Annotated in this window: 55 protein-coding genes (1 of these 55 running past the window's edge); 31 read left to right on the forward strand and 24 right to left on the reverse strand. The window is 70.9% G+C overall.

What is annotated here, in order from left to right; translation table 11 throughout:
* Positions 1-270: 270 nt before the first annotated feature.
* The 3 genes from AOM06_RS00005 to AOM06_RS14885 all read right to left on the reverse strand — a co-directional run bounded on the left by AOM06_RS00005 (position 271) and on the right by AOM06_RS14885 (position 2593).
* Positions 271-1527 (reverse strand): arginine deiminase, encoded by a 1257-nt coding sequence (locus AOM06_RS00005; RefSeq protein WP_062301012.1) that lies wholly within the window; start codon positions 1525-1527, stop codon positions 271-273.
* A 254-nt stretch (positions 1528-1781) separates the two neighbouring features.
* Positions 1782-2261, reverse strand: coding sequence for a CotH kinase family protein (locus AOM06_RS00010; RefSeq protein ID WP_062301013.1), 480 nt, complete (start codon positions 2259-2261; stop codon positions 1782-1784).
* A 158-nt stretch (positions 2262-2419) separates the two neighbouring features.
* Positions 2420-2593, reverse strand: coding sequence for a DUF8730 family Cys-rich protein (locus AOM06_RS14885; protein ID WP_169746812.1), 174 nt, complete (start codon positions 2591-2593; stop codon positions 2420-2422).
* A gap of 123 nt (positions 2594-2716) precedes the next feature.
* Here AOM06_RS14885 and AOM06_RS00015 point away from each other — a divergent pair, with 123 nt between their 5' ends.
* The 4 genes from AOM06_RS00015 to AOM06_RS00030 are packed head-to-tail and all read left to right on the forward strand — an operon-like array spanning position 2717 to position 4526.
* Positions 2717-3256 (forward strand): GNAT family N-acetyltransferase, encoded by a 540-nt coding sequence (locus AOM06_RS00015; protein ID WP_082105139.1) that lies wholly within the window; start codon positions 2717-2719, stop codon positions 3254-3256.
* 39 nt (positions 3257-3295) lie between these two features.
* Complete coding sequence (locus tag AOM06_RS00020; RefSeq protein ID WP_062301017.1) at positions 3296-3685, forward strand: ribonuclease E inhibitor RraB; 390 nt, start codon at positions 3296-3298, stop codon at positions 3683-3685.
* Entirely contained in the window at positions 3685-4200 is a 516-nt protein-coding gene (locus AOM06_RS00025) for a GNAT family N-acetyltransferase (protein ID WP_062301019.1), read from the forward strand. Before AOM06_RS00020 ends, AOM06_RS00025 begins: the two co-directional genes overlap by 1 nt.
* Complete coding sequence (locus tag AOM06_RS00030) at positions 4197-4526, forward strand: hypothetical protein (protein ID WP_062301021.1); 330 nt, start codon at positions 4197-4199, stop codon at positions 4524-4526. Before AOM06_RS00025 ends, AOM06_RS00030 begins: the two co-directional genes overlap by 4 nt.
* A gap of 7 nt (positions 4527-4533) precedes the next feature.
* Here AOM06_RS00030 and AOM06_RS00035 read toward each other — a convergent pair whose 3' ends face one another.
* Entirely contained in the window at positions 4534-5955 is a 1422-nt protein-coding gene (locus tag AOM06_RS00035; protein WP_369401391.1) for an MFS transporter, read from the reverse strand.
* Between the two features lie 278 nt (positions 5956-6233).
* Positions 6234-6500 carry a hypothetical protein gene (locus tag AOM06_RS00040; RefSeq protein WP_062301024.1) on the reverse strand — a complete coding sequence of 89 codons (267 nt, stop codon included), beginning with the start codon at positions 6498-6500 and terminating at the stop codon, positions 6234-6236.
* Positions 6501-6657: 157 nt separating this feature from the next.
* Between AOM06_RS00040 and AOM06_RS00045 the strand changes: the two genes are divergently transcribed.
* The gene (locus AOM06_RS00045; protein ID WP_062301026.1) at positions 6658-7281 is read left to right on the forward strand and encodes a thymidine kinase; all 624 of its coding nucleotides are present in this window, start codon (positions 6658-6660) and stop codon (positions 7279-7281) included.
* Here the strand turns inward: AOM06_RS00045 and AOM06_RS00050 are convergent.
* Positions 7278-8000, reverse strand: a complete 723-nt coding sequence (locus tag AOM06_RS00050; RefSeq protein WP_062301028.1) for a DUF1684 domain-containing protein — start codon at positions 7998-8000, stop codon at positions 7278-7280. The two genes, AOM06_RS00045 and AOM06_RS00050, sit on opposite strands and share 4 nt — an antisense overlap.
* An 86-nt stretch (positions 8001-8086) precedes the next feature.
* Between AOM06_RS00050 and AOM06_RS00055 the strand changes: the two genes are divergently transcribed.
* Genes AOM06_RS00055 through AOM06_RS00075 form a run of 5 tightly spaced genes read left to right on the forward strand, consistent with a single transcriptional unit; the run spans position 8087 to position 15300 of the window.
* Positions 8087-10756 carry an ABC transporter substrate-binding protein gene (locus AOM06_RS00055; RefSeq protein ID WP_062301030.1) on the forward strand — a complete coding sequence of 890 codons (2670 nt, stop codon included), beginning with the start codon at positions 8087-8089 and terminating at the stop codon, positions 10754-10756.
* 6 nt (positions 10757-10762) lie between these two features.
* Positions 10763-11758, forward strand: a complete 996-nt coding sequence (locus tag AOM06_RS00060) for an ABC transporter permease (protein ID WP_228372793.1) — start codon at positions 10763-10765, stop codon at positions 11756-11758.
* The gene (locus tag AOM06_RS00065; RefSeq protein ID WP_062301032.1) at positions 11755-12618 is read left to right on the forward strand and encodes an ABC transporter permease; all 864 of its coding nucleotides are present in this window, start codon (positions 11755-11757) and stop codon (positions 12616-12618) included. The genes AOM06_RS00060 and AOM06_RS00065 overlap by 4 nt, the downstream gene beginning before the upstream one ends.
* A complete protein-coding gene (locus AOM06_RS00070; RefSeq protein WP_062301034.1) occupies positions 12615-14192 on the forward strand; it encodes an ATP-binding cassette domain-containing protein in 1578 nt (525 codons plus the stop codon). The genes AOM06_RS00065 and AOM06_RS00070 overlap by 4 nt, the downstream gene beginning before the upstream one ends.
* 1 nt (position 14193) lies before the next feature.
* On the forward strand, positions 14194-15300 hold the full coding sequence (locus tag AOM06_RS00075; RefSeq protein ID WP_062301036.1) for a peptidase C39 family protein: 1107 nt from the start codon (positions 14194-14196) through the stop codon (positions 15298-15300).
* A gap of 22 nt (positions 15301-15322) precedes the next feature.
* On the opposite strand, the gene AOM06_RS00080 is transcribed toward AOM06_RS00075, so the two are convergent.
* The 3 genes from AOM06_RS00080 to AOM06_RS00090 all read right to left on the reverse strand — a co-directional run bounded on the left by AOM06_RS00080 (position 15323) and on the right by AOM06_RS00090 (position 16376).
* Entirely contained in the window at positions 15323-15562 is a 240-nt protein-coding gene (locus tag AOM06_RS00080) for a hypothetical protein (RefSeq protein WP_062301038.1), read from the reverse strand.
* Positions 15563-15670: 108 nt separating this feature from the next.
* A complete protein-coding gene (locus tag AOM06_RS00085) occupies positions 15671-16012 on the reverse strand; it encodes a hypothetical protein (protein ID WP_062301040.1) in 342 nt (113 codons plus the stop codon).
* 118 nt (positions 16013-16130) lie between these two features.
* Entirely contained in the window at positions 16131-16376 is a 246-nt protein-coding gene (locus tag AOM06_RS00090; protein WP_062301043.1) for a hypothetical protein, read from the reverse strand.
* Positions 16377-16553: 177 nt separating this feature from the next.
* Here AOM06_RS00090 and AOM06_RS00095 point away from each other — a divergent pair, with 177 nt between their 5' ends.
* Genes AOM06_RS00095 through arr form a run of 4 tightly spaced genes read left to right on the forward strand, consistent with a single transcriptional unit; the run spans position 16554 to position 20571 of the window.
* A complete protein-coding gene (locus AOM06_RS00095) occupies positions 16554-17582 on the forward strand; it encodes a hypothetical protein (RefSeq protein ID WP_156163509.1) in 1029 nt (342 codons plus the stop codon).
* A gap of 46 nt (positions 17583-17628) precedes the next feature.
* Positions 17629-19641 carry an ATP-dependent helicase gene (locus tag AOM06_RS00100; RefSeq protein ID WP_062301048.1) on the forward strand — a complete coding sequence of 671 codons (2013 nt, stop codon included), beginning with the start codon at positions 17629-17631 and terminating at the stop codon, positions 19639-19641.
* Between the two features lie 44 nt (positions 19642-19685).
* The gene (locus AOM06_RS15005; RefSeq protein ID WP_228372794.1) at positions 19686-20120 is read left to right on the forward strand and encodes a hypothetical protein; all 435 of its coding nucleotides are present in this window, start codon (positions 19686-19688) and stop codon (positions 20118-20120) included.
* A 13-nt stretch (positions 20121-20133) separates the two neighbouring features.
* Positions 20134-20571, forward strand: coding sequence for an NAD(+)--rifampin ADP-ribosyltransferase (gene arr, locus AOM06_RS00110; RefSeq protein ID WP_062301052.1), 438 nt, complete (start codon positions 20134-20136; stop codon positions 20569-20571).
* A gap of 15 nt (positions 20572-20586) precedes the next feature.
* Here the strand turns inward: arr and AOM06_RS00115 are convergent, their stop codons facing one another.
* The gene (locus AOM06_RS00115; protein WP_082105148.1) at positions 20587-22032 is read right to left on the reverse strand and encodes a serine hydrolase domain-containing protein; all 1446 of its coding nucleotides are present in this window, start codon (positions 22030-22032) and stop codon (positions 20587-20589) included.
* Positions 22033-22142: 110 nt separating this feature from the next.
* Entirely contained in the window at positions 22143-22415 is a 273-nt protein-coding gene (locus AOM06_RS00120; protein ID WP_062301054.1) for a type II toxin-antitoxin system VapB family antitoxin, read from the reverse strand.
* Positions 22416-22557: 142 nt separating this feature from the next.
* On the opposite strand from AOM06_RS00120, the gene AOM06_RS00125 reads away from it, so the two are divergent.
* On the forward strand, positions 22558-23778 hold the full coding sequence (locus AOM06_RS00125) for a mechanosensitive ion channel family protein (protein WP_062301055.1): 1221 nt from the start codon (positions 22558-22560) through the stop codon (positions 23776-23778).
* On the opposite strand, the gene AOM06_RS00130 is transcribed toward AOM06_RS00125, so the two are convergent.
* The 3 genes from AOM06_RS00130 to AOM06_RS00140 all read right to left on the reverse strand — a co-directional run bounded on the left by AOM06_RS00130 (position 23753) and on the right by AOM06_RS00140 (position 24959).
* Positions 23753-24178 carry a type II toxin-antitoxin system VapC family toxin gene (locus AOM06_RS00130; protein ID WP_062301056.1) on the reverse strand — a complete coding sequence of 142 codons (426 nt, stop codon included), beginning with the start codon at positions 24176-24178 and terminating at the stop codon, positions 23753-23755. The two genes, AOM06_RS00125 and AOM06_RS00130, sit on opposite strands and share 26 nt — an antisense overlap.
* Entirely contained in the window at positions 24175-24408 is a 234-nt protein-coding gene (locus tag AOM06_RS00135; RefSeq protein WP_062301057.1) for a FitA-like ribbon-helix-helix domain-containing protein, read from the reverse strand. Before AOM06_RS00135 ends, AOM06_RS00130 begins: the two co-directional genes overlap by 4 nt.
* A gap of 71 nt (positions 24409-24479) precedes the next feature.
* Positions 24480-24959 carry a hypothetical protein gene (locus AOM06_RS00140; RefSeq protein ID WP_062301059.1) on the reverse strand — a complete coding sequence of 160 codons (480 nt, stop codon included), beginning with the start codon at positions 24957-24959 and terminating at the stop codon, positions 24480-24482.
* Positions 24960-25140: 181 nt separating this feature from the next.
* On the opposite strand from AOM06_RS00140, the gene AOM06_RS00145 reads away from it, so the two are divergent.
* Both AOM06_RS00145 and AOM06_RS00150 read left to right on the forward strand, forming a co-directional pair.
* Positions 25141-26619 (forward strand): sulfatase family protein, encoded by a 1479-nt coding sequence (locus AOM06_RS00145; protein WP_062301061.1) that lies wholly within the window; start codon positions 25141-25143, stop codon positions 26617-26619.
* Positions 26606-27859: an anaerobic sulfatase maturase gene (locus AOM06_RS00150; RefSeq protein WP_228372795.1), complete on the forward strand. Its 1254-nt coding sequence runs from the start codon at positions 26606-26608 to the stop codon at positions 27857-27859. Before AOM06_RS00145 ends, AOM06_RS00150 begins: the two co-directional genes overlap by 14 nt.
* 33 nt (positions 27860-27892) lie before the next feature.
* Here the strand turns inward: AOM06_RS00150 and AOM06_RS00155 are convergent, their stop codons facing one another.
* The gene (locus tag AOM06_RS00155) at positions 27893-28624 is read right to left on the reverse strand and encodes an 8-oxoguanine DNA glycosylase OGG fold protein (RefSeq protein ID WP_062301063.1); all 732 of its coding nucleotides are present in this window, start codon (positions 28622-28624) and stop codon (positions 27893-27895) included.
* 100 nt (positions 28625-28724) lie between these two features.
* Entirely contained in the window at positions 28725-29702 is a 978-nt protein-coding gene (locus AOM06_RS00160) for a zinc-binding dehydrogenase (RefSeq protein ID WP_062301065.1), read from the reverse strand.
* A gap of 150 nt (positions 29703-29852) precedes the next feature.
* Between AOM06_RS00160 and AOM06_RS00165 the strand changes: the two genes are divergently transcribed.
* The gene (locus tag AOM06_RS00165; RefSeq protein WP_062301067.1) at positions 29853-32189 is read left to right on the forward strand and encodes a DUF262 domain-containing protein; all 2337 of its coding nucleotides are present in this window, start codon (positions 29853-29855) and stop codon (positions 32187-32189) included.
* Positions 32190-32335: 146 nt separating this feature from the next.
* Here the strand turns inward: AOM06_RS00165 and AOM06_RS00170 are convergent, their stop codons facing one another.
* The 3 genes from AOM06_RS00170 to AOM06_RS00180 all read right to left on the reverse strand — a co-directional run bounded on the left by AOM06_RS00170 (position 32336) and on the right by AOM06_RS00180 (position 36327).
* Entirely contained in the window at positions 32336-33448 is a 1113-nt protein-coding gene (locus AOM06_RS00170; protein WP_062301070.1) for a type I restriction endonuclease, read from the reverse strand.
* 731 nt (positions 33449-34179) lie between these two features.
* On the reverse strand, positions 34180-34536 hold the full coding sequence (locus tag AOM06_RS00175) for a nucleotide pyrophosphohydrolase (RefSeq protein ID WP_062301072.1): 357 nt from the start codon (positions 34534-34536) through the stop codon (positions 34180-34182).
* 3 nt (positions 34537-34539) lie between these two features.
* Positions 34540-36327 carry a DUF2075 domain-containing protein gene (locus AOM06_RS00180; protein ID WP_082105151.1) on the reverse strand — a complete coding sequence of 596 codons (1788 nt, stop codon included), beginning with the start codon at positions 36325-36327 and terminating at the stop codon, positions 34540-34542.
* A gap of 170 nt (positions 36328-36497) precedes the next feature.
* On the opposite strand from AOM06_RS00180, the gene AOM06_RS00185 reads away from it, so the two are divergent.
* From AOM06_RS00185 to AOM06_RS00240, 12 genes are all read left to right on the forward strand, one after another.
* The gene (locus AOM06_RS00185) at positions 36498-37643 is read left to right on the forward strand and encodes a 4Fe-4S dicluster domain-containing protein (RefSeq protein ID WP_062301073.1); all 1146 of its coding nucleotides are present in this window, start codon (positions 36498-36500) and stop codon (positions 37641-37643) included.
* Between the two features lie 65 nt (positions 37644-37708).
* A complete protein-coding gene (locus AOM06_RS00190; RefSeq protein ID WP_156163511.1) occupies positions 37709-38386 on the forward strand; it encodes a DUF8548 family protein in 678 nt (225 codons plus the stop codon).
* A 77-nt stretch (positions 38387-38463) separates the two neighbouring features.
* Positions 38464-39261 (forward strand): hypothetical protein, encoded by a 798-nt coding sequence (locus AOM06_RS00195; protein ID WP_062301077.1) that lies wholly within the window; start codon positions 38464-38466, stop codon positions 39259-39261.
* A 5-nt stretch (positions 39262-39266) separates the two neighbouring features.
* Entirely contained in the window at positions 39267-40031 is a 765-nt protein-coding gene (locus tag AOM06_RS00200) for a hypothetical protein (RefSeq protein WP_156163512.1), read from the forward strand.
* A gap of 186 nt (positions 40032-40217) precedes the next feature.
* Positions 40218-41141 carry an FAD/NAD(P)-binding protein gene (locus AOM06_RS00205; protein ID WP_082105153.1) on the forward strand — a complete coding sequence of 308 codons (924 nt, stop codon included), beginning with the start codon at positions 40218-40220 and terminating at the stop codon, positions 41139-41141.
* A gap of 1 nt (position 41142) precedes the next feature.
* On the forward strand, positions 41143-42027 hold the full coding sequence (locus tag AOM06_RS00210; RefSeq protein ID WP_062301080.1) for an NADH-quinone oxidoreductase subunit B family protein: 885 nt from the start codon (positions 41143-41145) through the stop codon (positions 42025-42027).
* The gene (locus AOM06_RS00215; RefSeq protein WP_062301082.1) at positions 42024-43331 is read left to right on the forward strand and encodes a Ni/Fe hydrogenase subunit alpha; all 1308 of its coding nucleotides are present in this window, start codon (positions 42024-42026) and stop codon (positions 43329-43331) included. Before AOM06_RS00210 ends, AOM06_RS00215 begins: the two co-directional genes overlap by 4 nt.
* Positions 43328-43825, forward strand: coding sequence for a hydrogenase maturation protease (locus tag AOM06_RS00220; protein WP_062301085.1), 498 nt, complete (start codon positions 43328-43330; stop codon positions 43823-43825). The genes AOM06_RS00215 and AOM06_RS00220 overlap by 4 nt, the downstream gene beginning before the upstream one ends.
* The gene (locus AOM06_RS00225; RefSeq protein ID WP_062301087.1) at positions 43816-44058 is read left to right on the forward strand and encodes a HypC/HybG/HupF family hydrogenase formation chaperone; all 243 of its coding nucleotides are present in this window, start codon (positions 43816-43818) and stop codon (positions 44056-44058) included. The genes AOM06_RS00220 and AOM06_RS00225 overlap by 10 nt, the downstream gene beginning before the upstream one ends.
* On the forward strand, positions 44055-44972 hold the full coding sequence (locus AOM06_RS00230; protein ID WP_062301089.1) for an EamA family transporter: 918 nt from the start codon (positions 44055-44057) through the stop codon (positions 44970-44972). Before AOM06_RS00225 ends, AOM06_RS00230 begins: the two co-directional genes overlap by 4 nt.
* Positions 44969-45781, forward strand: coding sequence for a DUF6390 family protein (locus tag AOM06_RS00235; RefSeq protein ID WP_062301092.1), 813 nt, complete (start codon positions 44969-44971; stop codon positions 45779-45781). Before AOM06_RS00230 ends, AOM06_RS00235 begins: the two co-directional genes overlap by 4 nt.
* 19 nt (positions 45782-45800) lie before the next feature.
* Positions 45801-46484, forward strand: a complete 684-nt coding sequence (locus tag AOM06_RS00240; RefSeq protein WP_062301093.1) for an energy-coupling factor ABC transporter permease — start codon at positions 45801-45803, stop codon at positions 46482-46484.
* A gap of 7 nt (positions 46485-46491) precedes the next feature.
* On the opposite strand, the gene AOM06_RS00245 is transcribed toward AOM06_RS00240, so the two are convergent.
* The gene (locus AOM06_RS00245) at positions 46492-47592 is read right to left on the reverse strand and encodes a PDDEXK family nuclease (protein WP_062301096.1); all 1101 of its coding nucleotides are present in this window, start codon (positions 47590-47592) and stop codon (positions 46492-46494) included.
* Positions 47593-47911: 319 nt separating this feature from the next.
* Positions 47912-48469 carry a hypothetical protein gene (locus AOM06_RS00250; protein ID WP_062301099.1) on the reverse strand — a complete coding sequence of 186 codons (558 nt, stop codon included), beginning with the start codon at positions 48467-48469 and terminating at the stop codon, positions 47912-47914.
* Between the two features lie 153 nt (positions 48470-48622).
* Between AOM06_RS00250 and AOM06_RS00255 the strand changes: the two genes are divergently transcribed.
* The gene (locus tag AOM06_RS00255) at positions 48623-50230 is read left to right on the forward strand and encodes a methyl-accepting chemotaxis protein (protein ID WP_062301102.1); all 1608 of its coding nucleotides are present in this window, start codon (positions 48623-48625) and stop codon (positions 50228-50230) included.
* Between the two features lie 18 nt (positions 50231-50248).
* On the opposite strand, the gene AOM06_RS00260 is transcribed toward AOM06_RS00255, so the two are convergent.
* The 3 genes in view from AOM06_RS00260 to AOM06_RS00270 are tightly spaced (at most 46 nt apart) and all read right to left on the reverse strand, a layout consistent with a single transcriptional unit that may run on beyond the window.
* Positions 50249-53200 (reverse strand): AAA family ATPase, encoded by a 2952-nt coding sequence (locus AOM06_RS00260; RefSeq protein WP_062301104.1) that lies wholly within the window; start codon positions 53198-53200, stop codon positions 50249-50251.
* Entirely contained in the window at positions 53197-54393 is a 1197-nt protein-coding gene (locus AOM06_RS00265) for an exonuclease SbcCD subunit D (RefSeq protein ID WP_062301106.1), read from the reverse strand. The genes AOM06_RS00260 and AOM06_RS00265 overlap by 4 nt, the downstream gene beginning before the upstream one ends.
* Before the next feature lie 46 nt (positions 54394-54439).
* On the reverse strand, positions 54440-54722 hold the 3' portion of the coding sequence (locus AOM06_RS00270; RefSeq protein ID WP_062301108.1) for a hypothetical protein. It continues 11 nt past the right edge of the window; the window shows 283 of its 294 coding nt (coding positions 12-294); the start codon falls outside the window, past its right edge; the stop codon is at positions 54440-54442.

Raw genomic sequence — 54722 nt, forward strand, 5'->3', positions numbered from 1 at the left:
CGTCCTCGGTCGGGGTGACGGTGACGACGGGCTCGACCGCTGCGGCGTAGGCGGGCAGGGCGATGAGCACGGATGAGAAGAGCAGCGCGAGGAGCGCACCGGCGATGATTCCGGGCGCGCGAAGGCGCGCGTCAGCGACGCGTGAGAGCACGTGGACTCCAGGTGAGAACAGGGCGCCGAGGGCGCGTGGGAACGGCAGGTGAGGCTTGCCTTACCCGCACCCTAGCGGGCGTGACGCGCAAAACGCAACATGAGTGTTGCGTAATAGGTTCAGGCGTCGCGCAACAGCGGCTGGGTCATGCAGTGGGCGCCGCCGCGGCCACGGCCGAGCTCGGCGCCGACGATCTCGAGGACCTCGACGCCCGCGGCGCGCAGCTCCTCGTTCGTGTGGGTGTTGCGGTCGTAGGCCACCACCACGCCCGGCTCGAGCGCGAGCAGGTTGTTGCCCGAGTCCCACTGCTGACGCTCGGATGCGTAGCGGTCGCCGCCCGTCGCGATGACGCGCAGGTCCACGCCGAGCGCCTCGCCGACCACGTCGACGAACGGGCGCTCATCGCGGCGCACGTCGAGCATCGTCGGCGCGGGCGCCTCGCGGATCACATACGTCTCGATCTCGTCGATGATGCCGGGGAAGACCGTGCAGATGTCGCGATCCGCCAGCGTGAAGACCGTGTCGAGGTGCATCGCGGAACGAAGTCGCGGCATCTTCGCGACGATCACCTGCTGAGCGCCCTCGCCCAGGAACAGCTCCATCGCGAGCTGCGTGATCGCCTGCCGGCTCGACCGCTCGGACATGCCCACCAGCACCGTGCCGTTGCCGACGGGCATGACGTCGCCGCCCTCGAGCGTCGCGAGCCCGTTCGGCAGCTCGGGGTCTCCCCACCACACGTTCACCGCGTCGCGGAAGTCCGGGTGGAACGTGTAGACGGCCTTCATCACGAGCGTCTCGGCGTGGCGTGCGGACCAGTACAACGGGTTGAGCGTCACGCCGCCGTAGATCCACGAGGTGGTGTCGCGCGTGAAGAGCGTGTTGGGCAGGGGCGGCAGCAGGTAGTCGCGCATGCCGGACTCCTCGCGCACCAGCTGGATGCCGGGCGGGGAGAAGTCGCGCGGGAGGTCGAGCGTCGAGAGCCCGCCGATGATGTGCCGCGCCAGATCCATCGAGCCGAGGCTGTCGAGGTACGCGCGGATGTCGGTCGCGAGGCCGAGGCCGACCTCGTCCGGGGTGACCTTGCGGTCGAGGAGCCATGCGCGTGCCTCGGGGAGGGCGAGGGTCTCCGCGAGCAGCGTGTGGAGCTCCATGACGTCGACGTCGCGGTCGCGCATGAGCTGGACGAACGCGGCGTGGTCGCGCTCGGCGTTCTCGACCCACATGACGTCGTCGAACAGCAGGTCCTGGCAGTTCGAGGGGGTCAGCCGATGGTGCGCGAGGCCCGGCGCGCACACGAGCACCTTCTGCAGCTTCCCGACCTCCGAGTGGACGCCGTACTCGGGCAGCGTGATGGCCGGTGCGAGATTCTCGCTCATGGAGGGTGGAGCCTTCCTGACGGTTGAATCGAACCTAGCAGGGGGCTGCGCGGCGACTCGGGCGGGGCCGGTCGGACGGCGTTGGCCGGAACTGGTGCGGATCGTGTCGTCTACGCACCGCACGGCTGGTCAGCGGGTGCGGATCGTGTCGAGGCGCCGGGCGAGGTCCGCACGATTCGCACGCGTTGCGGCTAGGGGCGTGTCAGCGGCGACACGATCCGCACGCGTTGTGCGCAGGTAGGCGCAGGCGCGGATCAGGCGGGGTGCGGCTCGCGCATCGGCTCGGGCAGCTCGGCGGCGCGCAGGCGCGCCGTGTGACGCCGCAGCGCCCCGGCAGCGACTCGGGCGTCCGTGTCGGCGGCGCCGGACGCGATGAGCGCGTCCGTGAGGCGCTCGAGCTCCGCGTCCACGAGCGCGGCGAAACCCGGCTGCGTGAGGAACCGCTCGGCCAGCAGCCGCGCGGCGGCGGCGTCACCGAGGCCGTGGCGCGTGCCCACGCTCACGTCGAGCGCCCAGTCCACCACGGCAAGCGATCCGGTCGCGGTGTCGTAGCAGACGTAGGCGTGGTCGCCCGGGTGCGCGACCGCGTCGTAGCTGTCGACGATCTCCTGGAAGGCCAGGTACGTCGCGAAGGCGTCGACATCGAGGGCGCGGGGGAGCCGGGAGGCGAAGGCGGCGTCGTCGCTCGCCTCGAGCAGCTCGTGGAGGTCGGTGGTGAATGTCCGGTTCGTCATGGCTCGATCTCACCAACGGTGGCTGGGAGTCGGCTGAGAGCCTGCCGGGGGATCGCGGGGAGCGCGCGGCACGACGATGGCCCCGCCGGCGTCCGCATGGGACACCGACGGGGCCTCTCCCCGGAGGGCGCGGCCACGAGGGCCGCGTCATGTGCGCGTCAGCGCGAGAAGATGTTGGAGAACATCGAGCCGAACGAGCTGCCCGAGCCACCGCCCTGGTCGCAGGTGCAGCGCTTGTCCTGCGGCACGCCCGCGAGGGCCTGGTCGATGTGCTGGCCGCAGCCGGTCCACGTCGCCTTGCCGCACTGGTTGCAGGTGATTCGAGAGCACATACGGGTTTCTCCTTGAGTCTGAGGATGTTCGCGACCGGGCGAGGGGGGTGCCCGGTCGCTTCGCACACAAGTATGCATACCCCTGGGGGTATATGTCAAGGGGTCGGGTGATACGGTCCCCTTATGCCTGAGAGAGCGCTGACGCCTTCTGTGGAGCGCATCGTCATGGTCGCCCCGGTGGACGCGATCCTGCAAGCCGCACAGCCCTGGCCGCACGTGCGGGCGATGGTGCCCGAGGACATCCCGTGGATCGCAGCGGCGGCCTGGGAGTGCTATCCGCGGCGCACGCCGTTCGACACGTGGGACGGGGTCGTCGAGCTGACGCAGTCCGTCTTCCGCAACGAGGCGGGCGAGTTCATGCCCGTGGCCTCGCCGGTCGCGCTGACCGGCGACGAGTACATCGCGGGCTTCGTCACCACGGTCTTCCGCTGCGTCATCAAGGACGATCTGCCCGACTGCCCGTACATCCTCGACTGCATCGTGCTGCCCGATCATCGGCGCCAGGGCGTGGCGGCCGGCATGCTCGCCGCGACGGCGCGCGCGCTCAAGGCGGTGGGGGAGCGCGAGGTCGCGCTCACGGTCTACGACGACAACGACGCCGCGAAGGCGCTCTACGCGTCGCTCGGCTTCACCGAGTTCCTGCGCAGGTCCGCGTCGTCCTGACGTCGCTGGCCGGGACCCCGCGCGGCTAGCGTTGTCCTCATGGGATTCCTCACTAAGGTGTTCGGCGGGCGCAAGCGCGTGGGTCCGTACGACCTCTGGAGCGACGACGCCGAGCAGCTCGAGGCGATGGCCGCCCGCGGCGCGGACCTCGCCGCCCCGCGCGAGTCGGAGTTCTTCCTCTCCTTCACGTCGGAGCCGCGCGTGCGCGGGGCCGCGGACGAGCTGCGCGCGCTGAGGGTGAGCCACGAGCTGGTCGAGCCGAGCCATGACATCCCTGAGTGGATGCTGTTCGTGCGCGCCTACCGCACCCCGCTCGTGCCGGACTTCCTGCGCGACACCATCGACCTCTGCGAGCGGATCGCCGAGAAGCATGGCGGCGACTACGAGGGCTGGGCGGGGCTGCTCACCGACGAGGAGAAGGGGCTCTAGTGGGCTACGTGCTGCGCCGCTGGACCGATGCGGACCTGCCCGTGCTCGTCGCGGCGAACGTGCCGGAGATGATGGAGCACCTCGCCGGTCCCGAGACGGACGCGCGCATCCGCCGCCGTCACGAGCAGTACATCCGCGGCTGGGACTCCGGCCGCCCCCACATGTTCACGATCCGCAGGGACGATGCGCCGGTCGCGGTGGGCTCGGTGGGCTGGTGGGAGTCCGATTGGGACGGCGAGCCGTGCCTCGAGACGGGGTGGATGGTGGTCCCGGAGCACCAACGGCGCGGAGCGGCGACCGCAGGGGTGCGGCTGCTGATCGACGAGGCCCGCGCGAGCGCCGCGGCTCGCGGGCTCCCGCCGCTGCTGATGGCGTGCCCGAACGTCGACAACGCGGCGTCGAACGCGTTGTGCCGCACGGTGGGCTTCGAGCACCGTGGCACGCTCGAGGACGACTACCGCGGCGTGCCCATGACCCTCAACGTCTGGACGTTCGACCTCACGGAGGACGCATGAACGACACGGTTCCCGAGTACGCGCAGCGCCGGCTCGGCCAGCGCGGATGGCGTCTCAAGCGGTCGTGGTGGGTGCTGGTGCCGCTGCTGACCTTCGGGATCCTGTGCTGGGCGGGATACCTCTGGGCCGGGGTCAAGACCCAGAAGCGGAAGTACTACATCTCCGGGGCCGTGTGGTTCGCGATCTCGCTGCTCATCCCGTTGCTGCCCGAGAGCATGGGCACGTTCGTGCCGATCATCGCGGTGACGTGCATCTTCGTGCCGACGATGCAGGCGATCGTCATGAACCAGCAGTACCTGGTGGAGCGGGCCGTCCGCGACCTGTAGCGAGGGCTCAGGCGGACGCGCCGTGGTCCCGGGCGAACGCGTCGTTCCTGATGCCCGCCCATGAGATCGCCCCGGCGACCAGCATGAACGCCCCGGTCACCACGGTGGCGCGGTGGAAGCCGTCCAGGTCGAGCGTGCCGCCCACGATGGTGCCGATGAGCGCCACCGCGACGAGCCCCGCGATGCGCGCGACCGCGTTGTTGACCGCGCTCGCGATTCCCGAGCGCTCGGAGTCGATCGCGCCCAGGATCGCCGAGGTCAGCGGCGCGACCATGAGGGTGAGCCCCACGCCGAACACGACGATGCCCGGAAGGGCCTGCGTCCAGTAGTCGAACTCGGCCGAGATGGCGACGAGCATGAACGAGCCGATGCCCATGATCACCGGGCCCACCGTCATGAAGATGCGGGGGCCGAACCTGGCGCCGAGCGCCCCCACGCGAGAGCTGAACAGGATCATCAGCACGGTGATGGGCAGCTCGGAAAGTCCTGCCGCGGTGGCGGACAGCCCGGCGCCCTGCTGCAGGTACACGCTCACGATGAAGCCGTTGAGCGCGAGCGCACCGTACGCGAACCACGTGGTCAGGTTGCCCCACGCGAAGTTGCGCGCACGGAACAGGCCGAGGGGGAGCATCGGATCGGGGATCCGCGCCTGCCGCAGGACGAACGCGGCGAGGGCGACGAGCCCGCCGAGCCCCGCGGCGACGATGCGTGCATCGGACCATCCGAGGTGCGGCTGCTCCACGAGCGCGTAGACGGCCGCGCCCAGGCCGACCGCGCAGAGCAGCGCCCCTGCGTAGTCGACCTTCGCGCTCTCGCGCCGCACGTCGTGGATATCCAGGCGCGCGATGAGCACGAGGGTCGCGGCGATCGGCACGACGTTGATCGCGAACGCCCAGCGCCACGAGGCGTAGTCGGTGAGCAGCCCGCCCAGGACGGGGCCTGCGACGAACGCGCCCGTGGTCGCGCCGGTCCACGTGCCGATCGCCTTCGCCTGCGCGGGGCCGCGGAACGTGCTCATGATGAGCGCGAGGCTGCTGGGCACCAGGAGGGCTCCGGCGACGCCCTGGAGCAGCCGCGCCCCGATGAGGAAGGTCCCCGTGGGCGCGAGCGCGATCGCGAGCGAGGTCGCCCCGAAGCCGACGAGCCCGATGGTGAGCACGCGCAACCGGCCGAAGAGATCCGACAGGCTGCCCGCGACCAGGATCAGGGCGCCCAGCGTGATGAGGTACGCGTCCACCACCCACTGCTGGAGCGCGACGCCGCCGCCGAGGTCCCGCTCGATCGCCGGCAGCGCCACCGTGACGATGCTGCCGTCGAGGAACGCGACGAAGCTGCCGAGGATCGCGATCCAGAGCACCATGACCTGGGTGCTTGTCGCCGACGCGGGTCCGGGGGTGGAAGGGCCGGGCGAGTCCGGGGATGCGGCCATGCGGCCAGGCTACGTCGGGGTGCCGGTGCCCGGGTGCTCGCACCTTTCCTGCATGAAGGGCGGCCGTGCGGAGGTGAGGTGTGGTGTGCGGTGCTCGCACCTTTCCTGCGCGAAGGGTCGGGTCCGTGGTCGGGAAGACCCCGCGCGCTCGTGCAGGAAAGGTGCGAGGAGCACGACACGAACCCCATCATGCTGCGCCGACACGCCGTCCGAGGTTCGTGCCGAGGTGGATCAGGAAGGCATGCGCCGATGCGCGGTCAGGTCGATGCCATCCGTGCTCAGGGACGCGGGGCGGTGAGCGGCGCGCCGACGCCGATCACCCCGGTGCTGCACCACTCGCCGGCGTGCTCGGGGCACATGAGGCCCACGTTCTCGGTGTCGCCCGAGCGGTCGTGGAGCAGGTAGAGCGCGTTCGCGGGCACAGCCTCCGTGCCGGGCGGGCAGTACGAGCACTGAGCGGTCGCCCGCTCCACGCCCGCGAGCGCGAGCAGGTCGGCGTAGTTGTCGAGGGTGAGGCCGGCGTGGTCAGCGCGGTCGTCGATCATTCGTGGTTCCCAGTCCTGTACGTCGTTGTCAGCGGGCACCCGACACCGTAGCGGACCCGGGCCGGCGCGAGAGGGTCCTTGGTCCCTTGGCCTCGACCGTGGCGCGCGCGGCGCTATCGTTCTCCGGTAGTCGGACCGGCCCAAGGGATGGATGCGAATGGCGAAGCTGTACTTCCGGTACGGGGCGATGAACTCGTCCAAGACCGCGCTGCTCCTCACGGCCGCCTACAACTACGAGGAGCGCGATCAGCACCCCGTCCTGGTGAAGCCCGGAGTCGACACCAAGGCCGGTGCGTCGGTCTCGTCCCGTATCGGGGTGGACCGCAAGGTCGACGTGGTGCTGGAGTCCGATGTATCGCTCATCGCGGCGCTCGAGGCGAACCGCCCGCTCGACCAGGTCGACGCGGTCTTCATCGACGAGGCCCAGTTCCTCACGCCCGCCCAGGTGGACGAGGCCTTCGAGGTCGCCGTCCGCCATGGCGTCCCGGTGCTCTGCTACGGGCTGCGCGGGGACTTCATGACGCGCTCCTTCCCGGGCTCGCTGCGCCTGCTCGAGATCGCGCACTCGATCGAGGAGCTCAAGACCATCTGCCGCTGCGGGTCGAAGGCGATCTTCAACGCGCGCATCGTCGACGGCGTCTTCGTGCGCCACGGCGACCAGGTCGCGATCGACGGCCAGCAGGCCGACTACGAGTCCCTGTGCGGGCGCTGCTACCTCGAGAAGGTGGGCCCCGTGCAGGGCGCCGGCTCGCCCCAGACGGACCCGCCGCACCTGTTCTAGAGCGAGTCCGCGTCCCGCGGCACGATGCGGCGCTCGCCCGCGCGCACGGCCACCGGCCAGCGGTTGCCGGGAGGCGGCGTCACGCACACGAAGTGCGGGGAGAACCTGCTCGGCGGGAGGTAGGCGCGGTTGAGGTCGACCGTGACGGAGCCGTCCGCGCGAGGCCCGTCGAGGCGGATCATGCGGAAGTTGTAGGGCTCGGTCTCCGCGGTCGCGTCCGAGAACGCGCCGAAGAGCTCGTCGCCGTCGCGGTGGACCAGCAGCTCGAGAGCCGCGCCGGCGACCTCGAACGCGACCACTCCGTCGTAGATCGTGGTCGAGCGGTGGCCGTCCACCGCGAGCGTCGGCGTGGGTGCGGACGGCACGGCCGTGAAGCGCCCCACGATGCGCGCGCCGGGATCCCACGCGAAGCGCTCGATCGCGCCGAGCCCCGCGCGGGCGGCGCGGGACGGGTCGAGCAGGCGGACCGCGAGCGCGCCCTCGCGCGCGAACGCCCGCAGCACCACGGGGCCGTGCGAGTGCTCCGTCCCGGGCGCCAGGCGCACCTCCTCGCCGTCGATCAGCCCCACCGCGACGCCGTCGTGGGCGCGCCACTCGCCGGGGACCGCCGGACACTCCGTGGGAGCGGGGGAGAGCCAGAAGGTCGTCGCGAGCGAGGCGAGGCCGTGAGGCCCGAAGGCCGCCGCGTCGTGGGTGGCGATCCATGCGGCGTCGGTCATGCGCCCATGGTGTCAGGTCACGAAGCCTTACCGAAATGAAACATCACCGAAACCCATGGAGGACGCGTCATCGATAGCGTCTGCCTATGGACGGAGCGCGCAGCACCGAGATCGACGCCCTGACACGGGCGATCGACCTCCATTCGCTGCGCATCCTGGTCGCCATCGACGAGCACGGCTCCATCTCCGCCGCGGCGCGCTCGCTCGGGTACAGCCAGCCGACCATCACGCAGCACGTGCAGCGGCTCGAAGAACGGCTCGGCGCCGCGCTCGTGGCCAGGACGGCGCGCGCGGCGCGCCTCACCCCCGTGGGGGCTCTCCTCGCGCGTCACGCACCGCGCATCGACGCGAGCCTCACCGCGGCCGCCGCCGACCTCGCGCACGCGCTCGGCCGCCGCGGCGGGCAGGTCCGCCTGGTGGCGGTCCCCGACCAGGTCGGGTCCGTCCTCGCGCCCGCGGCGGGGCGGCTCGCCACGCTCCAGCCGCATCTGGACATCGTGGTGCTCGAGGCGCCCGACGCCGAGTCGGCGCTCGACATGGTGAGGGGCGGGCGCGCCGATGTCGCCGTCGCGCCCATGCCGCTCGACACCCGTACCGGCGCGCGGCCCGCGGCGCTCCGCACGTCGTTCCTGTTCGCGGAGGACGTCGTCGCTCTCACCGGCTCCGACGTCGCCGCACCCGAGGGTCGCGTGGCGCCCGCATCGCTCGCCGAGCTCGCGTGGATCGGCGGCCCCGGCACGTGCTCGGACGCCGTGGCCGCGCGCATCGGACGCCGGGCGGGGGCGCGAGACATCGCGGTCGGCAGGGCCGATGCGGCCGTCGCGCTCGCGGCGCAGGGCCTCGGGGTGGCGTTCGTGGTGGAGTCGGCGCTGCAGGGCGTCGACCTGCCGGGCTCGGTGCGCGCGCTCGGTCTCGCGCCCGCGCTGCGTCGCCGCACGATCGCCGCCATCCTTCCCGAGGCCGCCCGCATCGACGGCGTCGCCTCCGCGCTGCGCGTGCTCGCCGCGCATCGCCCCTCACCCGTCGGCGTCGAGGCCATCCTCGACGCCCGCCGTCGCAGCGCCGCCCACCGGGCCCGCTTCACGCCCCTGGGCGGCGTCGGCACGCTCCCTAACCAGGCAGAGGAGATCACCACCATGGCACTCACGTCAGGCACCGTCGCCCGCACGGCGGCGGTCACCGCCGCGGGAGCGTTGGCACTGGCCGGATGCACCGCATCGTCCGACCCGGAGCCCACGTCCAGCGCGCCCGTCGCCGTCGGCGTCGACACCGGCGAGGAGATCGACTCGATCACCGTCGCGCTGCCGGGGTCGCTCTCGAGCCTCTACGTGGGCTCGGAGTCCGGCATCCTCAACTACTACGTCGCCTCGGTCGCGCAGGAGGGCCTGGTCGCGGTCGACTCGACCGGCGCCCTCCAGCCCGCGCTCGCCGAGAGCTGGGAGCAGACCGACGACGTCACGTACGTCTACGAGCTGCGCGAGGACGCGATGTTCCAGGACGGCACCCCGGTGACCGCCGAGGACGTGGTGTTCTCGCTCGACATGGCGCGTGACGAGACGGCCTCGCCGGGCCTCGCGTACTACATGACCAACATCGACACGGTCGAGGCGACGGGCGACTCCGAGGTGACCATCACGCTCGCGCAGCCCGACGCTGCGTTCGCCGGCAACATGAGCACCGCGGGCGCGGCATTCATCACGTCGAAGGCGTTCTGGGAGGAGCACGGCGGCGACGTGGGCACCTCCGAGTCGCTCCTGCTGGGCACCGGCCCGTACCAGGTCACCGAGTTCGTGCCCGACTCGCACGTGACGTTCGAGCGCGTCGACACGTGGTGGGGCGACCAGCCCACGGTCAAGGAGATCCGCATCGACTTCGTCTCCGACGAGTCGACCCGCCTCCTCGCCGCGCAGTCGGGCGACGTCGACATCGCGTTCAACGTCCCGTTCGCGCAGGCCGAGCAGTGGGAGTCGCTGTCCGACATGCGCGTCGAGTACGTCAACGACCTCTCGTACGTGGGCCTGTACTTCAACACCGGTGTCGCGCCGTTCGACGACGCGAAGGTGCGCGAGGCGATCGCCCACTCGGTCAACCGCGACGCGTACGTCTCGACGCTGCTCAAGGGTCACGGCGAGGCCGCGACCGCGATCATGACGCCCGAGTCGCTCGGCGCGGTCTACAGCCCCGACGAGGCGCGCGAGATCCTCGCGGGCATCCCGCAGTGGGACTACGACCTCGAGGCCGCGAAGGCCGCGCTCGCCGCATCGTCCGTGCCCGACGGCTTCGAGGCGGAGCTGCTGACCCCGAACACCGGCCCCCAGCTCGGCACCGCGGCGCAGGCGCTCGCGCAGGACCTCGCGGAGGTCGGCATCACGCTCAACGTGCGCGAGGTGCCCATCGAGGAGTGGCTCGCGAGCCTCGACCCGTCCTCCGAGTACGGCATCAACTACATGTGGTACTTCTCGACGCTCGCCGACCCGGCCGAGATCCCGTCGTACCTCATCGGCCTCGACAACCCCGCGCAGTACGACAACCAGGAGGTCCTCGACCTGCTGACCGAGATCGGCGCGGAGAAGGACAAGGCCGCGCGCATCGACCTGCTGGTTGAGGCGGAGACGCTCCAGGCGGAGGACGTCATCAACGTGCCGCTGTGGTGGGGCCAGTCCGCGACGGCGTTCGCGAACGATCTGGGCCTCGAGGACTACAGCCCGTTCACGTTCGTCTCGACGTGGCCGGCCCAGCTGTACCGGGCGGGCTGACCCTTCGTGTCGACCGCTGACACCCGCGCACGCGCGTCGCGGCTGCGGCCTCTGGGCCGCATGCTCGCGGCGCGCGTGCTCGGCGTGCTCGGGGTGCTGTTCGTCCTGTCGATCATCGTGTTCGCGATGATGTACCTGGCCCCGGGCGACATCGTGAAGAACCTGCTGGGCAACCGGCCCGCGAACCCAGACGTGGTCGCCGCGGTGCGCGAGCAGTACCGCCTGGACGACCCCGTGGTGGTCCAGTACCTCACGTGGCTCAAGGGGTTCGTCACCGGCGATTTCGGGGAGTCGATCCGGCTGCAGGTCCCGGTCGCACAGGCGATCGGCGACCGGATCGCGATCACCGCGGCGCTGTGCGGGCTGGCCTTCCTCGTCTCGGTGATCGTCGCGGTGCCGCTGGGCGTGCGCTCGGCGGTCAAGGCCGGCGGATGGGTCGACCGCGCGGGCAACGCGCTCTCGATCCTGGGTCTCAGCGCGCCGACGTTCGCGATCGGGCTCGTGCTGCTCTACCTGTTCGCCTACTACGTGCCGATCTTCCCGGTGTACGGCGGCGGCGACGGCGGGCTCGACACGCTTCGCCACCTGGTGCTGCCCGCGGTCACGCTCGCGCTCGGGCTGGGCGCGATCATCGTCAAGCTCACCCGCACCGCGATGCTGCGTGAGCTCGAGTCCGACTACGTGACCTTCGCGCGCTCGCGCGGCCTGGGGGAGCGCATGGTCCGCCGCATCGCGCTGCGCAACGCCGCGATCCCCATCGTCACCGGCGCCTCCCTGGTGCTGACCTTCCTGGTGGGCGGGACCGTGCTCGCCGAGACCACGTACGCGCTGCCGGGCATCGGCACGCTGCTTCAGGACTCGGTGCTGTTCAAGGACATCGCGGTGGTGCAGTCGCTCACGCTGCTGGTCGCCGTGGTCATCGCGGTGATCGCGCTGCTCGCGGACCTCGCGTACCTGCTGCTCGACCCGCGCGTGAGCCGCACCTTGGGGGCGCGCGCATGAGCGACATCCGCATCATCGGTGCCGCGCCCGCCACGCGCCGGCGCCGCCGCGTGCCCGTCGGCGTCGCGATCGCCCTGGGCGTCCTGGCGCTCGTGGTGCTCGCCGCAGCCTTCGGCAACCTCCTCTTTGACGAGGCGATGCGTCAGGACGTGCTGTCCTCGACGCTCCCGCCCGGGAGCCCCGCGCATCCCTTCGGCACCGACGAGCTGGGACGCGACGTGCTCCAGATGGCCGTCGCGGGCACCGCATCGGCCCTGGTCGGTCCCGTGGTGGTCGCGATCGGCTCCATGCTGCTGGGCGTGATCCTCGGCACCCTCGCGGGCTACGAGAAGGGCTGGCTCGACACGCTCATCGGCCGCTGGACCGACCTGCTGCTCGCGGTGCCCGTGCTGCTCGCGGCGATCGTCGTGTCGGGCGTCATGGGTGGTGGCTACTGGGTGACCGTCGCGCTGCTGGTGGTGCTGTTCTCGCCCTCCGACATCCGCATCGTCCGCGCGGGGGTGCTCGAGCAGTCCGCGCGGCCCTACATCGAGGCGGCCCAGATGCTGTCCCTGTCGCGCTGGCGCGTGATGTTCCGGCACATCCTGCCCAACGTCACGTCGCTCGTGGTGACGAACATGATGCTCAACGTCGCCTTCGCGCTCGTCGCGTTCTCCTCGCTGTCCTTCCTGGGCGTGGGCGTCGCGCCGGGCACCGCCGACTGGGGCCGCCAGCTCACGGACGGCCGCGCGATCATGTTCCAGAACCCGGCCGCCGTGTTCCTGCCCGCGCTGCTCATCGTGGTGGTCGCGGTGTGCGTGAACCTCGTGGGCGACTGGATCGGGCAGCGCCTTTCCCAGGTGGGGGAGGAGGTCCGATGACGGTCCTGTTGGAGGGCCTCACGGTCATCGGCCCCGCCGGGACGATGGTCGAGCCCGTCTCCGCCGAGATCGCGCCCGGAGCGACGCTCGCGTTGATCGGCGAGTCCGGCTCGGGCAAGACGCTCACCGCCAAGTCCATCGTGGGACTGCTGCCGCGCGGCTTCCGCGCGACCGGGTCCGTCACCGTCGCGGGGCAGGCGCTCCCGGTCGAGCGGCCGGGGGACGATGCGGCGTGGCGTCGCGCGCGGGGGCGCTCCGTGTCGCTGCTGCTCCAGGATCCCTTCACGTCGCTCACGCCGGTGCACCGGTGCGGCGACCAGATCGCGTGGACCGTCGAGGCGGCGCAGGGGCACCGGCTCCCGCGGGGTGCGCGTCGGGCCGCGGTCGAGGAGCGGCTCGCCGAGGTCAACCTGCCGGCGCGCGTCGCGGACGCCTTCCCGCACGAGCTCTCGGGCGGCATGCGGCAGAGGGTGGCGATCGCTGCGGCGCTGGCCTCCGATCCGCAGCTGCTCATCGCGGACGAGCCGACCACCGCCCTCGATGCCTCGAATCAGGCCGAGATCCTCGACCTGCTGCGACGCATCCAGCTCGAGCGGCGGCTGTCCGTCATCCTCATCTCGCACGACCTGGGCGTGGTGCGAGGCCGCACCGACCAGGTGCTCGTGATGCGCGGCGGCCAGGTGGTCGAGCGCGGCGCGACCGCGGCGGTGCTCGCGGCTCCCGAGCATCCGTACACGCGGGCGCTCATCGAGGCCGACCCCGTGGTCGCGGCACGCTCGGGCGCGCGCATCGCCGCCGAGGAGGCCGCCCCGTCCGAGGTCGAGCCGTTGCTGGTGTGCGAGGGCGTGACCAAGGCCTTCGGCGTGCGGACCGTGCTCGACCAGGTGGACCTCGCCGTCGCGCCGGGCGCCATCGTGGGCATTGTGGGCGAGTCCGGGTCCGGGAAGTCCACCCTGGCCCGCTGCATCGCCGGCCTCGAGCGCGAGGACGCGGGCAGCATCGTCCTCGCGGGCTCGGCGCTCGCACCAGGGCGAGGCTCGCGCACGCCCGACCAGATGCAGATCGTCTTCCAGGACCCGTACTCGTCGCTCAACCCGATGATGAGCATCGGCGCGATCCTCAGCGAGGCGCTCGGGGTGGCCGGGAGGGCATCGTCCGAGGTGCCCGGCCTGCTCGAGATGGTCGGGCTGCCCGCGGAGTTCGCGCGCAAGCGTCCCGCCGAGCTGTCCGGCGGGCAGCGTCAGCGCGTCGCGATCGCGCGCGCCCTGGCGCCGGAGCCGCGGCTGCTCATCTGCGACGAGTCGGTCTCCGCGCTCGACGTGTCCGTGCAGGCGGACATCCTCGCGCTGCTCGCGCGGCTGCGCGAGGAGATCGGGATCGCGATCCTGTTCATCTCGCACGACCTCGCGGTGGTGCGGATGATCGCCGACTCCGTGACGGTGATGTGGGACGGCCGCGTGGTCGAGTCCGGGCCGTGCCACGAGGTGCTCGAGCAGCCCGCCCACGAGTACACGCGGCTGCTGGTCGCGGCCGCGACGCGGGAGAACGCCGTGCCGGTCGAAGGGAAGGACTGACGTGTCGGGATTCGGGACGCCTCCGGCGGGGGTCACCCCTCGCGTCTTCGAGGAGTGGGGCGAGGAGCTCGCCGCCGCACTCGGCCCCGAGCGGGCCGCATGGTGGAGCCTGCCGCGCTCTCCCTACCGTCCGGCGCTGGCCGTGCGCCGTGGCGAGGGAGGCAAGCCGATCGCCGCGCTGCTGACGAGCGGCCGTCCCGCGACGGCGGCGGTCAAGGTGGTCGACCTGTGGTGGGAGGACTCGGACGCCGGCCTCGCGGGCGCCGCGTCCTTGGTGGACGCGCTCCTCGAGGCGCGGGCGGCGGCCGGCGACGCCGCCGTGAAGTGGGAGGTCGCTCCGGGCGCCACGCTCCCGGACCTCGCGGTGGCGCGGGGGTTCGTGCCGATGCGGACGCCGTGGGGCGCGAAGGGGACCGAGCGCTTCGCGGGGCATGTGCGCTGGCTGGTCGAGGTGCCGCACGCGGAGCTCGGCTACTACGCACAGACCACGCTGTACACATGCGGCGCCGTCGCGGGCCTCATGGCGGTCGAGGCGGCGGGGGTGTCCGGGTTCGCGGGTGCCGCGGCGGACGACCGCGACCGCGAGATCGGCTTCTGGCGCGAGGCCACCAACCACCCGGCGTGCGAGCCGGTCGGGTTGGCGGTGCGGCTGCGGGAGGAGATCGCCGTCCCCGTGGGCGGCGGCGCCCCGGTCGCCGTGGCGCTCGACCACGAGGCGCCGGTGCTGCTCGAGGACTACGAGGGCTTCGAGCACGACTACCGCGCGGAGCTCCAGGAGCATTCCGCGCGGCGGGCCGCGCTGCTCGGGGTGCCGGTCGCCCGCGAGCGCCTGTCGATGGCCGAGCTCGAGGCGCGGCTCAACGACGGCTGGGTCGCGCTGCTGCTGGTCGACGAGGAGCCGATGCACGGCGTGACGGGTGCGCATTGGATCGTCGCGCACGCGGCCCGCGACGGGATGTTCGTGCTCGAGGACCCGTGGGTGGAGGACGCTGCGGGGGAGTCGTGGGTCGACACCCATGACATGCCCGTGGCCGCGAGCGACCTCGACCGCATGGTGCGGTGGGGGCCGGAGGGCTACCGCGGCATCGTGCTGCTGCGCCGGGCGTGATCCGGGCGCGCGCCGCGCTTCGTCAGCTCCCGGCGGGGTGCCAGCCGGAGCGCTGCCATTCCGCGGCGTGGTGTGCGCACAAGAGCTCGGGGGACCGGAGCGAGGTGTCGGTGCGGTCGTGCAGCACCCACAGGGCGTCCGTGCGCACGGGGTGCGAGTCGGGGCCGCACGCGCTGCAGTGCGCGGTCGCGCGGACGATGTCCGCGAGCGCGAGCACGTCCGCATAGTTGTCGAGGCTGAGGTGCGCGATCGTGTCGGTCATACGAGCCCCCCGGTTCGTTGATTCGTCCCTTTCCCTTTGAAGTTAGCCACAGCGTCGGCGTGGCATCAGGGGCGTTGGTCCCGCCCCTGGGTGTCGGGGGCGGCGGCGCTACTCGCAGTTCTGGCACGCCCCGGTGAGCGGCATCTGCATGAAGCACGTGGGGCAGATCTTCTGCTCGGGTGCCTCGACCGCGCGGCGTCCGGCGCGCTTGGCCGGCTTCGTATCGGCTCCCAGGCCCGCGAGGTGGTCCTCGCAGTAGAGGCGGCTCGAGCCCTTGGCGCTGCCCACCTGCCGGTACTTGATGAGGGTGAGGCGAGCGGGCGGGAGGGGATCGGACTCCAGGCCGCACAGCGTGCAGTGGGCGTGTGCGCGATCGGTGCCGGCGCGCGCGAGGAGGTCCGCGTAGTTATGCGGGGTGTCGAAGTCGATGAGGTCGCGGACGTCGGTCATGGACGCTCCACAGGTCGTGCCGCCGAGCCGAGGGGTGCTCGCCCTCAGGGTAGGTCGCGGTGCCCGTGGCACGCGAGGGCAGGGGCAGCCCGCGGCGTGGCGCGCTCAGGCGCGCCGCTCAGGACGCGAGGGCCACGTGACCGTGACCGGACCAGTCGGCGGCGTGGCGGATGCACAGCAGCGAGGCGCCGCTGAACTCGTCGCTCGCCGCATCGTGGCCGAGCCACAGGGCCTCGGGGCGCAGCGGAGCGCTGTCGGGACCGCATGCCGAGCACACCGCGGTGTCGCGGACGATGCCCGCGAGGGCGAGCAGGTCCGCGTAGTTGTCGAGGCTCGGGCGGGGTCGGGGGACGGTCTCTATCACGGGGTGTCACAACCCAAGCAGGGATCCGGCTATTCCCATGGCTTGGCAAAGCCCGGGCGCGAGCGGTGCTGACGCGCCCGCGTCGTGCCTGCTTCGAGCGGGCTGAAGGCTCCGCTAGGGTCGGGCCACACGCCGCGCATGGACGCGCGACGACACGGCGCATCTGAGGGGGATGTCATGAGCTCGCAGTACTGGGAACCCGCGTTCAAGCCGCCGCACGACGGTCCGGCCGGGCCGCCCCCGGCCCCCGCATCGTCCCCGGGTGCTCAGGGCGGGACGATGCCGGCTGCACCTCCCGCACCGCAGGCGCCTGCGCCTGCCTCGCCGTCCGCCCGCACGGTGCAGCCGGGACCGCGCCAGACGGGCGCGACCGACGCGGGGCTCGCTCGAACGGCGCTGCTGGGCGGCGCCGTCGCCGTGGGGGTGATCGGCGTGTGGTCCCTGGGCTTGCGCATCGTGGGCGGGTTCGCGGACGCGGGTGATGCGACCGAGTACTTCCAGGCGCTGTTCTGGATCGGGCTGGTGGGCCTCGTGGTCTTCGCGATCGGCGCGCTGCGCCTCGCGGGCCGGATCGACTCGCGTCGCACGTGGTCGGTGATCGAGGACGCGCAGGCGCGCGGTGGCCAGGCGCACCTGGGCGCGCTCGCACGCAACGCGGTGATGCTCGGCGTCACCGGCATCACGCTCATGCTCCTCGCGGGCGTGATCCGCCCGCTGGCCGATGCGTTCGGAGCGTGGGTCTACGCGGGCGGGACGAGCGAGGCGTACGGCTGGTCCGACACCACCGCGACCGTGGCGGCGCTTGTGGGCATCGTGGGCCTGGTGCTGGCTCTCATCGGAGGCTTCGCGATCGCGCACGTGATGACAGGAGTGGCCGTGCAGCGCCCCCGTGGGGGAGAGGCGGGCGCCCCGGGGCGCCGTCCACTCGCTCAGGGCGCGGTCTCGTCCGCCGCGCGGCCCATCGTGCCCGGCATCATCCTGGCGATCGTCGGCTCGGTGGTCGCGGGCGTGGCGGTCAACGGGATCTACGACGAGCTCGCCAACCCGACGCCGTACTCCGATCCCGACATGGCCGGGTACGGGGTGGCGGTCCTGCTCGGCGGGATCGCGAGCCTGGTGGGCTACGTGTTCCTCGCGGTGGGCTGGTACCGCCTCGCGCACAACGTCGACACGGTCGCGCGTCAGGTGGGCGTGTCGGTCAGGTAGCCGCGCATCGTCCGCGGTGTCGGTGCGCGCTCCTAGACTCGTGCCCATGGCTGAGGCGGGTGTCGACGGGGTCCTGGGGCATCTGAACCCCGCGCAGCGCGAGGCGGTGCTGACCGGCGCGAGCCACAACCTCATCCTCGCGGGTGCGGGGACGGGCAAGACCACCACGATCGTCGCGCGCATCCGACACCTGCTGCGGCAGGGCGTGCCGCCCGAGCGGATCCTCGCGATCACGTTCACGCGGCGCGCCGCGGCGGAGATCCGCTCGCGCGTCCAGGGGGACCTGGCCGGAGCATCGTCCTCCGTGGCCGCCATGACCTTCCACGGCTGGGCCATGCGCGAGGTGCGCGGGGCGCCGGACGTGTTCGGCTACGAGGGCTGGAGCGTGCTCGACGCCGAGGACCAGCTGCAGGTGATGCGCGGCGTGCTCGGGCGCGGGAAGCGGGTCGAGGGGCTCAAGGCCGCGCAGATCGTGGACCTGCTGTCCTTCGCGCACAACACCCGGCGCACGCTCGCGGCGGCCATCCAGGCCAAGCTGCCGGACCTCGATGTCGACCCGAAGGCCATCGGCGCCGCGGTGCGCGCCTACGAGCAGCGCAAGACCGAGCGCAAGTACCTCACCTACGACGACATCCTGAGGGTGTTCGCCGCGAGGCTCGCGGACGATGCGGTGGCGGCGTGGGTGGGATCGCACTACGACGAGATCCTCATCGACGAAATGCAGGACACGAACCCGCTCCAGTGGCAGATCATCGACCCGCTGGTGCCGCACACGCGGTTCTACTGCGTGGGCGACGACGCCCAGTCGATCTACGGCTTCCGCGGGGCGGACTTCGCGTCCATCCACTCCTTCTCGGACCGCGTGCCGGGCGCGCGCGTGCTCAAGCTCGAGGACAACTACCGGTCCACGCAGGAGATCCTCGACCTGTCGAACTGGCTGCTCGCGGAATCCCCGCTCGGATACGACAAGAAGCTTCGTGCCGTCCGGGGCAAGGGTGCCAAGCCGGAGCTGCACTCGTTCGAGACGCCGCAGGACGAGGCCGGGTTCATCGCCGCGGAGATGATGCGTGCTCACCGTGACGAGCTCCCGTGGGCCACCCACCTGGTGCTGGTGCGCACCAACTGGTCGGGGCGCGCGATCGAGGCGCGGCTGGTGGAGAACGACATCCCCTACGTGTTCTTCGGGGGAGTGAAGCTGCTCGAGAGCGCGCATGTGCGCGACGTGCTGTCGGCGCTGCGCGTGGTCGCCAACCCCGACGACGAGGTCGCGTGGATGCGCCTGCTGACCCTGGTGCCCCGCGTGGGCGACGTCACCGCCGCGCGGGCCTTCGACTCGTTCCTGACGGCGCGCGGCGACGGCGCCTCGGCGCGCGAGGCGCGCGGGCTCGCGCTCGCGGGGATGCCCTCGTGGCTCAAGGCCGGCCTCGACGCGATCGAGGAGGCGGCCGCGCGCGTGGACGATGCGGTGGGCCGGGCCGCGGCGATGCTGCAGCCGGTGCTCGCCCACAAGTACCGCAACGAGAACTGGGACGCGCGGGCGCGGGACCTGGTGCACGTCGAGCGGCTCGCGGCGTCGCGCGCGAACATCCTCGAGTTCCTCGAGGAGTACATCCTCGCGCCGGTGTTCACCTCCGAGCTCGAGCCTGAGTCGCAGCAGGACCACGTCATCGTCTCGACCGTGCACTCGGCCAAGGGGCTCGAGCGCGACTGGGCGTTCTGTGCGGGCATCTCGGCGGGCTCGTACCCCTCGGCGCGGTCGCTCGGCGACGTCGACGAGCTCGAGGAGGAGCGTCGCGTGCTTTACGTCGCGCTCACGCGGGCACGGGACCGGCTGGTGATGACCCGCACGGTCGCGCACACGCCCGTGCGGGCGTGGGTGGGCTCCGGGGGAGCGGCCGCGGGCTTCGTCGAGGATGCGTACTTCTTCAACACGCTTCCCGAGCGGCTGGTCGAGGAGGTACCGCACGTGGTCGCACGGCCCGCCCGACCGGCGCCCCCGCCGGGGCTGTCCGCGCCCGCCGAGGTGGACCTGTCGATCGATCTCGGGGACCTCGACTAGAGGTTCCGGTCAGCGGTCCCGGCGCGGGCGTGCGATTCTGGAGTGTGAACGAAGCCCCTCTCATCCCCCTCGAGACCGCGATGGAGCAGTTCAAGCTCTCTGAGGAGGCGCGACCGCTGGTACGGCAGATCGCTCTTCGCGCAGGCGTGGTCGGCTGCGAGGTCAAGTCCAGCTACATCAAGGCGTTCCGTGAGGACGGCCTGCACCCGCTGCATGTGGGCAAGCGGTCGACGGAGTGGTTCGGGTCGAAGGTGGAGGCCGTGGCGGCGTCCGACCTGCCCGACCGCGTCCGCGACAAGACCCATGGCAACGGCATGGTCAACTGGGCCGTCGACCATCCGATCACGCGTACCGGGGCCGCGCGTGCGGCCGCGAAGAAGCCCGCCGCCCAGGCGGCGGGGCCCCAGGAGAAGTCCTACGGGGTCTGCGAGGTGTGCTGGCAGGCGCGGACGCCGTCCGGGTCCTGCGGGTGCGACTGAGCGCGGCGCGCACGTGAGCGGCCCTCAGCCGCCGGTGCCCTTCGAGGTCTTCGGTGATGGTACGGCGTACCTGCACGGGACCAAGGCGGCGCTGTCTGAGGGCGAGGTCCTGACGCCCGGCTTCGAATCCAACTTCCGTCCCGGTGCGCCCCTGCGGCATGTGTACGTGACCCAGACGCTCGACGCCGCGACCTGGGGCGCCGAGCTCGCTGTCGGCACCGGGCGCGGCCGGATCTACATTGTCGAGCCGCTCGGGGCCCTCGAGGACGATCCCAACGTGACCGACAAACGGTTCCCCGGGAACCCCACGCGCTCGTTCCGGACGCTCGAGCCTGTGCGGGTGGTGGGCGAGCTGCTCGACTGGATCGGGCATGCGCCCGAGCAACTGCAGGCGATGCGCGACGGTGTGGTTGCGCGCCAGCGCAGCGGCGAGGACCTCATCGAGGAGTAGCGCTACGCACGAGCATCAGGTTTGCGCGTCCCTACCCGTGTACGCGATCACGAGCCTGAACGCCGCCCAGACGATCCCACCGACCCCGGTCGCCACCATCACGAGCGCCATGTCGGGCTGGAAGACCCGCAGCGTCGCCAGTGGCGCGCCCATGAGGTCGGGGATGAGCCGGATCACCACCCATGCGGCGACTGCCGTGGTGAGAAGCGGGAACCACAGGCTGAATAGCCCGGCGACGTTCGACCTCTTCTTGCGGACCGCGTCGCGTCTGAACCATGCCCACGCCATGCTCGCGAGGTAGATCAGCGGCGCGAGGGCAAGGCCCAAGAACAGCGCCTTCTGAGCCCAGCGTGAACCCTCGCCCGCGTAGTCGAGGTCCAGGGCAGTCGCGGTGATCGCGTAGCGCAGCTGCGTGGTCTCTCCGAAACCCACCCCGCTGCCGGCATTCACCAGCACCACCACCGCATCGTCCCCGGCAGGGATCATGGTGGCCTGCGTCTCGACGCCGGGGGTGGAGCCCGTGTGCCCGACGGTGCCCTGACCCGGGTCGACGTACCAACCAAGCCCGTAATAGGGCGAGGTGGGGCTCGCGGGGCGCATCATCTGGGCCTTGCCGTCGGCGCTGAGGATGTCGTCCTCGCCGTTCATCATCATCGCCAGGTAGAGGGCGAGGTCGTGGGCACTCGCGACGATGCCGCCCTGAGGTGCCGTGACGCGGTCGGTGGAGTTCTCGCCGATGGAGCGCTTGGTCCAGAACCACGGCGTGTGGCCGGTGGCGATCTCGGGGTGGACCTCTCCGTCCGCCACGAAGCTGTCGGCCATGCCCACGGGCTCGAGGATCTGCGCGTCGACGTACTCCTGGAAGGTGGTGTCGGCGACCGCCTCGATCAGGCGTCCGAGGATCTGGTAGTTGGTGTTCGAGTACTCCCACCGGGTGCCGGGCTCGTATGCCGGGGCCTCGGAGGTCAGCGCGGCGACGGCCTGCGCGAGGTCGTCCTCGGCGCCGGTGGGGTCGCTGCGGCGCGTGTTGCCCTGGAGGGTCGAGAAGCCGCTCGTGTGGCTCAGCAACTCGCGGACGGTCACATCGGCGGCGGGCTGTCCCGCGAACTCGTCGAGGTACTGCGCGAGGGCGCCGTCGAGGTCGACGTCTCCGGCCTCGACAAGCTGCATGACGGCCAGCGCGGTGAAGCTCTTGGAGATCGAGCCGATCAGGAACGGCGTGTGCTCCGTGACGGGCGTCTCGCTGCCCTTGCGGGTGACCCCGGTTCCGGACTCTTCCGTGACCTGGCCGTCCGTCACCACGGCATACGCGAGGCCCGGGGCTCCCGAGGCGGGCAGCTCGGCGGCGATCACCTCGTCGATCGAGCTGGGCGTCCCGGTGGGGGCGGCGATCGCGGCGGCGGGGCCCACGGCGAGCGCGAGGCCGAGTACGGCGGCGGCGACGGCGAAAAGGTGCCGCACGGCAGCTCCCCCCCGGTGGTCGGACGCGCGGATTCCCGTCGACCCTAGCGGGGCGGGGAGGGGCAGGCAATGGCGTGGTCGCTAGGTGTGGGCGATGCGGATGTCGACGATCACCGCGGGAGACCCGCATCGTCGTACAGATCGTGTTCCGCAGCGCGGATCGCCTTGCGGTCGTCATCGGTGAGCTGCGCGTCGAGCTCGGCGAGTACCTGACGTGCACGTGCCAGGCGGGCTGCCGTTTCGCGATGCCCCGCCTCGGAGTCGAGGCGCGCGAGCCGCTGGCGCACGGCGTCCTCGATCGCGCGAGTCGGGGAGGCGCCGGTGCGCTCGGTGAGTTCGTCCACGAGCGCGACCGTTCGCGGGTCCGTGATGATGAGGCGCATGTCTCGACCGTAGAAACGGCTGCGAATCATGTCTACCCTTCGCCCCGAAGCCGATACCCGCGCATCGGCCGCAACCCGGGTCATCCGAATGAAACACGGCTCCCGTACGTTCGGAGGGGCAACGTCCACCCCAGGAGGAGAGATGCTCGAGGACTGGTTCGGGTTCGGTGTCGCGGTGGCGATCAGCGTGGGAAGCGCGCTGCTGGTCGCCCTCGCGGTCGAGGTGATCATGAGGCTCGTCGCGCGGCGCTACCCGTGGGCACGCGACCTGCAGACCAAGACGCGCAACCCGTTCTGGGCGCTCGTGCTGGTGCTCGGCCTGTGGGTCGGGGTGCACGCGTCGTTGCGCGGCACCGACTGGATGCCGATCATCACGCGCTTCTTCACCATCGGCGCGATCGCGCTGCTGGCCTGGCTGCTCATCGCCTTCGTGAGGTTCCTCTCCGACCTTGCGTTGTCGTACAACTCGATCGACATGCCGGACAACCGGCTGGCGCGGAGGTTGCGGACCCAGACGCTCATCGTGAAGCGCCTCGCGATCGCGCTCATCGTGGTGATCTCGATCGGCGCGGCGCTGTTCACCTTCGACTCGGTGCGCGCGATCGGGGCCTCGGTGCTCGCCTCGGCGGGCATCGCGTCCATCGTCGCCGGCCTCGCGGCGCAGTCGGTGCTGGGCAACATGTTCGCCGGCATCCAGCTGGTCTTCTCCGACGCGCTGCGCGTGGACGATGTGATCGTCGCCCAGGGCGAGTGGGGTCGCGTGGGCGAGATCACGCTCAGCTATGTGGTGCTCGACCTGTGGGACGACCGCCGGCTGGTGCTGCCGTGCACGTACTTCACCACCACGCCGTACGAGAACTGGACGCGGCAGGGCTCGGAGCTGCTCGGGTCCGTCGAGTTCGACCTCGACTGGCGCGTGTCCCCTCAGAAGATGCGCGAGCACCTCGAGCAGGTCCTCACCGAGACGCCGCTGTACGACGGCCGCGCGAACGTCCTCCAGGTGACCGAGGCGACCGCCGGCTACGTCCGCGTCCGCATCCTCGTGACGGCCAAGGACGCGCCCACGCTCTACGACCTCCGGTGCTTCGTGCGCGAGGCGATGGTGCTGTGGATCCAGTCCGTGATGCCGGACGCGGCTCCCGCGCAGCGCGTGCTCGTCTCCGAGCAGGCGGCCGCGCCGAGCGCGCCCAAGCGGCGGACCACCAAGGTCGAGCACGCGGGGGACGCGGGGCTGTTCACCGGTTCCGCGGAGGCGGAGGAGCGCGCGAGCCACTTCACCTCCGCGATCCCGCGCGTGCGCGGCGAGGAGGACGACGCGGTGCTCGGGAGCGGGGAACCTACGCTGGTGGCTCCCACGGATTGAGCAGGCCGATGCCGGTGTGCACGAACTCCTTGACGTTCCTGGTGGCGCAGACCGCGTCGTGGGCTCGGCATATCGCCGCGATCTGAGCGTCGGCCGTGCTGATGGGGATGCCAGCCTGCTCGCGCGCGACGAGGATCTGCGCGTAGCAGCGAGCAGCCGCATCGTCGAAGGCGAGCACGGACCGGCTGCCGCGATAGGGCTCGAGCGCGGCCTCGACCCGGGCGTCGAGCGCGGTCCTTCGTCGACCGGCCGGAAGCCGCGCGATGCCCGCCAGCAGCTCGGCCATCGTCACGGCGGTGATGGCGACCTCGCCTTCGAGCGCGCGCAGCCAGGAGAGCACGGCCTCGTCGGGCTGGCTGCGGAACACCTCCGAGATGACGTTGGTGTCGAGGACGATCACGTGAGGTCCGCTGCTCGCGCCACGTCCGTACGCTCGGGAACGGGAAGATCGACCGCGAGATCGGTGCCGTGCGCCGCTTCCATGAGTGCCAGCCCGATGTGCGGCCGCTGCGCCGCGCGCGTGAGGATGTCCCTCACCTCGGCCTCCATCGAGCGCCCGTGCGCCTGCGCCTGCGCGGCGAGCCGCGCCTTGACGGACTCGTCGAGCCCTCGAACGATGATGGACGCCATCCGCACACCTCCCGTGCTGCTATCACTCACGATAGCAACCGGCCGGGGCGTGGAGCGTCGGGGCATCCCGCTCACCCGATGAGGTAGACGATGCCGCGGCCGGCGGAGGCGGCGTACGAGGTGAACGTCACGGCGGCGCGAAGGTACTCGAGCACGTAGGCGTCGGTCACCACTCCCTGCGCCTGGCGCTGGAAGTCCGCGAGATCGGCTGCGACATCGGCGGTCTCCTCGGGGCCGAGCGCGCGTACCCAGGAGATCCAGCCGCGGTCGGTCATGGTGACGTACCCCTCGAACATCCGGAAGGCGGGTCGGGGCGGCTCGGGCCACGGGTCCGGTCGGGTCAGCCGCTGGAGGTCGCTCCACGCCTTGTCGAGGTCGAGCCGCTGCTCCTCCCGAAGGTTCCGCACCGCGCTGCCGCAGGTGCACGGCGCCGTCGGCTCGGTGCTCCGGGCGGTGGTGCAGGGGCCTGCGCCGATGAAGGTGCGGGGATCTGCCATGGCTACCTCGCTCAGCTCGGCGGGGAAGGAGTATGCGAAGTATCGGATGCCCATGCGCCGATGATGGTCGTAGGGGATCGCGCCGGGGCTTCCCCGGGCCTCCGAATGTGGAGTGCGGTGCGGGGCTCGCGGCTGGGGACATCGTGGTGACATCGCGGCGGCGCTTTGACTCGCAGCGGCAGGCCGGACACACTGTGCCGGAACGGCGCGCTACGGAAGCGGGAGGTGGGCGACGATGTCGACGCATCCCGATGGACCGCGCGATCGCGGTCTCCGCGCCGGCCTGCTGTGGGGGCTGCCGGCGGCGGTGGTGGTCGGCGGCGTCGTCTACCTCAACGCATCCGGCGAGGACGCCGCCCCGGACACATCCGCGACGCCGGTCGGCCGCTCCGAGCACCAGGATGCGAAGGACGCCTATCTCGCCGGGGTGACCGCCGCATCGTCCACCGGGGACGCCCCGAACGTGCTGCTGGTGTACTACGACGACCTCGGCTACGGGGACCTCGGCTTCATGGGCGACACCCCCATCGCGACGCCGCGAATGGACGCGCTCGCGGAGGACGGCGTGGTCCTCACGAGCTTCCACGCGCCATCCGCCGTCTGCACGCCGTCGCGAGCCGCGCTGCTCACCGGTCGCCTGGCGCCGCGCGCGGGCGTGCCCGACGTGCTGTTCCCCAGCGAGAGCCCGTACGCGGACCTCAACACTTCTGCTGGCCTGGGTCAGGACGAGGTCACGATGCCCGAGATCCTCCAGGCGGCCGGCTACGACACCGCGATGATCGGCAAGTGGCACCTGGGGGACACCGAGGGCTCGCTGCCGAACGACTTAGGCTTCGAGAGCTTCCTCGGCTCGCTGTACTCGAACGACATGAGCCCGTTCCAGCTCTACCGCGACCGCGACGTGGTCGAGGAGGAGGTCGACCAGGCGGGTCTCGACGGCCTGTACACCGACGAGGCCGTCGCCTTCATCGACGAGGCGGCCGCCACGGACGAGCCGTTCTTCCTGTACTTCGCCCACAACTTCCCGCATGAGCCGCTCAACGCCGCCGCCGCGAACGTGGGCCGCTCCGACGCCGGCACCTACGGCGACGTGGTCGAGGGGCTCGACGACGGCATCGGCCGCATCGTCGACGAGCTCGAGGCGACCGGGCAGCTCGACAACACGATCCTCATCATCACGAGCGACAACGGACCCTGGTACCAGGGCTCGACCGGGGGTGCGCGGGGGCGCAAGGGCGAGGTCTACGAGGGCGGGATGCTCGTGCCGTTCCTGGTGCACTGGCCTGCCGGTCTGGAGGGCGGGCGGACGCTCGATGCCATGGCGATGGGCACCGACATCCTCCCGACGCTGCTGGAGTGGATCGGTGTCGACGCGCCGCCCGACCGGGTGCTCGACGGGACCTCGATGGCGGGCCTGCTCGCCGGGACCGCGGAGCAGGCGGGGGAGTTCTACTACTTCTACGCGGGCGAGCAGCTGCTCGCGGTCAGCGACGGGCGCTACAAGTACTACCCGGCGCAGCCCTATGTCGATGTGTCGTCGGGGACCGCGGACGTGTCGGTGACCGACCAGGGGCCGTGGCTGTTCGACCTCGAGAGCGACCCCGCCGAGGCGTACGACGTGCTCTCTCGGTACCCCGAGGTGGCGGCTGCGCTCGCGGCCGAGCTCGAGCGCCGGGACGCCGAGATGGCGGAGAACCCGCGTGGCTGGGGCTGATCGCTCGCCCGTGGTGGTGACGGCGCCCGCGGTCGATCCGGGCGCCCGCCGGCGCCTGCCGTTCTCGGTGCTCGCCAAGCCGACCGGCGCATCGTGCAACCTCGACTGCACGTACTGCTTCTTCCTGTCGAAGGAGCGGCTCTACGACGACGACCAGCTGATGTCGGAGTCGGGACTCGAGGCGTACTTGCTCAACATGTTGACCAATCAGCCCGACGGGGACGTCGAGGTCGCGTGGCAGGGCGGCGAGCCGACGATGCGCGGGCTGGAGTTCTTCGAGCGTGCCGTGGCGTTGGCGGAGCAGCTGCGGCGGCCCGGGCAGCGCGTCCGGCACACGCTGCAGACCAACGGGACGCTGCTGGACGATGCGTGGGGCGCCTTCCTCTCGCGGCACCGGTTCCTGGTGGGGCTCAGCGTCGATGGGCCTGCGGACCTGCATGACGCGTACCGGGTCAACAAGGCAGGGCGCGCGACGCACGCGCAGGTGCTGCGGGGGCTCACGGTCCTCAAGCGGTGGGGCGTCGAGTTCAACATCCTGTGCACCGTTCATGCTGCTAATCAGGCGCACGGACTCGAGGTGTACCGATACTTCCGGGACGAGCTCGGGGCACGGCACCTGCAGTTCATCCCGATCGTGGAGCGGGTGTCCGCCTCGTTGCTGGACGTGGCCGAGGCCGGGTGGAAGGACGATGCGGGGGAGCGGATCCTCTACCGCCAGGAGGGGTCCTCGGTGACCTCGCGCAGCGTCGATCCCGCGGCGTGGGGCGAGTTCCTGGTCGCGGTGTTCGACGAGTGGCTCGCGCGGGATGTGGGGACCGTCTTTGTGCAGCACTTCGACGTGATGCTCGGCAACGCGCTCGGGCAGTACTCGCTATGCGTGCATGCGCCCGAGTGCGGGTCGGCGCTGGCGGTGGAGCACAACGGCGACGTGTACTCGTGCGACCACTACGTGGAGCCGGGGTACCTGCTGGGGAACGTCGCTGCCGACTCGCTGCAGGCGTTGGTCGCGTCGCCCGCGCAGCGGGCGTTCGGGGCGGCGAAGCGGACGTCGCTGCCGCGCCAGTGCGTCGAGTGCCCGGTGCAGTGGGCGTGCCACGGCGGGTGCCCGAAGGACCGGTTCGGGGTCTCCGTCGATGGGGAGGCGGGGCTCAACCATCTGTGCGCGGGTTACCTGCGGTTCTTCTCGCATGCGGAGCCTGCCGTGCGGCGCATGGCGGAGGTGGTGGGGCCGACGCTGTGACGGGCGACCGGATCGCGCGATGCCCGGGCGGCTTCAGTCCTGCGCGCACGACGCCAGCCTGCGGGCCCTGCTCGCCGCGCGGCGGCGCTCGCGCTCGAGCGTGAAGATCGCGAGCTCGACGTCGATCCGTGCCGCGCCGGCCTCCGCCGCCCAGGCATCGAGGATGTCGACGTAGCGGGCGTAGTCGTCTGCGTCGCCGTACCGCAGCTCGGTACCGGACTCGCGCGCGATCCAGGTCTGCAGCAGCTCGTCGAGGATCGGGAGCGCTGTCGCGGCGCGTGGGTCGCCCTGTGCGGAGACGGCGTACAGCCACTTGGTGAAGAACGCGGGGCCGAAGCCGGAGATCTTGCCCGACCCGCGCGCGAGCTGGAGGTAGGCCTCGCGCGGATCGCCCGTCCGCGCCACCGCGACGGACTCGGCGAGCTTGTCGGCGACCGTGGGGTCGTACGCGCGGGCGCGCGCCGCATCGTGAAGCCCGCCGGTCAGCATCTTGCGCGCGCGGCTCGGACCGCGTCCGCCGGTGCCGTAGCCCCATTGCAGGACGGTCACGAACGCATCGACAGGGCGGGCGTCGACGTGCTCGTGGACGAAGGCGCACATCTGGGCGCGGTCGATGCTGGCGCGGGGTCCGTCCATCGGGAGCGTGACCACGCCGAGATCGTCGATCCACTCCGCCCAGCGCACCGGGATGTAGTCCATTCCCGGCTGGGCGGGGGTGCCCTCGTCGAGGCGTGCGCGGAGCGCGGCGGGTGCATCGGCCGTCATGGCGTCCTCTCGGTCGGCTTGCGGGCCCGGCGCTTCGGCTCGTGCCCGCGGAGGATCCTGCCATGCGGCGCCGACAGGGCGTGCTCTCGCTGTCCTTCGCCTAGGGCTTGAGCAGGACCTTGCCGGCGCGACCGGGCGTGAAGTGGGCCTTGACGGCGTCCGCGATGTCCTCGAAGGCGAAGGTCGCCTCGACGGGCAGGGTGATGGTGCCGTCGGAAAGGCGCGCGAAGAGCTCGCGCATGAGGCGGCCGCGGTCCTCGGCGGGCATGGAGGCGCTGACCTTCGAGCCCCAGAAACCGCGGATGGTGGCCTGCTTGAAGATGACGTCGCCCGAGCCGATCTCGAGGGTGGGGGAGGCCATCGCGCCGAAGACCACGAGCGTGCCGTTCTCGGCGAGCTGCGACATCACGTCGCCCGCGGCCTGGCCACCGACGGACTCGACGCCGACCTTGAGCGGAGCGCCGCCGGTGATCTCGAGGACGCGCTCCTGCCAGCCGTCGGTGTCGGTGGCGACGATGCGCCCGATGCCCTGGGCTTCGAGCTCGCCGATGCCGTCGGTGCGGCGGACGAGGCCGACCACGTTGATGCCTCTTGCTCGTGCCAGCTGGGCCACGAGGCGTCCGACCGCGCCGTTGGCGGCGTTCTGGATCATCCAGTCGCCCTCGGCGAGGTCGAGCGAGTCGAGCAGGCTGATGGCGGAGAAGGGCATGGCGACCAGCTGGGCGGCGACCTCGTCGGGGATGCCGTCGGGCACGGGGATGAGGGCGGCGGCCTTGGTGACGAACTGCTCGGCCCACACGCCGAACGTGCCGCCGGTCGCGACGCGCGTGCCGGGCTGAAGGTGCTCGACACCCTCGCCGACGGCCTCGACGATGCCGACGGCCTCGGTGCCGGCGCGCGCGGGGAGCTCGGGCTTGAAGCCGTAGGTGCCGGCGACGGTCCAGAGGTCGTGGTTGTGGATGGGGGAGAGGGTCAGGCGGACGCGGGCCTCGCCGGGGCCGGGCTCGGGGGTGGCGACGTCTTCGGCGGTGAGGACCTCGGCCGGGTTGCCGAAGGTGTGGTGGATGAGTGCCTTCATGGGTGCTTCCTCTCTGGACGCGCGGCCCTCCTTCCATGTTGGGGGAGGCGCGCTCGGGGTGCCGAGTCTGGTCAACGACGCGTCGCAGGCCGTTATTTCGACACGGCATGCACGCCTGTGCTCGAGGCACGCAAGGCTACTGTGAGGGGTATGGCAGTTCTCGCCGGTCCGGGTGGTGTCGCGACGGTGGGGGAGCTCGTTCATCGGCGGCTCGACACCGCCGACCGCTGGAACCTCGCGCTCGTCCAGCGCGCCGAGGTCTGGGACCACGTCCGGATGCGTCAACTCCTCGACTCGCTGCTTGCCGGCTACCCGATCGGGGCGATCCTGCTCTGCCGATCGCGAGATCGGTCGCGGGTGCTCGAGGTGGTCGGCGACAATCGCGTCGAGCGCGAGGCGGCCGACTCCGAGTGGCAGCTCCTCGACGGCCAACAGCGCATCAACGCGGTGTTCTCCATGCTCACGCGACATGGCGACTATGGCCGCTTCTACTTGGACGTGACGGTGCGCAGACCTGAGCCGCAGCCGGCTCAGGCGCGCGCGTCCAAGGAGCGCACGCTCCCACACCTGCTTCACGCCCAGGCTGGTGCCGACGAGGTGCCGCATCGGGAGAGGACGATTGACCTCTCGGGATGGTGCGACTGGGCGGACGCGCGGGACAACCTTGGGGAGGCCGTGGTCGATGCGAGCAGTGTTTCCGCGCTGCTGCGGGAGATCGATCCGGCATTTGCCCACGTCCTCTCCGACGACGAGGCCGAGATTGCGACGGGGCACCTGCGGGCTCTCGTCGACATGTGGGTGCATCCGAGCGTCCCGATCCTCGCGGCGGTCGTGGACGGGCCGCTCGACATCCTCGAGGTGTTCACGCGTATCAACCTGGGCGGTGTCAATGTCGCAGGGGCGGATGTGTTCTTCGCCGGGGTCAAGACGTTCTGGCACGATGCGGAGCGCCGCGTCGATGCCCTCCTTGGCGTCGCACCTTTCACCGCCACGCGACTCGGTGCGCTACGCCTAGCCGCGCGCCTGGCGAGCCGCGGACTCGGGCACGGTGACATCACCACGCTCGCCGTCGAACGCCTCGCGGGCGATCGAGGCGCCTCCCTTCGGGAGGCGATGGAAGACATCACCGCGCCCGACGGGGTGGTAGTGGACAGGCTTCGCCGGTTCACGGACTGGTACCCGCGAGCGAGCGATCTCGGGTTCGTCCTGAGGGAGGTCAGCCGCGACTCGTGGGATGAGGTCTATGCCTGGGCCGCGGCGGGGGGAGCCGCGCGCGACGATCTGCTCGAGGCCAGCCGGGAGGCGCTCGATTCGTACCTGCTGGCCGTCACGGTGTTCGGATACCGGAATGCGCTCGGCGACAGGTTCCGGCGCATCGCGTTCCTCGAGGCGCTCGCTGCGGGAGGCAGAGGCGAGCCCTTCCCCGCGGCGCGCGTGCTCTCGGTGGTCAGGTCGGAGACGCGGCTCCGAGGCGCGCGCGGGCGCGCGGTTCCGCGCCTGGACCTGCGCGGCGGCCAGCCCATCGCGGACAAGAACGGTCGGATCCTCACCGCGCTCGCGCAACGGATCCCGCTCGAGATGGAACCCGAGGACGCCTTCGACTGGGACCATATCTTCCCGCAGGCGCAGGCGAGCAGGATGTGGGCACCTGGCGAGTGGAACCGCCGGCGCCATCATCCCGACCGGTACCTGGTGAACTCGGCCGGGAACTTCTGGGCGCTCTCGGCATCAGCCAACCGCTCCATCAAGGACGCGGTCGGGAGCACCAAGTTCACGTGGCTGGCCGCGCAGATCGCCGACGAGTCGAATCCGTTCCGCGTGTGGCCGGAGGCGCGATGGTCGATCACGCGGGAGGAGATCGACCGGTTCGTGCGGGTCGATGCCCTGCTGACGGACGACCCGACGAGCATCGATTCCGCGATGGCCTTGTTCCGCGAGGTGGTGGAGGGCCGCACCCGCCGTCTGCTCAAGGAGATGCTTGAAAGGTTTCCCATGGTGCGTGCCTTCGCCGGAGAGCACGCCGATGAAGGCGGCGATCCCGCGTCTCCTGCCGACCTCGGCTTCCGCGAGGCGCTCGGTATCAGCGCGCGGGACCCGCGCTTGCTCCTGGCGACCGAGAACGATGCGCGAAAGCTCGTCGCCGTCCGCGGAGACCGCCTCGCGGCGGGGATCGCGACGGTGTTGGCGGATCGGCTCGGATTGGCCGACCAGTGGAGCTGGCCGCGCCGGTGGAGGGCCGACGTCGGTAGTTGGCGCGGGTTCCAGCTCTCCGACGGCAACTGCATCGAGCTGATCCTCCGGTGGGATCACCACCAGGGGATGCGCGTCGGACACAAGGGATATGCCACCCGCGGCAAGGCAGGAGACCTGTACCCGGACTTCCCCGACGCCCCGCTGGGCGTCGAATGGGGCGACTCCGACGAGCGCATCGTGGAGGCCTTCGTGGAGCGTGCCGAGGAGCTCGTGCGGGTGCACCCGCAGGGGTAGCGACGCCTACTCGCCCCCCGGGCGTGCGCGCCTATTGGCCCGGTCTGCGCGCGGTACGAGCGCAGACCGGGTCGAAGTCGACGGAGTGTCCGTGTCGTGGGGCGTTACACCCGGCACCGACCATGTGTCGGACGTAACCTAGCGGGCTACGACTCCACGTACCGCTTGACGGTCGCTCGGATCGTGTCGGCGTGGGCGTAGATCTCATCGAGGCTGTCGATGGCGATGCGGGTCTCGTTCTTGTCCTCGTCGAACAAGCCGATGTACTTCTGCTTCTTGCTGTTGAACCAGAGCCGGGCGATCGTCTTGCGGTTGTTGTCGTCGAGGAGGATCGCGAAGTACGACTTGGCGTCGCGCTGCGCGATCCGCTGGGGCTTGACCTCGCTGCACGCAATAGCCTTGACGATCTGGTAACCCTCGAGCTCCTCGAGTGTCGTCTCGATCTCGGTGTCACGGTCGAGGTCTGCCTCGGCGACGGACTGGCTCGCGACGGTGCCCGAGTCGCCCGCAGGTGCGATCGCGGGCGTGAGGCCATCGGCGTTGCCCGCGCCGAGCGCGGCCTTGAGTCGGTCGTTGACCTGCTCGTTCGTGAACTGCTTCAAAGCCTTGGCCACCAACGTGGTGAACTGAGTGCGCACTTCCTGCGTGAAACGGCCCTCGTAGACCTGCGACGCGAAGTGGCGCACGAACGGCTCGGTGGGCTCCTTGAAGTCCTGCGCGATGGCGCGCTTGAGTGCGCCCACGTACTTGAGCTCCTCAGCCGCACTGATCACCGAGTCCAGGTCGAAGATCTCCTTGGACAGTTTCTGAAGCTCCGGCACGAGCGTCGGGTCGATGTCGAGCAGATCGAGGACGAGGAACGGGCGGTCGTCCATCTTGTTCGGGCTGTCGAGGTCCGTGTAGAAGTTGTAAACCTGGCCGTTGGTGAGCACGGCGATACGTGCGTTCGTCACGGAGAAGTAGCGGAAGAGCTGGGACGCGTGCTCGATCTTGAGCGGACCGGTTGAGGGCTTGCACTCGATCAGCAGTTGGACCTCGCCGTCGCGGAGGATCGCGTAGTCCACCTTCTCGCCACGCTTGACCCCGACATCAGCGGTGAACTCGGGCACCACCTCGAGCGGGTTGAACACGTCGTAGCCGAGAATCGTCGCGATGAACGGCATCACGAACGCGTTCTTGGTCGCCTCCTCGGTCTGGATGGCGTCGCGCTGATCCTCGACCTTCTTGGCGAGCGCGGCGAGGCGGTCTTCGAATTCCATGGGCATCCCCTCTCAGTCGCCAACGACCGTACCCAATGGATCCGACATTGCATGCCGAAAGCGCCGCAATGCGCTGAACCTCACACTCGTGCGGTGCCTTGACTCGCAAGCAAGCGCAGGCCCGGCCGTCCCCAGCACCGTACTCCTGCGGGGTGCGACCACACGCGACAATGGCATGGCAGCGCGCGAACACGACGGTCGCGACTTGTCCGCGTCAGTTCCCGAGGATTTCAGTGCTGGCGCACACCAGGCGTGCAGCGTGCCCGGCCCCGCCCCCAGGTCCTCCCGCTGCAGATGTCCGAAGCCGCCGGAGACCGGGACGGAGACACCCTCGGCATGAAAGGAGGGTTCGCGCGTCGAGGGCTTTGGCGCTAGCGCGTGGGCAGTCGGGGTGCAGTGCTATGCATGCTGGCGACCGACAAGGCCCCGTGATTGCCCTTGAGTAGGAAGGTCGGGCGGACACGTCCCTCGTACGCGCCCTGCGTTGGCTTCTCAACCTCGTGAGATGCAGAGGTCCGGCAGGTCTGCCGACGCTGTGGCGAACCCGCGACTTCATGCGAGCCCCGTATCGGGGGGGGGGGGCAGGAGACTTCCCGGGTCATTCATGAAGACCATGTGCGGTCTTACACGTCGCCAATGTGGTGGGCGCCAAGGCATGGGGTGGTGGAGTTCCCGAATCGTTGGGCGCACCGAGGCAACGAATAGCGCAACCGGCTGCACCGTGGTGGGCATCAGTCCTTCAACGGGGCTGTTCCTCTGAAGTCCTCCGGACGGAATCTTTCGCGCGAGTTGGCGAGTTTCGAGTTCGCGGCGGTTGCCAGGTCTACTCCAAGTACGTCGCTCAGGCGGAGCAGGTAGGTGAGCACATCGCTCAATTCCTCGCCGATGCGCTGGTGTCGGACTGGATCTCTGAAATGCGCTGCGGCGTCGGGCGCCGGGACCCACTGCAGAAGCTCCGCGAGCTCGCCGACTTCACCCATGAGGGCCAGCACAAGTGACTTCGGATCGTGAAACTGCTCCCAATCTCGCTCGCGGGCGAACTCCCTCAGCTCCGCGGTCAAGGCGCGCATGGAATCGTCGTTCGCCATGAGTCAGACCCTACGCGTTCGCGCGGCTGCGCCAGCTGAGAAGTAGCGCCGCAGGTGCTCGCGGAGTCCCGCGTCACAGACGTAGACGTAGGTGCCAAGCATGCCGCGTGTGAGGAGGACGGAGTAGATGTTCTTCACCATGCGCAGGATGTCGTCGTCTGAATAGGCCAGGCCCAGCAAGTTGTTGTTTGCTCGGCCCTTCTTGTCGAAGTAGTTGGCGCGATCGAACCGGATCCGCTGGGAGTGGTCATCGAAGTAGATGTCGCGCCCGATGATGACGCCGACGTAATTGAGGTCGTATCCCTGCACCGTATGAATGGAGCCAACCTCTTCCACCGAGGTACGGCTGTTGATCCAATCGGTCGCCTCGCGATTCCAGCAGAGTCGGATCCCGTCGATCTCCATATCGAAGACGCCGTCGCCCGGCTTGCCGCCCTTCGAGTTCCATGGCCAGGCGTAACCCGCAGCAAGCCTTGCGAGGCCATGCTCGCGGTTCTTCGCAACGATCTCGTCGCGCATGCTGCCAAGGTCCTCGAAGAACCGGAGGTCGTAGCCGTGGAACTGCTGCGGCGTTTCGGGAGCGTAGTCGCTCAACACGGCTCGCACATACCCGATGTAGTCGTCGCCAGCCCTGACCCGCATCTGCGTCATCAAGGGGTAGGTGCGATCCCGCGCGGCGGCTCGCAGGCCGTGGAGTGCCGCCTCGGGCACGTCGATGGGGCGCACGCCCTGGCCCTCGTCCAACAGGAACACTTGGTGACGGCTACGACGCACGATCCAGTCGATCTGTGTGAGGTGACGCCAGTCCTCGTCGCGCTGGGCAAGATGCTGGCTCGCTTCGCGGTACGCCTTCGTCAGCGTTCCCATTGCCTGGGCGCCGTACTGCGTCAGGCGGTGGGTCTCGTCGATGACAAGCAGGTCGTAGTCGTGCTCTGAGTTCGCGACGTCGTACGGAGTCAGCACCATCGATTTGTGGAGCCCCGGTGTACGGGCGAAGACCTTCTTGATGGAGGCGCGGAGCGACTGCTGGGGCACCACCAGCCCGATGCGCGCCCCACGGAGAAGTGCTCGGCGGTCGAGTTCGAAGAACTCCGAGAACACGGACTCCGCGTCGGGGTTGTCGTGGTCGTTGCCGTTCTGGATGTCGACGAGGAGCTTAATCAGGTAGATCGCCACGATGGTCTTGCCGGTACCGGGGCCGCCCTCGACGACCGCCGTGCTGTCGAGGCCCGAAGCTCGATCGGCGAGCAAGCCCTGGATGATGTCCTCGACGACCACCTCCTGGTCCTTGTTCAGCGCTTTGAACGGAGAAAGCTTGAACAGGTCGCTGTTGACGATCTCAGGGATGCGCTTCTCGAAGAGCCCGGACTTGCGCAACTGCTCGAAGACTTCGGCGAACGCGTCCTGATAGGCGACTCGGTCGAAGTACTCGGCGTTGGTGACCCCGTCGTTGCGATTGAGGACCTGGAATCTCCCGTCGCCCGAGAACATGCGAATGAGGAACGATTCGAGATCAAGACAGACCGACTTGTTGAAGGTGTCGTCCAAGACGATACGCAACGACCTGAGGCCCTGCTTCTCCGTCGATTCGAGGTGCTGGCGCATGCGCGACACCGCGTTCAGCGACTCACCGACGTACACGTCGCGGTCGTTGTTCAGGGTGTAGACGACGGGCCAGTTGCGGTGGCGCCCGTGCGGATCTGACCACGCATCGATAGAGCGCCGCGTGAAATCGATGTGCTCGATCTGCGTGCTCGGGCGTGACGAGCCCGCTCGGTCCGCGTGGTCCATGAAGACAATCTAGGCGGCATGGACGGGTCATCCAGGCACTTCGCCGCCGCGTGGCCGACGGTCGCACCTTTTCGAGTCGCGCTCGCCTGCCAGCTGCATCGTCCCTCCTGAGGACCAAGGTCCCTAGGAGTGTCGCGATACACGCCTACCGTCGCAAGAGGAGGCGTGTCATGGACGACATCCGAATCCTCGAGCCGAAAGGTCTCGACGCACTCATCGCGGCACTACACGAGCGCGGCTACCGCGTCGTCGGGCCGACCGTCCGGGGCGATGCAATCGTCACCGGCGACATCCACGCGGCCGTCGACCTGCCACAGGGCGTCGGCGACACGCAGGAGGCGGGCGCCTACCGCCTGAGGCAGCGCGACGACGACGCCTTTTTCGGCTTCGCCGACCCCGCCCAGTCCACCAAGCCGGTGTTCTTCCCGGCCGAGGAGGTCGTCTGGCGCGGCCGCCGCGAGGAAGGGCACTTCACCGTCGAAAGGGACGCGCCCAAGGATCAGCCGATCGCCCTCCTAGGAGTCCGCAGCTGCGACCTCCGTGCCGTCCAAATCCACGACGCCGTCCTCGCCGACCGCCCCTTCCACGACGCCCACTACGTCGCCCGCCGCGATGGCACCTTCACGGTCACCGTCGCCTGCGGCGAGCCCGCTGCCACCTGCTTCTGCGCCTCGATGGGCACCGGCCCACGCCCCGCCGCGACCGACCCTCAGACGCTCGAGCCCTCCTACGACCTCCTCCTCACCGAAGTCCTGACCCCCACCCACCACTTCGTCCTTGAAGTAGGCACCGAGGCGGGCAGAGAGGTAGCTGCCTCCATCGACACCACCAAGGCAGGCCGGGCAGAACAGCAAGAAGCCATAGCCGTCACCGACCAAGCGGCAGCCCGCCAAACGAGAGCCATCAACACCGACACCATCCACGACGTCCTCCGAGCCTCCGCAGAAAGCCCACGATGGGACGACGTCGCCAGCCGCTGCCTCGCCTGCACCAACTGCACCCTCGTGTGCCCGACCTGCTTCTGCACCACCATCCAGGACACCAGCGACCTCGCCGGCGACAACGCCGAGCGCCACCGCGTCTGGGACTCCTGCTTCTCCGAGAGCTTCAGCTACATCCACGGCGGCCCGCTCCGCGGCGACGTCAAGGCCCGCTACCGCCAATGGATCACCCACAAGCTCTCCAGCTGGCAGGACCAGTTCGGGATGCTCGGCTGCGTCGGCTGCGGACGCTGCATCGCCTGGTGCCCGGTCGGCATCGACATCACCGAGGAGGCCGCGGCGCTCGGCCGCATGGCGACCGCCGCATCGTCCTGACGAGTGCCAGACGATGCTCGGCGCGCCCGCCAGATGCCAGCAGCGTGCCTGGTATCTTCGCCCGCATGGACGCTCACGATGCTGTCGCAACCTTCCTCGCGCAGGTCCACCATGACTTCAAGGACGGTGTCCGCTCGCTGACCAGTTACGGGTATCCCGACTCACTCGCACTGTGCGCCCTCGACTCGGTCTTCTCGCTGACTGCGCACTACTCGAGCACGCGCAGGGTGGTCGAGCGTTACCGCGCCGCCCGCGTGGCGGCCGGTGCTGATCCCGAGCGCGACGGTCTCGGAGACCTCGTCGCGGCGATCGACGCTGCGGGAGGTGCGAGCGCTGCGGCTACTGGCATTTTCGACAACCGGCAGCACGCGCCAGGTGCCAAGCGTCTCAAGGCCGAGGCGCTCTACGGTGCCGCCGTGCGTCTTGCGGACGCCGGCATCGTGACGTCCATCGATCTCCGCGAAGCGGCCGCAGACCCCATCCGCCTCGCGGTCGTCGAGCGCGCTTGGCGAGCCGAGCGCGGCCTCGGCCAGGCCTCGTGGCGGTACCTCCTCATGCTCGCGGGTGTGCCGGGCGTGAAGATCGACCGCATGATCTCGCGGTACGTCACGCGCGCTCTTGGCGGGAACATCCCCAAGGCTCAGATCGAGAAGGTCTTTGCCGAAGCTTCCGAGACGCTCGGCGTCGAGATCCACGAGCTCGATCACGCAATATGGCGTATGGAGTCCGGGCGCGCCGACTAGGGCCCAAGGGCCTGAGAGGGCTGCTGGCGCGCTGTCGGCGAGGTCCGGCTGTCACACCTCGCGCGTACCGTCCACCCATGATCGTCGCCGACGGACCGGGTTTCGCCTCCCCCGACAGGCTTCGCGCCCTGTGCGCCGCCGACCCGACCGCGCACGCGCTGACATTCGTCCGAGCCCTCAACAGCATGGCGCTCGACTTCGACCCGCTGCCACGCGCGATGGACTACCTCGACGAGGCCGCGTTCGACCTGACCCGCCTCATCGACGCCGATGGTGCGACCCCGGAGCGGCTGCACCACCTCGTCATGGTCCTTGCGAACCAGGCGCAGTGCGCGGCGTTCAGCGGCGCCACCGGATGGTCCGACCTGCCTCGCGCTCTCGATGCCTCGGCCCAAGCGGTGGTGGTCCAGCGAGAGCAGGTGGCGCACGCGGTGGAAGCAGGGGCGCCGAGTGTCCCCGAGGCGCGCGCAGTCCTCGCCGAGCTGCTCCTGCTGAGCGCCCGCATCCACGCAGCCTGCGCGCAGCTGGATGAGGCCGAGGACGCCTACCGCGAGGCGGAGGAGATCATCCGACGGGAAAACCTCCATGAGCAGTGGGGCGATGCGCTCCGCACCGTGGGCGCGGAACTCGGCGTCGACCTCGGAGAGTGGGGGGCCCGCTCGCGCCCGAGGGCCGGGTGCACCGCTGGTACTGGTACCAGCCGGTGTGATCCGGGCCTGCCGCGGCCTGCGCCGGCCTCAGCGCGATGTACCCGGCAGATGCGCAGGCGAAAGGGTCCACGGGCGGTGCCCGAGCATCGTCCACGCCGTCGGGCTGCAGAATCGCCTCACCGCACGCGGCCCTGTGGACAACCGGCCGGAGGCCGGTTGCCGTGAGTACGGTGCGAGAGGTCGAGGAGGTGCACATGCGTAGCGGAGACCACGTCGAGATCCACCTTGCTTACGTCAAGGACGTGGGGATAGCGGGAGAGTGGCCATGGGCGACGGCGGTGGACGCGGACGAGGGCGGCGACACGTTCCGCGTCGAGAACTTCCTCACGATGACGCCCCTGGTCGTGGGTGATCTCGTCAGATGCCAGCTGGGCGCGGATTCCAAGCTCCACGTGGCGGAGATCGTGGCACTCCTGCCCGGGGTGCTACTCGGACTGACCCACCCGCGGGACACCGAGGCGACGGTCAGGCCCATCGCGCAGGAGTTGAGTGACGCGGGCTTCGCCGTGAATCGCCCGGGCGACGGCTTCCTGCAGGTCTGGGCCGGTGCGTCTCCTCCGCACCTTGTGCAGGCACTGCTGCGACACGACTGGCCGGATGGCTGGGAGGTCGCGGAGAGGCTCGATGCTGTCGGCCGCATCACGCAGATCGACCGAGACATCGACCTCGCACCCGCGTCGAGCGTGAGCGCGCCGGAAGTCGATACAGGCTACTGGGCCGCCGAGGACCCGGCCTGGCAGCGGCGTGGCGTGAGCGACCCGGACACGCTCAGCCGCCTTCAGCTGCTTGCCGTCGAGGACCCGCGTGTCCTCGCAACCATCCGTGCCGGCAGGCATGCCGACGTGCTGACATACATGTCGCGCATCGCCGTGCGCGATCCGCGACTGCTTCCACCCCTGACTCGCCCGTTGCTGGTGGATCCGCCGGGAGAGTGACGTAGCCGCGAGCACACCGCCCGCAACAGAACGCAACCTCGTGCAGGAAATGCGCGAGGACCGCGACACGAACATGCCGATCCCGCGCGCGCAGCCTCGCGCCCGGCGAAGCCCCAAGACCCCACCCGGACCAAGGTCCCTGGAATCGCCTCAGGACGCGCCTAGCGTCGAATGCGGAGGCGTGTCATGGACGACATCCGCATTCCCGAGCCACTCGGTCTCGACGCGAGAGTCGCGCCAGGCTCGACTGCGGCCTCCGAGCAGGCAGCGACCGCCGTGCTCGACCCCGACCCGATGGTCCCGCGCCGCTACGTCATCACGCACGTCCGCCAGGACACGCGCGACACCTTCACGCTCCTGCTCGATCCCGCAGACGGCAAGCCCCCGATCGCCTTCAAAGCCGGTCAGTTCACCATGCTCCACGCCTTCGGCGTCGGCGAGGTCCCCATCTCCATCTCCGGTGACCCGAGCGACCCCGCCCCGCTCGAGCACACCATCAGGAACGTCGGCGCCGTCACGCGCGCCCTCGTCGAGGCCGCCCCCGGCACGGAGGTCGGCGTCCGCGGCCCCTTCGGCACGTCATGGGACGTGGACGATGCGCGAGGTCACGACGTCGTCTTCGTCACCGGCGGCATCGGCCTCTCGCCCCTGCGCCCCGCGATCCTCGACGTCCTGCACCACCGCGACGACTACGGCAAGGTGCTCCTGCTCTACGGATCGAGGACCCCCGACGACATCCTCTACGGCCACGAGATGCACCGTTGGGGCGACCTCAACGACGTCAACGTCCAGATGACCGTCGACAACGCGCCCTATGGCTACAAGGGCAAGGTCGGGTTCGTCACGGAGCTGGTCGCGCGCGCCGGCTTCAACCCCCGCAACGCGTTCGCCTTCGTGTGCGGGCCCGAGGTCATGATGCGCTCCGCCGCCACCGCACTCAATGGTCGGGGCGTCCCCAAGCACAAGATCCGCCTCAGCATGGAGCGGTCCATGAAGTGCGGCGTGGGCCTGTGCGGGCACTGTCAGCTGCGCGAGCTGTTCGTGTGCGTCGACGGGCCGGTGCTCGACTTCGCCCGCCTCGAGCCGCTCATGAACGTGAGGGAGCTCTGACATGACCGAGCACACCCATCCCCACGCGCACACGCACGATGCGCCGGCCGGCCAGGTCGCGGCGGCCCCGGACACCCGCCCCAAGCTCGCCGTCTGGAAGTTCGCGTCCTGCGACGGCTGCCAGCTCAGCATCCTCAACTGCGAGGACGAGCTCCTCCAGATCGCAGAGAACATCCACATCGCGTACTTCCCAGAAGCAACAAGAGCGATCGTCGAGGGCCCGTACGAGCTCTCCCTCGTCGAGGGCAGCATCACCACGCCCGAGGACGTCAAGCGCATCCACGAGATCCGCGCACAGTCCGGCACCGTGGTGACCATCGGCGCGTGTGCCACCGCCGGCGGCATCCAGGCCCTGCGCAACTGGGCCGACGTCGACGAGTTCCGCAGCATCGTGTACGCCCACCCCGAGTACCTGAAGACCCTCGACACCAGCACGCCCATCGCGAGCCACATCGACGTCGACTACGAGCTGCGCGGCTGCCCGGTGGACAAGGTCCAGCTGGTGGAGGTGTTGGCCGCCTTCCTCAACGGCCGCAAGCCGCGCATCCCCACGTACTCGGTGTGCGTCGAGTGCAAGCTCAAGGGCAACGTCTGCGTGCCGGTCGCGACCGGCACGCCCTGCCTCGGCCCCGTGACCCAGGCGGGATGCGGCGCGCTCTGCCCGAGCTACGGCCGCGGCTGCTACGGCTGCTTCGGCCCGCAGGACAGCGCCAACACCGACGCGATGACGCGCCAGCTCACGGAGCTCGGGATGTCCGACGCCGACATCGTCCGCGTCTACCGGACCTTCAACGCCGGCGCACCGGAGTTCGCGGCGGCCTCCGACAAGATCGCCGCCGCGGCCGGCTTCGGGCCAGGCAACGGCGGGGGACGGGGCGCGTCATGACCCACCAGCTCAAGGACGGCGGGCAGGTGATGCACGTCGGAATGCTCGCGCGCGTCGAGGGCGAAGGCGGCATGCACATCGAGTTCAAGGACGGCAAGGTCGACAGCGTCAAGCTCAACATCTTCGAGCCGCCCCGCTTCTACGAGGGCTTCCTCCGCGGCCGCAAGTTCACGGAGCCGCCGGACATCACGGCACGCATCTGCGGCATCTGCCCCGTGGCCTACCAGAGCGCCAGCACCGAGGCCATGGAGAACATCTGCGGCGCGCAGACCACAGACCAGATCCAACTCATGCGCCGCCTGCTCTACTGCGGCGAGTGGATTGAGTCCCACGCCCTCCACATCTTCATGCTCCACGCGCCCGACTTCCTGGGCTACGAGAGCTCCCTCGAGATGGCCAAGGACCTCCCCGACGTGGTCCACATGGCGCTGCGCCTCAAGAAGGCGGGCAACGACCTCATGACGGCCGTCGGCGGCCGCGCGATCCACCCCGTGAACGTCAAGGTCGGCGGCTTCTACCGGATGCCCACGGTCGAGGAGCTGCAGCGGCTCCGCCCCGACCTCGAGCGCGGTGTCGAGGAGGCATACTCGGCGATCAACCTGGTCGCGGGCTTCGAGTTCCCCGAGTTCCACCAGGACTACACCTACGTCGCTCTGCGGCACCCCGACTGGTACCCGCTCGAGCGCGGCACGCACGTGATCACGAGCACCGGCCTGAGCTTCCCGATCGCCCAGATCCCCGACCACATCACCGAGTTCCACGTCGAGCACTCGAACGCTTTGCACGCGAGCTTCGACGGCCAGCCCTACTTCGTGGGTCCCCTCGCGCGTTACGCCCTCAACTTCGACCAGCTCAGCCCGCGCGCGCAGGAGGCCGCGCTCGCCACGGGCATCGGGCGGGAGTGCCGCAACCCCTTCAAGTCGATCATCGTCCGCGCGGTCGAGCTCGCCTACGCCTTCGAGGAGGCGCTGCGCATCATCGACGGCTGGGTCGACGGCCACGCGCCCAGCGTCGAGGTCCGGCCTCAGGCGGGCGAGGGCATCGGCGCCTCGGAGGCCCCGCGCGGCATGATCTGGCACCGGTATCGCATCGACGCGGACGGCATCATCACGGACGCGCAGATCGTGCCGCCCACCTCCCAGAACCAGGCCAGCATCGAGGCGGACCTGCGCAAGGCCGCCGAGCAGTGGACCGACCTGGACGACCACATGCTCACGCACCGCTGCGAGGAGGCCATCCGCAACTACGACCCCTGCATCTCGTGCGCGACCCACTTCCTCGACCTGAGGGTGAAGCGATCATGAGCGAGGGCAGGGTGCTGGTGGTCGGGCTGGGCAGCCCCGACCGGGGGGACGATGCGGTCGGCAGCGCCGTCGCCGAGCGGCTGGCAGGGCTGCACTTCGAGGGCGTCGACATCGTGACGCGCGAGGACCCCACCCAGCTGGTTCAGCTGTGGTCGGGCCACGGCGCGGCGCTGGTGATCGACGCGGTCACGTCGGGCAACAAGCCCGGGATGCTGCACATCCGCGAGGTCGGCGATGCGGGGGAGCCGCTCCCCACGCACGCCTTCACGGCGGCGGGCCGCGGCGGGAGCCACGCCTTCGGGCTGGCCGGCGCCGTCGAGCTCGCGCGCACGCTGGGCACACTGCCCACGCACGTCACGGTCGTCGGAGTCGAGGCCAAGACCTTCGACTTCGGTCCGATGTCCCCGGAGATCACCCAAGCGCTCGACGCCGCGGTCGCGACCGCGGCGGCCGAGCTCATCGCGCTCAAAGAGGAGATGCAGTCATGTGCCTAGGAACCATCGCCAAGGTGGTCGAGGTCCACAAGGACGGCCGCGCCGTCGTCGAGGACCACGGCAAGCGCCAGCTGGTGCTCGAGATGACCGTCAGCGATGACGACATCACCCCCGGAGACTGGGTGGTGGTCCAGTCCGGCTTCGCGCTCGAGCGCATCTCCGAGCAGGAGGCGCTCGAGGCCATGGCGATCCGCGAGACCGCGCCCCCGGATGAGGCAGGGCCGGCGACATGACGTCGCGCCGCTCCCGGGGCCTCGCGCTGGCGGGCTGCACGGCGCTCATCAGCGGCGTCGCGGTCTACGTCAACGGGTTCGGCGTCGCCGCGTACGGCGACGCGACCGCCTACACGACTGCCAAGAACGGCGCGGCGGCGCTCGTCCTGGCACTCGTGTTCGCGGTAGGTCGCCGGTCTGCTGGGGCCGGGTCGGTCGCAATGACGCGACCCACCCGCCCCGGCCACCGGTGGGGCCTTCTCTACGTGGCGATAGCGGGCGGCGCGATTCCGTTCGTGCTCTTCTTCGAGGGGCTCGCCACGACCGCCTCGACCCAGGCGGCCTTCGTCCACAAGACGCTGGTCGTCTGGGTCGCGGCGCTCGCCGTGGTGCTCCTCAAGGAACGCCTCACGTGGTGGCATCTGGGCGCGATCGCGCTGCTGATCGTCGCTCAGTGGGGGCTTGCCGGGGGCGGCGTCAGCCTGGTCGCCGACCCCGGCACCGCCATGATCGCCGCGGCCACGCTCCTGTGGGCCGTCGAGGTGATCGTGACCAAGCGCCTGCTCGCCGAGCTCACGCCATGGACGCTCTCGCTCACGCGCATGGGTGGCGGCACGGTCGCGCTGGTGCTCTGGTGCGCCGTGACCGGCCGGCTCGGCGGCATCGTCCCGCACACCGCGGCCCAATGGGGCTGGGTGGCCCTCACCGGCGTGCTGCTCGCCGGCTACGTCGCGACGTGGCACCAGGCGCTCGCCCGCGCCCAGGCCGTCGACGTCACCGCGGTCCTCGTGCTGGGGGCGCTGGTCACCGCGATCCTCGCCGGAGCCCTCGACGCCGCCCCGCTCGCGGCGCAGGCGCCCTGGCTCCTCCTTCTCGCCTCCGGCGGGCTGCTCGTGTGGCTCGCCCCCCGACTGCCCGGGAGGGCCGTCACATGACCGACACCCTGCATCGTCCCCCGTCCGCGCACCCCGAGGCTCTCCCGCCCGAGGATGGAGCGCTCCTGTTCGGCCGCTACGCGTTCCCGCCGAACGACCTGGGCTACTGTGGCCCGGACCGCGCCGACGAGCTCCTCGACAGGGTGAGCGCGGGCGCGTCCGGGCCCGGTCTGGAGGAGGTCGCGCGCGCCTTCGAGGGCGCGTGGCCGTACCTCGAGCTCATCGGCGAGTGCCTGGGCCGCGCGCCGCTCGACCCACGCGTGGTCGAGGCGTACTGGCTCGGCGGTCCCGAGCTGGGACGATGCGGGGGAGCGGCCTTCGCGCGCAGCCTCGAGGAGCGCTTCCGGCCCCGGCTGACGCGGCTCGAGTTCGAGCGCCTGGTCGCGGCCGTCGCGGCCGGGGGGACCCCGCACCACAACTTCCATGTGTTCGCGGTCTACCCCTGGGTGGGGCTCATCCGGAACGGGCACGTCGACGGCCCGCTCACGGTGCTCGACCGGTGCCGCATCCGCTGCGGGCAGGTGCTCTCGATCGAGGGCGACACCGCGCTGGTGGAGAGCCGTCACCTCAGCTGGGACGGACGCACTCTGTCGCTCGCCCCGCCCACCGCGGAGACCGCGCACTTCCGTCGCGGCGGCCGCTCGCTCGCGCTCACGGTCAAGCCGGGGGACTTCGTGACGCTGCACTGGGACTGGATCTGCGACTGGATCGGTCCCATGAGGCTGACGCGCCTGCGCAACGCCACCGCGCACGAGCTCGCCGCGGTCAACGCGTGCACCTACTCCGCGCCCGCCGCGGTGCTCTCGTAGTTCCCGAGAGGAGACGATCATGCACATCCAGGACGGGGTCCTCGACCCTGCAGTCGTTCTCGGCGCCGGCGTGGCCGCCGTCGGAGCGGTCACCTACGCCGGATGGACGATGCGCCACGGCCATCCACGCCTGGGCTGGGCCCTCGCGGGCGCAGGGGGGGTGCTGGTCGCGCACCTGCTCGATGTGCCGCTCGGCGCGGGCGGCGTGCTGACCGGTCATGTGATCGGCGGCACGCTGCTCGCGCTCGCGCTCGGCCCCGCGCTGGCCCTGGTGACGATGTCCGCGGCGCTCGCGGCCGAGGCCCTGCTCTGGGGCGACGGGGGAGTGCTCGCGCTCGGCGTCAACGTGCTGGTCATGGGAGTCGCGGGCGTGGGGGTCGGCTGGGCCGTGTGGCGCCGGCTGAGCGTGCGCGGCGATCGGTGGCGCGTGCCCGCGGCGGGGCTGGCAGGCTTCGCGAGCGTGCTCGCCTCCTCGCTGGTGCTGTGGGGCGCGTACGCGCTGGGCGCGCCGGGCATGGCCTCGGTGGCGCTCTGGCATCACGTCGCATGGGCGGTGCTCGAGGGCGCGGTCACCGCTCTCGCGGTGGCGCTCGCGCTCGGCTGGGAGGCGCACCGCGCGCACCTCCGCGATCGGGCGGACGCGCTGGGACTGGGTCACCGTCACCAGGCCGTGGTCGATGGGGAGCTGGAGGCGCTGGGGTAGCCGGCCTTCAGCCCGCGGGACGCGTGAGGTGTCCTGCGCGCACCCGCGCGTCCTGATAGGCCGGCACGAACGACCCGGCGAAGTCGTCCCACCGGTCCAGGAGGCTCGCGCACAGGACGTTGGGGTTCCTGTACGACGACGCCGAGCCCCGGATGTCCGCGAGCGTCGCGAGCAGCGCGTCGACCTCGTCGCCCAGGCCCCGCTCGGCCATGAAGCCGACGTAGAGCTCGACCGACTCGTAGGTGGGGTACCAGGTCGCGAGCGACCCCGTCTCCGGGGTGCTGTAGATGCGTGACTTCGAGGCGTCGCGGGCGTCCCAGCCCAGTCGGGCCGCCAGCACGTCGAGCCGCTCGCCCACGGTGCGCGTCGCGCTGGTCGCCTGCGCCCGGATCTCCGCGAGCGTCAGCGCATCGCCGGCGCGCTTCGCGGACGCGGCGCTCTCCGTGCGGCCGTAGACCTGCGGGGCGAGGAGCTGGAGGCCGTCCGAGCGGTGGCGCGAGATCGCGACGCCGAGCACCTCGGTCTGCTGCATCTGATCGTTGAGGAACTCGATGATGCGCTGGAGCTCGGTGGGGATCGAGTCGGCGACGAACAGCAGCCGGAGCCTGCCCGCCGCGAGGTTCGAGCCGACTGTGCGCCAGAAGCCCTCGACCAGGTCCTCCCTGGCATCGCCGTCCTTCTCCAGCAGGGCGACGACGCGGTCCGCGGCGGCCTCCGGGCTCCCTTCGCGCTGCTCGAGCCACTCGCGCAGGCGCGCCACGGGCCAGTACTTGACGCCGTTCGCGGCGTAGTCGAACATCTGCCCGACCACCTCGCGCCGGATCCGGGTGTCCGTGCTGCGCTTGACCTCGACGATGGTCGGGATGCCTTCCTGATCGACCATGAGGTGGTCGATGCTGAAGCGGTCCCGCCCGCTGTCATCGGTGGCGAGCCCGGGCTCACGCGCCACGAGCAGCCAACGGCGGGGCGCGGCGGGATTGATCTCGGCGCCGGGGATCAGGTCCGGATGCTGCTCGATGAGCGACTGGAGCTCGTCCTCGGTGACGTAGTCGCCGGGCGACATCTCGACCAGCTCGCCGTCGCGGACGAGGAACAGATTGCGCGCCATGGAACCTCCTGGTGGTGCGGCCACCGTATCGGCTCGCAGCCTCGCGGCGAGGTCCTGCACGGCGGGTGTCGCGGGGCGCGGGGGTGGAGTGTCGGGTACTCGCACCTTTCCTGCACGAAGGGGCGACCGCGCGCGCCATCCCTTCGTGCAGAAAAGGTGCGAGGACCGTGCAACGAACCTGACTTCCGCGCGCCCACCGCGCGACCTGGTCACGGCGCGCCGGCGGTGAGATAATGGAGGTGACGAAGGGCAGTAGCCCTGAGGAGCGAGCCCGGCAGCCTCCCGGATGGTTGGTCAGCCGGGCTTCGCGCTGTCCGGATCAGGCCGCCGCCTCGTCGGCGTCCGACGTCACCACCTCGTGGTGCACGATGAGCGGGCTCAGCGCCGCACGATGCTCGCCGCCGCGCGTCCACAGCCACGCGGCCAGGTCCGCGATCCACAGCAGCGGCTCCGAGACCCCGGGCGCGTGGCCGTACTTGAGCCGCGGGATCACGCCCAGCGAGATGAGCGCCGCGATGGTCTGGCGGTCGCGGTACTCGGACGGTCCGTCGCGCTCGAGCAGCCAGTGCGTCACGCCCGCGGACCCGGCCCACAGCGCCATGCCCGCGACGCACGCCTCGCGCGCCACGAACTCCGGATGCGTCTTGGCGTGCTCGACCACCACGAGCTCGACCGTCCCGGCCATCCGCAGCAGCGAGGCGAGCGCGCGCTCGCGCGCCTCCGGGCGCTCGTGCGACGTGTGGAACCGCCGCGACTCCCCGACGCGCCACGTCAGCACCTCGCGTCGCACGCGACGCACGTCCTCGGACGACACGAGCGCACCCGCGAAGCGGTAGCCGTCCACCTTGGACTCGTCGCTGAAGAGATGCCCGTCCACGCGCCGCCTCCCTCACCTCGAGTGTTGCAGGCGCGGACGAGGGTCCGCGAGCGGAAAGGGAGCCCTATTTGACGCGTGGCTATAACATAATGAACACCTGGCCGTCTAGTTCGAAGGTCCCAGAGTTCTCACTGGCCCGGTCTACGAGCCGATATGGCTGTCATGTTGAGCACCATCGGACGCAAAGTGGCGCTGCTGTGCGCCGTCCTTCTCGCAGGCACCTTCGTCGTCGGAGGCTTCGCGGTGATCCGCGTCGAGCAGGTCGCCGACCACCTCCACGTCATCAACGAGGTCAACGCGGTGAAGCAGCGGTACGCGATCAACTTCCGCGGCTCGGTGCATGACCGCGCGATCGCCGTGCGTGACGTGGTGCTCGCATCCGACGGTGCCGAGGTGGACGCCGACGTCGCGCTCATCGACTCCCTGGCCGCGGACTACGCGCAGGCCGAGCAGGACATGGACGCCATCGTCTCCTCGACCGAGCTCACCGACGCCGAGCGGACCGCGCTGACCGACATCGCGGCCGTGCAGGAGGCGACGCTGCCGCTCGTCGATGAGGTGGTCGCGCTTACGCGTGCCGGCGACGCCGAGGCGGCCACGGCCCTGCTCAAGGAGCAGGCCAAGCCGAGCTTCGTCGAATGGCTGCGCACCATCAACGTGTTCATCGACCTCGAGGAGGAGATGAACGCCTCCGAGACCGCCGCGGCGCAGGACATCGTGGGCGGCTTCAAGGCGATGATGATCGGCGTCCTCGCGATCGCGGCCGCGGCCTCGCTCGCCATCGCGTGGCTCATCACGCGCTCGATCACGGCTCCCGTCAACCGCGCGGTCGCCGCCCTCGAGGCGGTGGCCGAGGGCGACCTCACGGTGCGGATCGATGCCAACGGCGGCGGCGAGGTCGGACGCATGGCCCGTGCGATGAACGCCGCGCTCGACTCGATGTCCCAGGTGTTCGCGGCGGTCACCGCATCGTCCGGCCGCCTGCGCGCCGCGTCGTCCCGCATGGGCGGCCTCTCGGACGAGGTCACCGGTGCCGCCGGCGACTCGATGGCCCGCGCCGAGGGCGTGGACAAGAGCGCGCGCGACGTCTCCGCGAGCATCCAGGTGGTCGCGAGCGGGGCACAGCAGATGGGCGCCTCGATCCGGGAGATCGGCGACGGCGCCTCGCGCACCGCGCGGGTGTCGACGCAGGCCGTGCAGTCGGTCGAGTCCGCCGCCGCGACCGTCGCGGAGCTGGGTGAGGCGAGCCGCGCGATCAACGAGGTGGTGACGCTCATCGGCCGCATCGCGGAGCAGACCAACCTGCTCGCGCTCAACGCCACCATCGAGGCCGCGCGCGCCGGCGAGGCGGGCAAGGGCTTCGCGGTGGTCGCCTCGGAGGTCAAGGACCTGTCCCAGGAGACCGCGAACGCCACCCAGGACATCACGCGCCGCGTCGAGGCCATCCAGGTGGGCACCGACCAGGCCGTCGAGGCGATGGGCCGCATGACCGAGGTCATCGGTCAGGTCAACGAGTACGCCCAGACCATCGCGTCCGCGGTCGAGGAGCAGTCCACGACCACCGCCGAGATGACCCGGAGCGCGACGGACGTCGCGAACTCGTCGACCGCGATCGTCGACTCCGTGGTGCACGTCCTCGAATCGGCACGCGGCACGCTCGACTCGGCCTCCTCGTCCCAGGAGGAGTCCGCCGCGCTCGCCGCACTCGCGGACGAGCTCGCCGCACTCGTCGAGCCGTTCCGCACGGGCGCCGGCGCGTAGCCGGCCGGTCGAGCCGCGTCAGCCGTCGCCGAGCGACACGCTGACGCGGCTCGAGCCGTCTCCGGCCTTCACCACCTCGAGCTTTGCCGGGATCTGCTCCTTCATGGTCTCCACATGCGAGATGAGGCCGATGGTGCGGCCGGCATCGCGGAGGTCGTCGAGCGTGGACATCGCGATCTCGAGGGTCTCGGCGTCGAGCGAGCCGAAGCCCTCGTCGATGAAGATCGTGTCGAGCTGGATGCCGCCCGCCGCCGCCGTGACCGTCTCCGCGAGGCCCAGCGCGAGCGCGAGCGAGGCGAGGAACGTCTCGCCGCCGCTCAGGGACCTGGTGGAGCGCGACCGGCCGGTGTGCGCGTCCGCGACGCGCAGCTCGAGCCCGGTCTGCTTGTTGCGGAACTGCGCCGAGTCGTCGTACTCGAGCAGGTACTGGCCGTTCGACATCACGCCGAGGCGGGTGTTCGCCGCCGCGATGATCTCCTCGAGCCGCGCCGCGAGCACGAAGCTCTCCAGCCGCATCCGCCGCTCGTTCGGGGGGTTGCCCTCGAGCGTGCTCGCGAGGGTCTCGACCACCGCGTGGCGCTCGCGCGCCTCGGCCGTCTCCGCGGCCTTCTCGCGGTAGCGCGCGGCGAGCGCTGCGAACTGCGTCGCGCGGCTCTCCGCATCGGCGTGCATGCGCGCCGCCTCCTTGGCCACGCGCTCGGCCTCCGTCGACGCCGCGGCGAGCGCCGCGATATCCGCGACCTCCTCGGGGAGCCCGACCGCCGAGAGCTCCGCGACCACGGCACGCGCCCCGGCGAGGTCCGCCTCGTACGCGACGATGCGCGACTCGAGCGCGGCGAGCTCGACGCCGGGCAGCGCCGCGGCACGCGCCTCGGCCGCCTCCGCGAATCCGGCCTCGTTCAGCGCGCTCGACAGCGTCTGTTGTGCCTCCGACGCGGCGCGCTCGGCGGAGCCCAGCGCCTCGGTCGCGGTCGCCAACGCCTCGACCCGGCCGCGCTCGTGCTCGACCGCCGCGGCACGCTCGGCCACGGAGGCGTGATCCCCGCGCCCGCGTTCCGCCGCGCCCCGCGCCGTTGCGAGAGCCGCCGTGGCCTCTGTCGCGCCCGAGAGCGCGGCCTCGAGCGCCGTGGCTGCCGCGGTCAGCCGCTCCCTCAGCGCCGCGACCTCGGTCTCGAGCGCCGTCAGCTGCTGCGCGATCGCGGTCCCGGCCTCGGCGGCCTGGGCCGCGGCGTCCCGCTCCGCTCGCGCCGAGGCCAGGTCCGCCCCGGCCTCCTCGCGCGTCCCATCGCCGGCCTCGGTGCGCGCGACCTGCGTCGCGGTGTGCGCCTCGGCAGCTCCCGACTGCGCGCGCTCGAACGCGGCGGTCGCCGCGGCGGCGCGCTCGCCGGCCGCCTCGACCTCCTCGTCGGTCGCGTGCTCGTCCGTGGGCTGCGCGGGGGAGGGATGGGTGGTCGCGCCGCACACGTCGCAGGGCTCGCCGGCCACGAGCCGCGCCGCGAGGTGCGCCGCCTGCGAGCGCAGGCGTCGCTGCAGCAGCGCGTCGTGCGCGCCGACGGCCTCGCGCCGTGCGCCGGACGCCGCGGCCTCGCGCTCGCGCGCCGCGGCGAGCGCCGCCTCGAGCGCGACCAGCCGGTCATGCGCGGTCACCGTGCGCTCGGCGCGCGTCACCGCCGCCTCGAGATCCTCGAGCCGCGCAGCGGCCGCGGCCAGCTCGTCGCGGTGCGCGCGGAGCTCCTGCTCCCGCGCGGGCGCCGCATCGATGTCCACCTGAAGGGCATCGCGTGCTGCTCGCGCGGCCTCGGCCTGCGCGCTCGCGGCGTTCGCGGAGGCCTCGAGGGTCGCGAGCGAGCGCTCGGCGTCGAGCGCGCCGTCCAGGGCGCCACGCGAGGTGGCGAGCTCGCGGGCACGGGCGCGCAGGCTGTCGAGCGACGAGCCGCCGAGCGCCTCGGACCCCACGAGCGCCGCATCCCTGGCCTCGCGCGCCGACGTCAGAGCGGCCGACGCGCGCTCCGCCACGCCGAGCGCACCCGCCACGGGCACGGCCCGGCGGGCGAGATCGCGCCGTGCGACGTCATCCGCGTGCGCCGATGCGCCCTCCTCCAGCGCGGTCACGCGCTCCCGTGCGGTGGCGAGCCGCGCGCGCTCCGACTCGATGCGTCGCGCCTCGGCCAGCGCCTCGCGGGCCGTGGTCGCGGCATCGCCCGCCGCCGTCGACGCGACGCCGAGCTCGGACGCCGTGGCGCGCAGCGCATCGTCCACGCTCGCGAGCCAATCCTCGCGCGAGCCCGCGCCGGGAGCCTGGACGCCCGCGACGGTCGCGGCGTTGCGCGCGACCACCTCGAGCTCCGCGTCGGCCGCCTCGATGGCCCGGTAGCGGGTGCGCGCGAGGTCGCGGATGGACGCGGTGAGGTCCTCGAAGCGCTGCGTGCCGAACAGCGAGCGCAGCAGCCTGAGCCGGCTGTCCGTGCCCGACTGGAGGAACTCCGCGAAGCGGCCCTGCGCGAGCAGGATCACCTGGAGGAACTGGTCGGAGGTGAGCTGCATGATCGCCCCGACCTCGTGGCCCACCTCGCGCGGCGCCATCGCGACCGCCTCCCAGTCGCCGCCCGCCCACCGCCAGAGCTTGGCCGAGGGCTTCTCGGTGGTGGTGCCGGTGCCGCGCGACTTGGGTCGCTCGTACTCGGGCGTGCGCGTGATCCGGTACCGCTGCGTTCCCACCTCGAAGACCAGCGTCACCTCGGTCGGGTCCGCGGGCGTGCAGAACTGGCTGCGCGCGGTGGCCTTGGTGCCGTCGTAGCGAGGCACGTCCCCGTAGAGCGCGAAGGTGATCGCGTCGAGGATCGTCGACTTGCCGGCGCCCGTCTTCCCGGTGATGACGAACAGCCGGTCCGTGTCGAAGGCCGTGAAGTCGACCTCCTGCCGCGCGAGGTAGGGCCCGAAGCCCTCGAGGGTGAGGCTGATCGCCTTCATCGCGAGGCCTCCTTCGCGGCGAGCGCCCCGAGCGCGTCGGCGATCAGCGCGTCCTCGTCCGCGGTGGCGCCGTGGCCGTTCCGCGTGAACTCCAGGAAGGCCTCGACCAGCTCGGTGTCCGTCTTCCCGCGGGTCCGCTCCGAGTAGCTGGCCTCGCCGTGATCCGCGACGTGCGCGGGACGATGCGTGAGCGTCACCGCGTGCGGGTACCGCTCTTGGATGCGCCGCATCGCGTCGCGGGGGCGGAGGTCATCGGTCAGCACCACGTCCACCCAGGCGTCCATGGCGTCAGGGTGCGCATCGGGCGCCAGGAGCTCCTCGAGCGTGCCCTCGAGCCGCACGGCCGCACGCGGGGTGGGCAGCTCGACGCGCTCGACACCCGGCTCGGAACCGGGCGTGCCGATGTCGACCAGCCACGCGCTCTTCGCGGAGCTGATCTCGCCGAAGCTGAACCGCAGCGGAGCGCCGGAGTAGCGCACGCGTGGCGACAGCGTGACGCGCGAGTGGATGTGCCCGAGGGCGACGTATGCGGCGCCGTCGAACGTGGACGGCGGGACGATGTCGAGCCCGCCGCGCGTGATGTCCCGCTCCTCGGCACGGCCGGACTCCTCGGTGGTCTCCTGCACGGCGTCGCCCGCCTCACCCGAGCAGAAGGTGTGCGCCGCGACCACGTACCGGGCGTCCGCGCCCGCCCGTGCCGCCGCATCGTCCCTGATGAGGTCCATGGCGAAGGCGTGCGCCGCCGCCTGCGTGGTGCCCTCGAAGGCCGGGAAGGCCGAGCGCAGGAACTCCGGGTGCGGGTAGGGGATCCCGTAGAGCAGCACCTCGCCGTGCTCGTCCTCGAGCGTCACGGGCGTGGCCAGCGCACCGAGGTCCGTGAGCACGTGGACCCCGCCGAAGGCCGCGAAAGCCGCCATGTGTCCCAACCGGGCCGGGCCGTCGTGGTTGCCCGAGGTGAGGATCACGTCCGCGCCCGCGGAGCGGATCGCCGCGACCGCCGTGTTGAGCATCGTGAAGGCCTCGGCCTTGGGGGTCGAGCTGTCGAACACGTCGCCCGCGACCACCACGGCGTCGACGCCGCGCTCGGCGACCGCCGACGCGATCGCCGCGAGCACCACGGCCAGGTGCTCATCGGTCGAATGCCCGTGGAACGTGCGCCCGATGTGCCAGTCGCTCGTGTGAAGGATCCGCATGCCGCGAGGCTAGCGGCAGGCGCCGACACCCACAGCGGCGCGGGCGTCAGCCGGCGTCCATCTCCTGCTCGTCCAGCAGCGCGCGCGTCTGCCGCGTGGTGACGCCCACGAACGTGAGGATGCGCGCGGCGACCGAGAACAGCACGAACGCAGGCACCGTCGAGATCGCGCCCACGAGCGCGCCGATGCCGAACGCGCCCCAGGAGAACGCGTCGGTGTCGCCTTGGAACACGAAGCCCGCGATGATCGCCACCGCGAGCGTCTGCGCGAGACCCCAGAGCCACATCACCGCGGACTCGTCGGACAGGTCGATGCTGACGTCAGGCTTC

It is taken from the genome of Demequina subtropica, from assembly GCF_000971235.1.
GTDB classification, from domain to species: Bacteria; Actinomycetota; Actinomycetes; order Actinomycetales; family Demequinaceae; genus Demequina; species Demequina subtropica.

Excerpts from the sequence above, each read along its gene's own strand:
- AOM06_RS00005 (WP_062301012.1), bottom strand. The coding sequence starts at position 1,527 with ATGAGCGAGAATCTCGCACCGGCCATCACGCTGCCCGAGTACGGCGTC.
- AOM06_RS00010 (WP_062301013.1), bottom strand. The coding sequence starts at position 2,261 with ATGACGAACCGGACATTCACCACCGACCTCCACGAGCTGCTCGAGGCG.
- AOM06_RS14885 (WP_169746812.1), bottom strand. The coding sequence starts at position 2,593 with ATGTGCTCTCGAATCACCTGCAACCAGTGCGGCAAGGCGACGTGGACC.
- AOM06_RS00015 (WP_082105139.1), top strand. The coding sequence starts at position 2,717 with ATGCCTGAGAGAGCGCTGACGCCTTCTGTGGAGCGCATCGTCATGGTC.
- AOM06_RS00020 (WP_062301017.1), top strand. The coding sequence starts at position 3,296 with ATGGGATTCCTCACTAAGGTGTTCGGCGGGCGCAAGCGCGTGGGTCCG.
- AOM06_RS00030 (WP_062301021.1), top strand. The coding sequence starts at position 4,197 with ATGAACGACACGGTTCCCGAGTACGCGCAGCGCCGGCTCGGCCAGCGC.
- AOM06_RS00035 (WP_369401391.1), bottom strand. The coding sequence starts at position 5,955 with ATGGCCGCATCCCCGGACTCGCCCGGCCCTTCCACCCCCGGACCCGCG.
- AOM06_RS00040 (WP_062301024.1), bottom strand. The coding sequence starts at position 6,500 with ATGATCGACGACCGCGCTGACCACGCCGGCCTCACCCTCGACAACTAC.
- AOM06_RS00045 (WP_062301026.1), top strand. The coding sequence starts at position 6,658 with ATGGCGAAGCTGTACTTCCGGTACGGGGCGATGAACTCGTCCAAGACC.
- AOM06_RS00050 (WP_062301028.1), bottom strand. The coding sequence starts at position 8,000 with ATGACCGACGCCGCATGGATCGCCACCCACGACGCGGCGGCCTTCGGG.
- AOM06_RS00055 (WP_062301030.1), top strand. The coding sequence starts at position 8,087 with ATGGACGGAGCGCGCAGCACCGAGATCGACGCCCTGACACGGGCGATC.
- AOM06_RS00065 (WP_062301032.1), top strand. The coding sequence starts at position 11,755 with ATGAGCGACATCCGCATCATCGGTGCCGCGCCCGCCACGCGCCGGCGC.
- AOM06_RS00070 (WP_062301034.1), top strand. The coding sequence starts at position 12,615 with ATGACGGTCCTGTTGGAGGGCCTCACGGTCATCGGCCCCGCCGGGACG.
- AOM06_RS00080 (WP_062301038.1), bottom strand. The coding sequence starts at position 15,562 with ATGACCGACACGATCGCGCACCTCAGCCTCGACAACTATGCGGACGTG.
- AOM06_RS00085 (WP_062301040.1), bottom strand. The coding sequence starts at position 16,012 with ATGACCGACGTCCGCGACCTCATCGACTTCGACACCCCGCATAACTAC.
- AOM06_RS00095 (WP_156163509.1), top strand. The coding sequence starts at position 16,554 with ATGAGCTCGCAGTACTGGGAACCCGCGTTCAAGCCGCCGCACGACGGT.
- AOM06_RS00100 (WP_062301048.1), top strand. The coding sequence starts at position 17,629 with ATGGCTGAGGCGGGTGTCGACGGGGTCCTGGGGCATCTGAACCCCGCG.
- AOM06_RS00120 (WP_062301054.1), bottom strand. The coding sequence starts at position 22,415 with ATGCGCCTCATCATCACGGACCCGCGAACGGTCGCGCTCGTGGACGAA.
- AOM06_RS00125 (WP_062301055.1), top strand. The coding sequence starts at position 22,558 with ATGCTCGAGGACTGGTTCGGGTTCGGTGTCGCGGTGGCGATCAGCGTG.
- AOM06_RS00135 (WP_062301057.1), bottom strand. The coding sequence starts at position 24,408 with ATGGCGTCCATCATCGTTCGAGGGCTCGACGAGTCCGTCAAGGCGCGG.
- AOM06_RS00140 (WP_062301059.1), bottom strand. The coding sequence starts at position 24,959 with ATGGGCATCCGATACTTCGCATACTCCTTCCCCGCCGAGCTGAGCGAG.
- AOM06_RS00145 (WP_062301061.1), top strand. The coding sequence starts at position 25,141 with ATGTCGACGCATCCCGATGGACCGCGCGATCGCGGTCTCCGCGCCGGC.
- AOM06_RS00155 (WP_062301063.1), bottom strand. The coding sequence starts at position 28,624 with ATGACGGCCGATGCACCCGCCGCGCTCCGCGCACGCCTCGACGAGGGC.
- AOM06_RS00160 (WP_062301065.1), bottom strand. The coding sequence starts at position 29,702 with ATGAAGGCACTCATCCACCACACCTTCGGCAACCCGGCCGAGGTCCTC.
- AOM06_RS00165 (WP_062301067.1), top strand. The coding sequence starts at position 29,853 with ATGGCAGTTCTCGCCGGTCCGGGTGGTGTCGCGACGGTGGGGGAGCTC.
- AOM06_RS00170 (WP_062301070.1), bottom strand. The coding sequence starts at position 33,448 with ATGGAATTCGAAGACCGCCTCGCCGCGCTCGCCAAGAAGGTCGAGGAT.
- AOM06_RS00175 (WP_062301072.1), bottom strand. The coding sequence starts at position 34,536 with ATGGCGAACGACGATTCCATGCGCGCCTTGACCGCGGAGCTGAGGGAG.
- AOM06_RS00180 (WP_082105151.1), bottom strand. The coding sequence starts at position 36,327 with ATGGACCACGCGGACCGAGCGGGCTCGTCACGCCCGAGCACGCAGATC.
- AOM06_RS00185 (WP_062301073.1), top strand. The coding sequence starts at position 36,498 with ATGGACGACATCCGAATCCTCGAGCCGAAAGGTCTCGACGCACTCATC.
- AOM06_RS00190 (WP_156163511.1), top strand. The coding sequence starts at position 37,709 with ATGGACGCTCACGATGCTGTCGCAACCTTCCTCGCGCAGGTCCACCAT.
- AOM06_RS00195 (WP_062301077.1), top strand. The coding sequence starts at position 38,464 with ATGATCGTCGCCGACGGACCGGGTTTCGCCTCCCCCGACAGGCTTCGC.
- AOM06_RS00205 (WP_082105153.1), top strand. The coding sequence starts at position 40,218 with ATGGACGACATCCGCATTCCCGAGCCACTCGGTCTCGACGCGAGAGTC.
- AOM06_RS00210 (WP_062301080.1), top strand. The coding sequence starts at position 41,143 with ATGACCGAGCACACCCATCCCCACGCGCACACGCACGATGCGCCGGCC.
- AOM06_RS00215 (WP_062301082.1), top strand. The coding sequence starts at position 42,024 with ATGACCCACCAGCTCAAGGACGGCGGGCAGGTGATGCACGTCGGAATG.
- AOM06_RS00220 (WP_062301085.1), top strand. The coding sequence starts at position 43,328 with ATGAGCGAGGGCAGGGTGCTGGTGGTCGGGCTGGGCAGCCCCGACCGG.
- AOM06_RS00225 (WP_062301087.1), top strand. The coding sequence starts at position 43,816 with ATGTGCCTAGGAACCATCGCCAAGGTGGTCGAGGTCCACAAGGACGGC.
- AOM06_RS00230 (WP_062301089.1), top strand. The coding sequence starts at position 44,055 with ATGACGTCGCGCCGCTCCCGGGGCCTCGCGCTGGCGGGCTGCACGGCG.
- AOM06_RS00235 (WP_062301092.1), top strand. The coding sequence starts at position 44,969 with ATGACCGACACCCTGCATCGTCCCCCGTCCGCGCACCCCGAGGCTCTC.
- AOM06_RS00240 (WP_062301093.1), top strand. The coding sequence starts at position 45,801 with ATGCACATCCAGGACGGGGTCCTCGACCCTGCAGTCGTTCTCGGCGCC.
- AOM06_RS00245 (WP_062301096.1), bottom strand. The coding sequence starts at position 47,592 with ATGGCGCGCAATCTGTTCCTCGTCCGCGACGGCGAGCTGGTCGAGATG.
- AOM06_RS00255 (WP_062301102.1), top strand. The coding sequence starts at position 48,623 with ATGGCTGTCATGTTGAGCACCATCGGACGCAAAGTGGCGCTGCTGTGC.
- AOM06_RS00260 (WP_062301104.1), bottom strand. The coding sequence starts at position 53,200 with ATGAAGGCGATCAGCCTCACCCTCGAGGGCTTCGGGCCCTACCTCGCG.
- AOM06_RS00265 (WP_062301106.1), bottom strand. The coding sequence starts at position 54,393 with ATGCGGATCCTTCACACGAGCGACTGGCACATCGGGCGCACGTTCCAC.